Annotated in this window: 53 protein-coding genes and 1 tRNA gene (1 of these 54 cut by a window edge); 24 read left to right on the forward strand and 30 right to left on the reverse strand. The window is 58.6% G+C overall.

Annotation, left to right across the window (positions count from 1 at the left end):
- The 5 genes from D4A39_RS09935 to fhuF all read left to right on the forward strand — a co-directional run.
- The coding region (locus D4A39_RS09935) for a condensation domain-containing protein (RefSeq protein WP_147393906.1) at positions 1-2,892 on the forward strand (2,892 nt) is incomplete at its 5' end.
- 128 nt (positions 2,893-3,020) lie between these two features.
- Positions 3,021-5,279 (forward strand): TonB-dependent siderophore receptor, encoded by a 2,259-nt coding sequence (locus D4A39_RS09940; RefSeq protein WP_119918035.1) that lies wholly within the window; start codon positions 3,021-3,023, stop codon positions 5,277-5,279.
- A complete protein-coding gene (locus D4A39_RS09945) occupies positions 5,233-6,255 on the forward strand; it encodes a GNAT family N-acetyltransferase (RefSeq protein WP_233552458.1) in 1,023 nt (340 codons plus the stop codon). The genes D4A39_RS09940 and D4A39_RS09945 overlap by 47 nt, the downstream gene beginning before the upstream one ends.
- A gap of 158 nt (positions 6,256-6,413) precedes the next feature.
- Positions 6,414-7,706: a lysine N(6)-hydroxylase/L-ornithine N(5)-oxygenase family protein gene (locus tag D4A39_RS09950; RefSeq protein WP_031225681.1), complete on the forward strand. Its 1,293-nt coding sequence runs from the start codon at positions 6,414-6,416 to the stop codon at positions 7,704-7,706.
- Entirely contained in the window at positions 7,706-8,428 is a 723-nt protein-coding gene (gene fhuF / locus D4A39_RS09955) for a siderophore-iron reductase FhuF (RefSeq protein ID WP_119918037.1), read from the forward strand. Before D4A39_RS09950 ends, fhuF begins: the two co-directional genes overlap by 1 nt.
- Before the next feature lie 134 nt (positions 8,429-8,562).
- On the opposite strand, the gene D4A39_RS09960 is transcribed toward fhuF, so the two are convergent.
- On the reverse strand, positions 8,563-9,255 hold the full coding sequence (locus D4A39_RS09960) for a 4'-phosphopantetheinyl transferase family protein (protein ID WP_022983682.1): 693 nt from the start codon (positions 9,253-9,255) through the stop codon (positions 8,563-8,565).
- 139 nt (positions 9,256-9,394) lie between these two features.
- On the opposite strand from D4A39_RS09960, the gene D4A39_RS09965 reads away from it, so the two are divergent.
- Entirely contained in the window at positions 9,395-10,312 is a 918-nt protein-coding gene (locus D4A39_RS09965) for a DUF808 domain-containing protein (RefSeq protein WP_022983681.1), read from the forward strand.
- A 306-nt stretch (positions 10,313-10,618) separates the two neighbouring features.
- Here D4A39_RS09965 and D4A39_RS09975 read toward each other — a convergent pair whose 3' ends face one another.
- Genes D4A39_RS09975 through D4A39_RS09990 form a run of 4 tightly spaced genes read right to left on the reverse strand, consistent with a single transcriptional unit; the run spans position 10,619 to position 13,957 of the window.
- Positions 10,619-12,085 (reverse strand): coniferyl aldehyde dehydrogenase, encoded by a 1,467-nt coding sequence (locus tag D4A39_RS09975; RefSeq protein WP_119918039.1) that lies wholly within the window; start codon positions 12,083-12,085, stop codon positions 10,619-10,621.
- 22 nt (positions 12,086-12,107) lie between these two features.
- Positions 12,108-13,094: an enoyl-CoA hydratase/isomerase family protein gene (locus D4A39_RS09980; protein WP_119918040.1), complete on the reverse strand. Its 987-nt coding sequence runs from the start codon at positions 13,092-13,094 to the stop codon at positions 12,108-12,110.
- A gap of 16 nt (positions 13,095-13,110) precedes the next feature.
- Positions 13,111-13,497, reverse strand: a complete 387-nt coding sequence (locus D4A39_RS09985; RefSeq protein WP_022984571.1) for a hypothetical protein — start codon at positions 13,495-13,497, stop codon at positions 13,111-13,113.
- 7 nt (positions 13,498-13,504) lie between these two features.
- Positions 13,505-13,957 (reverse strand): hypothetical protein, encoded by a 453-nt coding sequence (locus D4A39_RS09990; protein WP_119918041.1) that lies wholly within the window; start codon positions 13,955-13,957, stop codon positions 13,505-13,507.
- Positions 13,958-14,064: 107 nt separating this feature from the next.
- On the opposite strand from D4A39_RS09990, the gene D4A39_RS09995 reads away from it, so the two are divergent.
- Positions 14,065-15,075 carry an AraC family transcriptional regulator gene (locus D4A39_RS09995; RefSeq protein WP_158586928.1) on the forward strand — a complete coding sequence of 337 codons (1,011 nt, stop codon included), beginning with the start codon at positions 14,065-14,067 and terminating at the stop codon, positions 15,073-15,075.
- 249 nt (positions 15,076-15,324) lie between these two features.
- Here D4A39_RS09995 and D4A39_RS10000 read toward each other — a convergent pair whose 3' ends face one another.
- On the reverse strand, positions 15,325-15,507 hold the full coding sequence (locus D4A39_RS10000) for a hypothetical protein (protein WP_022984574.1): 183 nt from the start codon (positions 15,505-15,507) through the stop codon (positions 15,325-15,327).
- Positions 15,508-15,738: 231 nt separating this feature from the next.
- Positions 15,739-17,025, reverse strand: coding sequence for an oxygenase MpaB family protein (locus D4A39_RS10005; protein ID WP_233552459.1), 1,287 nt, complete (start codon positions 17,023-17,025; stop codon positions 15,739-15,741).
- Positions 17,026-17,108: 83 nt separating this feature from the next.
- On the opposite strand from D4A39_RS10005, the gene D4A39_RS10010 reads away from it, so the two are divergent.
- Positions 17,109-17,723: a TetR/AcrR family transcriptional regulator gene (locus D4A39_RS10010; protein WP_022984576.1), complete on the forward strand. Its 615-nt coding sequence runs from the start codon at positions 17,109-17,111 to the stop codon at positions 17,721-17,723.
- A gap of 94 nt (positions 17,724-17,817) precedes the next feature.
- Here D4A39_RS10010 and D4A39_RS10015 read toward each other — a convergent pair whose 3' ends face one another.
- Positions 17,818-18,495 (reverse strand): TetR/AcrR family transcriptional regulator, encoded by a 678-nt coding sequence (locus tag D4A39_RS10015; protein WP_022984577.1) that lies wholly within the window; start codon positions 18,493-18,495, stop codon positions 17,818-17,820.
- A 152-nt stretch (positions 18,496-18,647) separates the two neighbouring features.
- On the opposite strand from D4A39_RS10015, the gene D4A39_RS10020 reads away from it, so the two are divergent.
- Together D4A39_RS10020 and D4A39_RS10025 are read left to right on the forward strand one after the other, a co-directional pair.
- The gene (locus D4A39_RS10020; RefSeq protein WP_022984578.1) at positions 18,648-19,304 is read left to right on the forward strand and encodes a hypothetical protein; all 657 of its coding nucleotides are present in this window, start codon (positions 18,648-18,650) and stop codon (positions 19,302-19,304) included.
- Positions 19,305-19,307: 3 nt separating this feature from the next.
- Positions 19,308-20,126: an SDR family oxidoreductase gene (locus D4A39_RS10025; protein ID WP_022984579.1), complete on the forward strand. Its 819-nt coding sequence runs from the start codon at positions 19,308-19,310 to the stop codon at positions 20,124-20,126.
- 222 nt (positions 20,127-20,348) lie between these two features.
- On the opposite strand, the gene D4A39_RS10030 is transcribed toward D4A39_RS10025, so the two are convergent.
- The 5 genes from D4A39_RS10030 to rpsU all read right to left on the reverse strand — a co-directional run bounded on the left by D4A39_RS10030 (position 20,349) and on the right by rpsU (position 25,400).
- Positions 20,349-20,425: transfer RNA gene (locus tag D4A39_RS10030), tRNA-Ile, on the reverse strand.
- Between the two features lie 68 nt (positions 20,426-20,493).
- The gene (gene rpoD / locus D4A39_RS10035) at positions 20,494-22,389 is read right to left on the reverse strand and encodes an RNA polymerase sigma factor RpoD (protein WP_119918043.1); all 1,896 of its coding nucleotides are present in this window, start codon (positions 22,387-22,389) and stop codon (positions 20,494-20,496) included.
- Between the two features lie 297 nt (positions 22,390-22,686).
- On the reverse strand, positions 22,687-24,603 hold the full coding sequence (gene dnaG, locus D4A39_RS10040) for a DNA primase (protein ID WP_119918044.1): 1,917 nt from the start codon (positions 24,601-24,603) through the stop codon (positions 22,687-22,689).
- A 108-nt stretch (positions 24,604-24,711) separates the two neighbouring features.
- Complete coding sequence (locus D4A39_RS10045; RefSeq protein ID WP_119918045.1) at positions 24,712-25,161, reverse strand: GatB/YqeY domain-containing protein; 450 nt, start codon at positions 25,159-25,161, stop codon at positions 24,712-24,714.
- A 23-nt stretch (positions 25,162-25,184) separates the two neighbouring features.
- Positions 25,185-25,400 carry a 30S ribosomal protein S21 gene (rpsU, locus tag D4A39_RS10050; RefSeq protein WP_007148705.1) on the reverse strand — a complete coding sequence of 72 codons (216 nt, stop codon included), beginning with the start codon at positions 25,398-25,400 and terminating at the stop codon, positions 25,185-25,187.
- Positions 25,401-25,555: 155 nt separating this feature from the next.
- Between rpsU and tsaD the strand changes: the two genes are divergently transcribed.
- Complete coding sequence (gene tsaD, locus D4A39_RS10055) at positions 25,556-26,581, forward strand: tRNA (adenosine(37)-N6)-threonylcarbamoyltransferase complex transferase subunit TsaD (RefSeq protein WP_119918046.1); 1,026 nt, start codon at positions 25,556-25,558, stop codon at positions 26,579-26,581.
- Between the two features lie 58 nt (positions 26,582-26,639).
- On the opposite strand, the gene plsY is transcribed toward tsaD, so the two are convergent.
- A complete protein-coding gene (gene plsY, locus D4A39_RS10060; RefSeq protein ID WP_233192138.1) occupies positions 26,640-27,230 on the reverse strand; it encodes a glycerol-3-phosphate 1-O-acyltransferase PlsY in 591 nt (196 codons plus the stop codon).
- Positions 27,231-27,404: 174 nt separating this feature from the next.
- Between plsY and folB the strand changes: the two genes are divergently transcribed.
- The gene (gene folB, locus D4A39_RS10065; protein WP_022984586.1) at positions 27,405-27,767 is read left to right on the forward strand and encodes a dihydroneopterin aldolase; all 363 of its coding nucleotides are present in this window, start codon (positions 27,405-27,407) and stop codon (positions 27,765-27,767) included.
- Positions 27,724-28,266 carry a 2-amino-4-hydroxy-6-hydroxymethyldihydropteridine diphosphokinase gene (gene folK, locus D4A39_RS10070; protein WP_233552460.1) on the forward strand — a complete coding sequence of 181 codons (543 nt, stop codon included), beginning with the start codon at positions 27,724-27,726 and terminating at the stop codon, positions 28,264-28,266. Before folB ends, folK begins: the two co-directional genes overlap by 44 nt.
- A 251-nt stretch (positions 28,267-28,517) precedes the next feature.
- On the opposite strand, the gene D4A39_RS10075 is transcribed toward folK, so the two are convergent.
- The 4 genes from D4A39_RS10075 to D4A39_RS10090 all read right to left on the reverse strand — a co-directional run bounded on the left by D4A39_RS10075 (position 28,518) and on the right by D4A39_RS10090 (position 31,897).
- Complete coding sequence (locus D4A39_RS10075; RefSeq protein WP_102791373.1) at positions 28,518-29,447, reverse strand: DUF4124 domain-containing protein; 930 nt, start codon at positions 29,445-29,447, stop codon at positions 28,518-28,520.
- The gene (locus D4A39_RS10080) at positions 29,438-29,875 is read right to left on the reverse strand and encodes a DUF4124 domain-containing protein (RefSeq protein WP_233552461.1); all 438 of its coding nucleotides are present in this window, start codon (positions 29,873-29,875) and stop codon (positions 29,438-29,440) included. Before D4A39_RS10080 ends, D4A39_RS10075 begins: the two co-directional genes overlap by 10 nt.
- A 70-nt stretch (positions 29,876-29,945) precedes the next feature.
- Positions 29,946-30,683: a pteridine reductase gene (locus D4A39_RS10085; RefSeq protein ID WP_199175813.1), complete on the reverse strand. Its 738-nt coding sequence runs from the start codon at positions 30,681-30,683 to the stop codon at positions 29,946-29,948.
- Positions 30,662-31,897, reverse strand: coding sequence for a multifunctional CCA addition/repair protein (locus D4A39_RS10090; RefSeq protein WP_119918048.1), 1,236 nt, complete (start codon positions 31,895-31,897; stop codon positions 30,662-30,664). The genes D4A39_RS10085 and D4A39_RS10090 overlap by 22 nt, the downstream gene beginning before the upstream one ends.
- Positions 31,898-32,211: 314 nt before the next feature.
- On the opposite strand from D4A39_RS10090, the gene D4A39_RS10095 reads away from it, so the two are divergent.
- Positions 32,212-33,138 carry a DMT family transporter gene (locus tag D4A39_RS10095; RefSeq protein ID WP_119918049.1) on the forward strand — a complete coding sequence of 309 codons (927 nt, stop codon included), beginning with the start codon at positions 32,212-32,214 and terminating at the stop codon, positions 33,136-33,138.
- Positions 33,139-33,171: 33 nt separating this feature from the next.
- Here D4A39_RS10095 and D4A39_RS10100 read toward each other — a convergent pair whose 3' ends face one another.
- From D4A39_RS10100 to D4A39_RS10140, 9 genes are all read right to left on the reverse strand, one after another.
- Complete coding sequence (locus D4A39_RS10100; protein ID WP_102791376.1) at positions 33,172-34,689, reverse strand: SpoVR family protein; 1,518 nt, start codon at positions 34,687-34,689, stop codon at positions 33,172-33,174.
- A complete protein-coding gene (locus D4A39_RS10105; protein ID WP_022984595.1) occupies positions 34,686-35,969 on the reverse strand; it encodes a YeaH/YhbH family protein in 1,284 nt (427 codons plus the stop codon). Before D4A39_RS10105 ends, D4A39_RS10100 begins: the two co-directional genes overlap by 4 nt.
- Positions 35,970-36,067: 98 nt before the next feature.
- The gene (locus D4A39_RS10110; protein WP_119918050.1) at positions 36,068-37,990 is read right to left on the reverse strand and encodes a PrkA family serine protein kinase; all 1,923 of its coding nucleotides are present in this window, start codon (positions 37,988-37,990) and stop codon (positions 36,068-36,070) included.
- Between the two features lie 275 nt (positions 37,991-38,265).
- Entirely contained in the window at positions 38,266-39,072 is an 807-nt protein-coding gene (locus tag D4A39_RS10115; RefSeq protein WP_119918051.1) for a symmetrical bis(5'-nucleosyl)-tetraphosphatase, read from the reverse strand.
- A 54-nt stretch (positions 39,073-39,126) separates the two neighbouring features.
- Positions 39,127-39,528 (reverse strand): Co2+/Mg2+ efflux facilitator ApaG/CorD, encoded by a 402-nt coding sequence (gene apaG, locus D4A39_RS10120; protein ID WP_022984598.1) that lies wholly within the window; start codon positions 39,526-39,528, stop codon positions 39,127-39,129.
- A 43-nt stretch (positions 39,529-39,571) separates the two neighbouring features.
- Entirely contained in the window at positions 39,572-40,357 is a 786-nt protein-coding gene (gene rsmA, locus D4A39_RS10125; RefSeq protein WP_022984599.1) for a 16S rRNA (adenine(1518)-N(6)/adenine(1519)-N(6))-dimethyltransferase RsmA, read from the reverse strand.
- 1 nt (position 40,358) lies between these two features.
- Positions 40,359-41,387 (reverse strand): 4-hydroxythreonine-4-phosphate dehydrogenase PdxA, encoded by a 1,029-nt coding sequence (pdxA, locus tag D4A39_RS10130; protein WP_233552462.1) that lies wholly within the window; start codon positions 41,385-41,387, stop codon positions 40,359-40,361.
- On the reverse strand, positions 41,384-42,709 hold the full coding sequence (locus D4A39_RS10135; protein ID WP_022984601.1) for a peptidylprolyl isomerase: 1,326 nt from the start codon (positions 42,707-42,709) through the stop codon (positions 41,384-41,386). Before D4A39_RS10135 ends, pdxA begins: the two co-directional genes overlap by 4 nt.
- Positions 42,702-44,981, reverse strand: coding sequence for an LPS-assembly protein LptD (locus D4A39_RS10140; protein WP_022984602.1), 2,280 nt, complete (start codon positions 44,979-44,981; stop codon positions 42,702-42,704). Before D4A39_RS10140 ends, D4A39_RS10135 begins: the two co-directional genes overlap by 8 nt.
- An 88-nt stretch (positions 44,982-45,069) precedes the next feature.
- Between D4A39_RS10140 and D4A39_RS10145 the strand changes: the two genes are divergently transcribed.
- The 7 genes from D4A39_RS10145 to D4A39_RS10175 all read left to right on the forward strand — a co-directional run bounded on the left by D4A39_RS10145 (position 45,070) and on the right by D4A39_RS10175 (position 49,237).
- Positions 45,070-46,074 (forward strand): aminoglycoside phosphotransferase family protein, encoded by a 1,005-nt coding sequence (locus D4A39_RS10145; RefSeq protein ID WP_119918052.1) that lies wholly within the window; start codon positions 45,070-45,072, stop codon positions 46,072-46,074.
- Positions 46,071-46,736: an N-acetylmuramate alpha-1-phosphate uridylyltransferase MurU gene (gene murU, locus D4A39_RS10150; protein ID WP_022984604.1), complete on the forward strand. Its 666-nt coding sequence runs from the start codon at positions 46,071-46,073 to the stop codon at positions 46,734-46,736. The genes D4A39_RS10145 and murU overlap by 4 nt, the downstream gene beginning before the upstream one ends.
- A 70-nt stretch (positions 46,737-46,806) precedes the next feature.
- Positions 46,807-47,481, forward strand: a complete 675-nt coding sequence (gene rpe, locus D4A39_RS10155) for a ribulose-phosphate 3-epimerase (RefSeq protein ID WP_022984605.1) — start codon at positions 46,807-46,809, stop codon at positions 47,479-47,481.
- A gap of 115 nt (positions 47,482-47,596) precedes the next feature.
- Positions 47,597-48,115, forward strand: a complete 519-nt coding sequence (locus D4A39_RS10160) for an NlpC/P60 family protein (protein ID WP_022984606.1) — start codon at positions 47,597-47,599, stop codon at positions 48,113-48,115.
- Positions 48,116-48,256: 141 nt separating this feature from the next.
- Positions 48,257-48,511 carry a type II toxin-antitoxin system RelE/ParE family toxin gene (locus D4A39_RS10165; RefSeq protein ID WP_233552478.1) on the forward strand — a complete coding sequence of 85 codons (255 nt, stop codon included), beginning with the start codon at positions 48,257-48,259 and terminating at the stop codon, positions 48,509-48,511.
- Positions 48,512-48,541: 30 nt separating this feature from the next.
- Positions 48,542-48,859, forward strand: a complete 318-nt coding sequence (locus D4A39_RS10170; protein WP_119918053.1) for a HigA family addiction module antitoxin — start codon at positions 48,542-48,544, stop codon at positions 48,857-48,859.
- A 138-nt stretch (positions 48,860-48,997) separates the two neighbouring features.
- Positions 48,998-49,237, forward strand: coding sequence for a hypothetical protein (locus D4A39_RS10175; protein WP_147393907.1), 240 nt, complete (start codon positions 48,998-49,000; stop codon positions 49,235-49,237).
- 104 nt (positions 49,238-49,341) lie between these two features.
- Here D4A39_RS10175 and D4A39_RS10180 read toward each other — a convergent pair whose 3' ends face one another.
- Both D4A39_RS10180 and D4A39_RS10185 read right to left on the reverse strand, forming a co-directional pair.
- Positions 49,342-49,968: an HD domain-containing protein gene (locus tag D4A39_RS10180; protein WP_199699452.1), complete on the reverse strand. Its 627-nt coding sequence runs from the start codon at positions 49,966-49,968 to the stop codon at positions 49,342-49,344.
- 335 nt (positions 49,969-50,303) lie between these two features.
- A complete protein-coding gene (locus D4A39_RS10185; protein ID WP_022984611.1) occupies positions 50,304-50,765 on the reverse strand; it encodes a winged helix-turn-helix transcriptional regulator in 462 nt (153 codons plus the stop codon).
- 143 nt (positions 50,766-50,908) lie between these two features.
- On the opposite strand from D4A39_RS10185, the gene D4A39_RS10190 reads away from it, so the two are divergent.
- Complete coding sequence (locus tag D4A39_RS10190) at positions 50,909-52,018, forward strand: NADH:flavin oxidoreductase (protein WP_119918055.1); 1,110 nt, start codon at positions 50,909-50,911, stop codon at positions 52,016-52,018.
- Between the two features lie 337 nt (positions 52,019-52,355).
- Here D4A39_RS10190 and D4A39_RS10195 read toward each other — a convergent pair whose 3' ends face one another.
- Entirely contained in the window at positions 52,356-53,663 is a 1,308-nt protein-coding gene (locus D4A39_RS10195; protein ID WP_022984613.1) for an MFS transporter, read from the reverse strand.
- Positions 53,664-53,815: 152 nt separating this feature from the next.
- Between D4A39_RS10195 and cyoA the strand changes: the two genes are divergently transcribed.
- Both cyoA and cyoB read left to right on the forward strand, forming a co-directional pair.
- Positions 53,816-54,829, forward strand: coding sequence for a ubiquinol oxidase subunit II (gene cyoA, locus D4A39_RS10200; protein ID WP_035481882.1), 1,014 nt, complete (start codon positions 53,816-53,818; stop codon positions 54,827-54,829).
- A 38-nt stretch (positions 54,830-54,867) separates the two neighbouring features.
- Positions 54,868-56,566 carry the 5' portion of a cytochrome o ubiquinol oxidase subunit I gene (cyoB, locus tag D4A39_RS10205; protein WP_022984615.1) on the forward strand. Its footprint extends 302 nt past the window's final position, so 1,699 of the gene's 2,001 nt are visible here — the first part of the coding sequence; it begins with the start codon at positions 54,868-54,870; its stop codon lies off the right edge, out of view.

Below are 56,566 nucleotides of genomic sequence, written 5' to 3' on the forward strand. Positions count from 1 at the left end.
GCAGCGGGTGAGCGGATGTACCGCACTGGCGATCTGGTGAAATTCCGCGACGACGGCGTCATGGAATATCTGGGTCGGGTGGATCAGCAGGTCAAAATCCGTGGCTTCCGCATTGAGCTCGGTGAAATCGAAAGTCGCCTGCTGGCTTTTGACTCGATCCGCGACGCCGCCGTGGTCGCACAACCTTCCCCCACCGGTGACCGGTTGGTGGGCTACATCGTGCCACGTCACACCGTAGGAGCGGCGCTTGAGCCGCGAACCCTGTTGGAAAGCCTGTCCCAAGCCCTGCCGGACTATATGGTGCCCAGCCAGTTGATCACACTGGAGCACCTGCCGCTGACTCCTGCAGGCAAGGTGGACCGCAAGGCGCTACCGGCTCCGCAATGGCAAACCGCCAGTGCCGGCGATGCACCGCAAACCGATAACGAAAACATTCTGGCGACTATATGGCAGGCCTTGATGGGGCTGTCGTTCGTCAGCCGTGACGACCACTTCTTTGCCCTTGGCGGGGATTCCATTCTGGCCTTGCAGGTGGTCAGCCGGGCACGCCAGCAAGGGTTGGCGCTGACGCCCAAAGAGGTGTTTGAGCAGCCGTTGCTCAAGGACCTGGCCCGGGTTGCGCTCAGTGCCCAGGCGCTGGCGATTTCCCAACAGCCGTTGACCGGCGAGGTGCCGCTGCTGCCGATCCAGCAGCATTTCTTTTCGCTCAACCCGCCCAGCCCCCATCACTGGAATCAGCACCTGTGGCTGGCGTTGGCGCAACCCATGTCGCAGCACGCCCTGGCCGAAACGTTGTCGGCATTGTGCCGTCAGCATGATGCGCTGCGCATGCGTTACCGTTGCCGCGATGGTGTCTGGTCGCAACATTGCCTCTCGCCAGAAGCGGTGAGTGACGATGTGTTGTGGTGGCGCGAGGCAGCAGATGAGGACGCCGTGGCCGCACTGTGCCAGCAAGCCCAGGAAAGTCTGGATATCGAACATGGCCCCTTGCTGCGTGCGCTTTATGTGACAACCCCCCAGCAGCAAGACCGGCTTTTGCTGGTGATTCATCACCTGGCCGTGGACGGTGTGTCCTGGCGAGTCCTGTTGGAAGACCTGCTGGCGGCGTACTCGCAGGCGCAGGGTGATCAAGACGGAGGTCAAGGGATTGTCTTGCCGCAACGCACACATACCGTGTCGGACTGGCATCAGGCCCTGCAGCAATGGCTGCAGGAAAATGGCACCCAGCGTTTGCCGTTCTGGCAGCAACAGCGGCCAGAGCCGGGCCATGCACCGCTGCCGGTGTATGGGGAAAAACGCAGCGTTGCAGTATCACTGGATGAATCGGCGACCCGTCGTTTGCTTCAGGAGGCGCCGACCAAGTTGGGGGCGTCTGTGCCGGCATTGCTGCTGACGGCGCTGGTCAGAACGCTCCAGGCTGATGATCAGAAAGGCGATCAGGAAGGCGACCAGAAAGAGCATCAAGCTGCCGCGCTTGCGACTCGAGCTCCGCAGGTTGCGAGCAATCTTGTTATCAATCTGGAAGGCCACGGTCGCGAAACCCGGCTTGCCCCCGGGCTGGATCTCAGCCGTACCCTGGGCTGGTTTACCAGCCTGTTCCCGGTGTCGTTGCCGTGGGCGGCGGATCTCCGCCAGAACCTGTTTGCGGTTACCGAACAACTCAGAGGCACCGAAGCGGATGCTGGCGTCGGTTATGGCGCCCTGCGGTTTATGGCCGATAGCCCGCTCAACGACAGTGCCGATGCGCCGTTGACGTTCAACTATCTGGGCCAGTATCACGATGATGCGTTGATTCAGGGTTTCACACCGCTCAAAGGTGGCGGTAATGCCCAGGCCGATGACAACCCCATGGCGGCGCCGCTGGCCATTAATGGCCAGGTAATGGCTGGGCAGCTGGAGCTGGTGTGGGAATTTGCCAGCAGCCGTTATGACGCTGGCACCATTCAGCATTGGTGCGGCCGCTATCGCCAGGAACTGTTGGCACTGCTGGCGCTGGCCGATGCGCCACGGGATAGCCAGGCCGACCCGGCACTGGTGACGGCGCTGAATTCTTCACAGAATTGGTCGCAGGACTCTTCACAGAACTCTTTACAGAACACGGCCACAGACATACCGGTGTTGTGGTGTCCGCACCCGGTGACCGGCCGGGTCACCGGCTATCAGACTATTGCGGCAGCCCTGGAAGGGCAGTGGCAGGTGCGCGGCATACAGTCGCGCAGTTTTCTTGAGGAAGGCTGGTTTGACCCGTCGCTGGAAGAAATGGCAGAGCGCTATTACCGCACCCTGAAGCAATCGCAACCACGCGGGCCTTACTACCTGCTGGGCTGGTCGCTGGGCGGCGCCCTGACCATGGAGCTGGCCAGCCGACTGGAACGTGATGGCGAGACCGTGGCATTTGTAGGGCTGCTGGATAGCTATGTTCCTGGCACCGAAGTGGCGGAAGATCAGTGGTCGTCACCGCAGGCGCAGGCAACTCTGCGAGAGCATCTGGGTTTGCTGTTGCCGGGGGTAAGTGCTGCGGCATTGGATGAGTGCATTGTCCTGTTGCGAAATCACCAGCCCCCTCAGTGGCCGCAACAATTTTCAACATGGCTATCGCAGCAACCCGTGGATGCCATGGTGGCAGACAGTGCGCGCCAACTTTTGCATTCATGGGCTGTGGAGCAACACCTGCGTGATCTCTGTTGGGGTTATCAATTGCCCAGCCTTAAAACGCCCTGCCATGCCTGGTGGGCCGCACAGCCACCAGGCAGGGCCGAGATGCTGAAAAATGGCATCGAGCAACGCGTGATGTTGGCACAAAGCGAGGTCTTGATGACCGATCATGTTGGCATTGTGCGTGAACCGGAAATGGTTCGGTGGTTCGAGGAACGTTTGTCGAGTGTGAACTGATACAAATTGACAGGAAAACCCGGCAGGAATTGCACCGGGGAGACTGGTTGTAAGGAATGTAATCTGTATAATCGCGCATGCGAATCATTCCTATTAATGTGTTTGTTACGATCGTCAGGAGAAAAACGATGGGGAATCGGACAGGGAGCAGACTGGCTCAGGGGATTGGGGTCTGTCGTCATCCGTTGGCATTGGCTATTGCGGCTGCATTGGCAGCTTCACCGGTCTGGGCGGAAGAGGCCACCAACGAAGAACAGTTGGAAACCATTGAAGTCAACGCTGAGCAGTCTGAGGACGTGTATGGTCGTGATGACTTTGGTTATGTCGGTCAGCGCAGCCGGACGGGTACCAAGACAGATAGCCCTGTAAGCGAGACTCCACGCTCCGTTTCTATCGTAACTCGCGAGCAGATGAATGACAGGGCAGCCGTCAGCATCAGCGATGCCTTGCGCTATACGCCCGGTATTCAGGCCGGTTTTTACGGCGAAGATAACAAGCAAGACTGGTTTATTGTCCGGGGTTTCAAACAGGCGAACAAAGGCCTGTATCGAGATGGAACCCGAACCTATTCAGAAGGGTTTTACAGCTGGCAGATCGACCCCTTCCAACTGGAGCGGGTTGAAATTCTTCGCGGTCCGGCATCCGTCCTTTATGGGCAGACTCCTCCGGGCGGGGTGATCAACGTGATCAGCAAACGTCCTCAGGATTATAGCTTTGGCTCTGTTGAAGTTGAGTACGGAAGCTGGGATCGAAAGCAGGTGTCGGCTGATCTCGGTGGTATTGTTGGCGATGGTCATGCCTTCAGGCTATTGGCGTTAGGCAGGCAGAGCGGCACGCAAGTGGACGATGTCGAGCAGGATCGCGTTCTTTTCGCGCCTTCGCTGAAGTTGAACGTAGGGGACAACACTGAACTGACATTGTTGGCCAGTTATCAGGAAGATAATTCCGATCCCTACCTGCAGTTCCATTTGGCGGAAGGCACTCTGAATCCCAGCACTACCGGAAATGGATACATTGGTGACGATGTTGCCATTGGCAACCCGGATTATGAGCGCTTTGACAGAACGCAATACACTCTTGGCTACGAACTGAATCACGATTTTAATGACGGGGCGTCGTTTCAGCAGAACGTGCGTTATGGCCGTATTGATATCGATCTGCGTCAAATGTATGCGCTGGCATATTCCGATGATTTTGGTATGCCCTCGAATCGAACGGAGGTCGTACGCTATATCTCTACAGAAGATGGGCATGCAGATAGCCTGAATGCCGACAACCGCTTTATCTTCAAATGGGATCTGAACGGCATGGAGCATACCTTGCTGGCAGGTATCGATTATCAAATGTTGAAGATAGACGGGAAGGACTATGCGGCTGATCCGATTGTAGGGGAAGAATTGTTTCCGGGTATTTATGCCCCTAATACATTGAACGTCTATAACCCTGAATACGCCAATGCAAGCGATATCGTTCTGCTGGATGGAACTCTGCAGCCACTATCGGAAAGTGATCTTCAGCGCCGTACTACGGACAGCTATCAGCTGGGCTTCTATCTGCAGGATCAGGTAAAAATTCAGGACCACTTGGTTTTGATGCTAGGAACCCGCCACGACAAGGTTGATACCAAATTCGAAAACAAGGCGACTGGGGCTAAGCAAGATGTAGATGGTGATGAGTGGACTGCCAATGCCGGGCTGGCATGGATCTTCGATAATGGCGTTACTGCCTATACCAACTACTCCCAATTCTTCCAGCCCATTATTCAGCTGGATGCCAATAACGAGCCCGCCAAGCCGGAACGTGGTGATCAAGTCGAAGTTGGTTTGAAGGTGCAGCCTGAAGGGTTTGACGGTTACTTTAATGCCGCGGCGTTCAAAATTACCCAGGAAAACCTGACCTCTGGCACTGCAGGAACAGCATCGTTTCAGCAAATCGGTGAAGTCGAAAGTGAAGGGGTAGAGTTTGAGGCAGTGGCGAATGTGACTCCGAGTCTCAGCTTCGTTGCCAATATGACCTTCCTGGACCCCGAAATCACCGAAGATGCTCGCGGAGAGACCGTTATTGGTAACCAGCCAAATCAGGTGTCAAAACGCTTGGGTTCAATCTGGGGCAAATACAGCTTCATCGGTGGAGTTATGAACGGTCTTTCCATTGGTTCAGGTGTCCGCTATGTGGGCTCAACCTATGGTAATGATCTTGAGCAGCACAGTTTCAAGGTGCCGTCATACACAATCTGGGATGCCACGGTCAGCTACCAGTGGGATAACTTCAAATTCCAGGTTGCCGCCAAAAACCTGGAAGACAAGGAGTATGTTTCTACTTGTAACTATTGGTGTTGGTATGGCGATCGTCGCAACGTCATTGGCAGTATCTCTTATGCCTGGTAATGCCCGCCACACCGCCATGCTGCTGCCCACCGGGCAGCAGCTGGATGTGTTCGATCAGGAATTGGCACCGCAGTGGCGGTGTCAGAGCAATGATCAGGATCTGTTGACCGTGGAGCTGGACGATACGACAACACGCGTTCTGCAATCCACGGACGACCCGGCACAACTGTGCCGGGCCGCCTGGGCATTTTTTGTCTCGCGGCCCACGGTGACGGCGCTGGAATTTTCTGGCGATGGTCATCCCGGTTTCATGGTGCAGCGCGACAATGATTCTGCTGTGCTGGAGCGAGACATGCTCTGGCAGTTGACCGGCGACTGGCTGCCCAAGGCAGCGGCGTTTCCGTACCCGGTCAGCATGGTGATGGACGACAGTGGTCGCCGTCACCCCCGTCGCCCGGCCAAGCCGAGTGGCGAAGTGTACCGCCGTTTCGATACCGGTATTCAAGCGTGGGTGTCACTGCGAGTGCTGGATATTGAAGAAGACCTGGAGCGCTTCATGCGCTGGCAGAACAGCCAGCGGGTCGCAGCTTTCTGGGAACAGAGCGGCACACTGGAAGCGCATCGCGCCTACCTGGAAAGCCAGGCAAGGGATCCGCGCGTGCTCAACCTGATTGGCTGTATTGATGATGATCCCTTCGCCTACTTTGAAGCGTACTGGGCGAAAGAGGACCGTATTGCGCCGTACTACGACGCACAGGATTTTGACCGCGGCATCCATATGCTGGTGGGCGAAGAGCACCACCGTGGGCCGCACAAGGTAAAGGCGTGGCTCAATGCCCTTTGCCATTATCTGTTTCTCGATGATTGTCGCACCACGCGGATCGTGTCCGAGCCGCGTGCGGACAACGACAGGATGATTCAACACCTTCAAGCCAGGCGTTTTGCCAAGCCAAAGGAGTTTGATTTTCCGCACAAGCGCGCAGCCCTGATGGTGCTGCAACGTGATGCGTTTTTTGAGCGTTGCGAGCTGAGCTGAAAATCACGGTTCGGTAGGGACTCTTATACCGGACTGCCATGGCGCGCTGCCCACCACTACCCGGCAGCAAGTGGCTGACCTGTCCGCAGGGTGCGGACGGTCGGTGTATGGATAACCCGGAGACCGGGATGGGTCTCCGCCACATTGAGGACACCCCCATGAACGTTCATTCCCAGGAATATGATGTCGTCGGCATTGGCTTTGGCCCTGCAAATCTGGCTATTGCCATTGCACTGGAAGAACAGTCGGACCTGAAAGGGCTGCGTTATTGTTTCCTCGAAAAACAACCGCGTTTTGAATGGCACGGCGGGATGCTGCTGGATGGCACCCGGATGCAGGTCTCTTTTCTGAAAGATCTGGCGACCCTGCGCAACCCGGCCAGCCGTTTCACCTTCGTGAATTACCTGCACGACAACCACCGTCTGGATTCCTTTATCAACATGGGTACCTTTTTCCCGACCCGTGTGGAATACAACGACTATATGCGTTGGTCGGCGGAGCAGTTCAGCGAGCGAGTGCAATACGGTGAGGAAGTGATTGCCATCGAACCAGTGGAGCAGGGTGGCGAAGTGGAGTGGGTGCGTATTCGCTCCCGCAACGCCGACGGTTCAGAGAAAGAAATTTTTACCCGTAATCTGGTCATCGGGATTGGGGGATACCCGAATGTGCCCGCCGTGTTTGCCGGCAAGATGGGCGACAACATGGTGCATTCCTCCCGCTATAAACATGAATACGAGCGTTTCGGTCGCCATGAAACGCCGCGTATTGCGGTTATCGGTGCCGGGCAGAGTGCCGCAGAAATCTATCTGGATCTGATGAACCAGTATCCGGATGGAAAGATGGACATGATCACCCGCAGCCGTGCGCTCCACCCGGCGGATGACAGCGCTTTTGTGAACGAGATCTTTGATCCCGCCTTCACCGACACCATCTATGCGCGCCCGGAAGAAGAGCGTCGTGATTTTCTGAAAAAGTTCAGCCAGACCAACTATGCGGTGGTGGATCTTGCGGAAATCGAACAGATCTATGAGCGCCTGTACCTGCAAAAAGTCACCGGCAAGGTACAGCACCGGTTCCTGTCCAACCGCGACATTGTCGGTGTGCAGAATGACGGCACCCGGGTATTGCTGACCCTGCGCGACAAAGACACCGGTCTGGAACAGACCGAAGTCTACGACGGGGTGGTGCTGGCCACCGGCTACAACCGTAATGGCCATGAACAGTTGCTGGCGCCCATGGCCGACTGGATGTCGGAGCAAGGGGTGGAGCGTTGCTATCGTCTGCCCATGGCGAAAGGCTGCCGCGCCAATATCTTCCTGCAAGGGTGCTGCGAGGAAACTCACGGCCTGAGCGATACCTTGCTGTCAGTACTGGCAGTGCGTTCCCAGGAAGTGGTGGATGCCCTGATTCAGCGTCACAGTCGCCCGCTGGCGGCGGCCTGCGCCAGCTGATGATCCCGGCACTGGCCCCCCTGTTCCAGGGGGGCTTTGCTCACTACGGTGAACGGCTGCGGCTGGCGCAACCGGATGACCCTGCCCTGCCATTGACGGCACTGCTGGACCCGGCGGTGCTGGACGTCCAGTTACAGGCGTTTCGCAGTAACTTCGCCCAGGAAGATCCCCGCGCGGTGCTGTCGATCTGGAGCAAGTACTACTTTCTGTATTTGGTGCCGCCGGTATTGGCCGCCAATCTGATTCTGCAACGCGACCTGCCGTTGGATCCCCATGCCATGCGCGTGGAGATGGATCCGACCGGATTGCCAGCGGTATTCGTCTTCGCCGATGAGGGCGGCCCGCTAGCGCCGCCTTTGCACGGCCTGGACCGCTTCGCGTCCCTGCTACAGGACAACCTGGCCTTCATGATCGATGGCTGGCAACAGCGATATGATTTGTCGGGAAAAGTGCTGTGGAGCAATGCCTCGCGCTACCTTCGCTGGTTCGTACAGGAACTGTCACGCTTTGGATTACCGGAACCGATGTGGGCGCCGGGCAAGAGTCTGCTGGAGGCGAAAGCCTATGCCGATGGCACCCGCAATCCGCTTTACCAGGCCTATGTGGAGCGGTTTCGGCGCGACGATGGTGAGCCGCTGTCGGTTCGAAAGCTCTGCTGCATACGTTATCTGTTGCCCGACACCGAGTTGTGTGAAGACTGCCCTCGGCTCTGTCACAGCTGAGCCGCGATGGCCTTGCCCGTCGCTTTAATCGCGGTGGAACCACCGCTCCCACAGAGTGTGATGGCCTGCAGGAGACTCGCCCCTGTGGGAGCTTGCCTGCAAGCGATGCTGCACCGGGTTATATCGGAATGCGCTTATCGGGGAAGGGCAATCCAGCTCAGCACCCCATGTTGACGTTCGCGCCAGCGGAACGGAATTTCCGTGCCTTTTGGCCAGTCTGCATTGAGCGTGCGCAATAGCGTCAACCGGTCTGGCTTGCGTCGTTCCGCATCGTGGAAGTAAAAGCGTTTCCCGGTCAGGGGGTACAGGGCCTTGAACAGACTTTCCTTGGCGGAAAAAATCAGCGTTAGCCGGTTTGCCCGCTGTAGCGGCGTCATACGGTTCAGTTGCTGGCGCTCGTAGTCGGTGAACAACTCTTTTTCCAGTCGGGCTGCCCGTTCCGGGACGACCCACTGTTCGGTATCGAGCCCCACGGTAAGCCAGCGTTCTGCATCTGCCACCAGCACCTCGGCGATGCCATGACTATGGGTGATGCTGCCGATCCTGCCCTTGGGCCAGCGGGGCGAGCGGTCTTCATTGACGCCGGGGATTCCGGTGGCGCCCAGGCCCTGTAACCCCTCGCGGGCGCACCATCGCCCGGCTAGATACTCGGCCTTGCGCTTGGCGACAGCGGTTCGCAGGGTCACCGGTAACGGAATGCCTGCCAACAGGAAGCTGTCATCAAGCAAACGCTCAGGCTGATAGCGGCAACTGACGCGAAGCAGTCCGTTTGCCAGTTCTTCCTGGTGAGGTTGGCTTAGGCAGGCGGGGCGTTGAGGGTTCGTCATGACGACACGTTTCCTTGCATGAAGGGCGACTATAACAAAGCCGCGCCTGTGCGTCCGTTAACGCCAAAGGGTACACTTGCCGGCGCAGATATTCTGTTACCTTTTGCCCTGCCGCACGCCAGACCCAGAGGAGAACACCATGGCCGGAACCAGCCTGCTGGCACTGATCGATGATATTGCAACGCTGCTGGATGACGTCTCTGTCATGACCAAGGTGGCAGCCAAGAAAACCGCTGGTGTGCTGGGGGATGATCTTGCCTTGAACGCCGAGCAGGTGTCCGGGGTAAAAGCCGACCGGGAGCTGCCGGTGGTGTGGGCCGTGTTCAAGGGCTCGGCGTTGAACAAGCTGATCCTGGTGCCGGCGGCGTTGCTGATCAGTGCCTTTATTCCCTGGTTGATCACGCCGCTGTTGATGCTGGGCGGCGCGTTTTTGTGTTACGAGGGTTGTGAAAAACTGGCCCACAAGTTTTTCCATGGCAACGATGAGGGCGAACACGCCGAAAAACTGAAGGCGGTGGCCGATGCGTCGGTGGATCTGGTGGCCTTCGAGAAGAACAAGATCAAGGGGGCTATCCGCACCGATTTTATTCTCTCGGCAGAAATCATCGTGATTTCACTGGGGGCGGTCCAGTCTGCCACCTTTGGTGTTCAGGTCGCCGCGATTTGTACCATCGCGGTGCTGATGACCATCGGCGTCTATGGTTTGGTCGCGGGCATTGTGAAGCTGGATGATGCCGGCCTCTATCTTGCCAAAACGGACCCCCAGGCATCCGCGGCGAATGCGCGCATCGCACTGGGTAAAGGCATTCTGGCCCTGGCGCCCTGGCTGATGAAAACCCTGTCGGTGGTGGGCACCCTGGCCATGTTCCTGGTGGGTGGCGGTATTCTGGTTCACGGTATTCCCGGTTCCCATGACTGGCTGCATCACCTTCAGGAAATGGCTGGCGCCGTGGCCTTTGCGGTGCCGTTGCTGGTGAATCTGGTGGGCGGTGTGATTGCCGGGGCGATGGTGTTGGCTGTTGTGACTGCCATCGGTCGGTTACGCGGGGCGCGATAGGCCCCGCGTATCACGACTTAAGGAGCCTCTGAATAACTCCTTGCGTACTCAGTGTGGCCTGGAGCGTGCAGCTGTTGTGTCTTGTCTCGATGGTCAGGGTGGCTCCCTTTCCGAGAGGCAAGGCGTAGCAGATGGGCGCTCCAGGCCGCGCCCTTCGGGTCTTCCAGGCTGGCCCGCACTCGTTGTTGCGCTTTTTCTATGGATGGACATACACCTTCAAAAGCGCGCCCCTCTTTACCTTTTGGCCCATAGAAGGGGCGAACCAGCCTGAAAGACTGAGCATGCAAGGAGTTATTCAGAGGCTCCTTAAGGTTTGATGCGGCGAAAGCGCAGGGCCTGGAGCGACATCATCAGTTTGAACAGGGTGTTGCCCCAGGGCGGAGCGACCATGGCTGCCAGGTTGATGCGGCCCTTTCGCACCACGCCCTTGGTCTTGGAAAAGGTGAGGAAGCCTTCCTTGCCGTGATAATGCCCCATACCCGAGTCACCAATCCCCCCAAAGGGAATGTCGTCTGCGGTGACATGGCTGAGGGTGTCGTTGATGCAAACGCCCCCGGAGTGGGTGGTTTGCAGAATCTGGTTGCCCCGCTGCTTGTCCCAGTCAAAGTAATACAGTGCCAGAGGCCGTGGCCGTGCGCGCACTTCATGCAAGGCGGCGTCTAAATCACGGTAACCCACCACCGGCAGAATCGGTCCGAAAATTTCCTCCTGTAGCACCTTCATGTCGGTCGTGGCATTCAGCACCAGGGTCAGCGGCATTTTTCGCGTGCCACTCATATCCTCCCCCGAGGGGTTGATGGGAATGAGGGTCGCTCCCTTGGTGCGGGCATCCTCCAGATAACTTTCCAGCCGCTGCTTTTGTCGTTCCGAGATGATGGCCGTGTAGTCCGGATTGTCGACCAGCGTCGGGTAGGCTTGTTCGACGGCGCCGGTAAAGGTACGGACAAACTCGCTGACTTTATCCTCATGACAGAACACATAGTCCGGTGATACACAAATTTGCCCGGCGTTCATGCTCTTGCCGAAAGCCAGTCGGCGGGCGGCTTCGTCAACCGGAAAGTCCGGGTGGATGATGGCCGGGGATTTTCCTCCCAGTTCCAATGTCACGGGCGTCAGGTTGTCTGCTGCAGCGCGCATGACGTGTCTTCCCACCTGAGTGGAGCCGGTGAAAACCAGATGATCAAAGGGCAACCTGGTAAATGCCGTGGCGATATCCACATCGCCACCCACCATGCACACCTCATCCGCGTCGAAGTTTTCGGCGAGAATCGCTTGCAGCAGCTGCCCTGTTGCGGGGGCGAACTCTGAGGACTTGAGCATCACCCGGTTGCCTGCCGCCAGTGCGCCAATCAGCGGTGACAGGGCAAGGAAGATGGGGAAATTCCAGGGTACCACGATGCCGACCACGCCCAGCGGCTGAACATGGACCTCTACCTTTGCCGGCATCACGGTGAGCGGGGCGTGGCGGCGTTGTGGCTTCATTAGCCGTTTGAGTCGCTTGCGGTAGTAAGCGATGCCTTCCAGTAACGGCAGGATTTCCGCCAGTTCCGTTTCGGCTGTGGAGCGGCCGCTGAAATCCTGGCTGACGGCACTGGACAGAGCCTCACGATGTTCCAGCAAGGCATTATGTAACCGATTCAGGTTCTGGATCCGCTTCTCGCGTGTGGGGGCGGGGGAATCCATAAAGGCCTGTTTTTGTCGGGCAAGAAGGAGCGGTAATTCGCTGGCATTGGTGCTCGCGCTGGCCAGTGTGTCAAGGCAGGAAGCGGTCATGGTGTGACTCCTGTGTGCAATATCAGCGGGCTGGTCCGGCCGCGTCGTTCAAATTCAGTGTCGATTGGTGTTCCAGGTACTGTGCTGAGGTTTTCCCTTCAGCCAGCTGTTGCTGTTGCTGCGTATAACAGGCCAGAGATTGCGGCGTGCAGGCGGCATCCATAAAACGTGGCTCACTGCGGGCCAGTGAAAGCGCCAGCGACGAGGATTCACTGTCGCGCAGGCAGGCTTTGATGGCCGACAGCGTCGTTGGGCTTTTTTGCACCAGTTGTTGCGCCAGCTGGTGAGCGGTTTGCTCAAGGGCGTCAGGGTCGGTGGCCCGGTATACCAGACCTGCCTGACAGGCCTGGTCTGCATCCAGCCGCATTCCGAGCAAACATAATTCTGCCGCCTTGGCGCTACCTGTGAGTTTGACCAGGTGGTGAATGCCGCCAGAGCCCGGGATCAGCCCGACCAGGGTTTCGATCTGCCCTAACCGGTAACGTCCTCTGGCCATCAACCGGAAATCGCAGGCCAGTGCCAGCTCCATGCCATAGCCTTGGGCATCTCCGTGGATGGCCGCAATGACCGGCAGGGGATAATGACGCAGGGTGCGGATCAGACGGTTGGCACGGGCATAGAGCAAGGCGCCTTCGACGGGGGTGCCACGCATCCAGCGATCAATGCGTCCTTCATGGGGGCGCTGGCGATCCCGGCGTATCCACTGTCGTGCCAAGGCCATGGTGGTGCGAATAGCCAGTGGAAAGGCTCCCCGCAGCCAGGGCTTCAGGGCCAGTGTCGGGGCGGAAACGCGATGAATCTCGGCCAGTGAATAGTGAGTAATAAAGGTGCCGGGATGCTCCCCGGTAAGGATGACAGCGCGTACCCCGGGCTGACGTTGTAGTGAACGCAGGGTGTCGTACAGCGCGTTCACCACGGGCGCGGTCATGTAGCCGCCGTCATCAAGGCAGAGCCTGATGGTGGCAACCTGCTCATGGAAGTGCAGTGATATGTGCGGCGAGGCATTCATGGCGATCGCTCCCTTATCAGCCCTGGCTGCGGGCCAGCCAGCTGTCCTCTTCGCCAGGTTCGGGAAGGATTTCCCCGCCTTCCATGGCCCAGCTGGCAGGGAAGCCCACCAGGGTGGCTTCTACCTTGTCCAAAACTATTCCGGCACTCACTGCGACGCCTTCGCGAATCTTCTGACGAAGGGTTTCGGTGAGTTCGGCGTTTCGGTTGCCGCCGCTGCGGACATTACAAATGACATTCAGGTCATGCCCTCCCTTGAGCGGATGGCCGTGCATGAAGATCACGTTGACAAATTCCGGTGGAGCGCCTGTCAGGCCGCAATGGATGTCGGCAATGGCGTCCGCGGTGCGGCGGCGCGCGTCATAGCTGAGGGGCTGGCGGCTGGCGATGTTATAGACCGGCATGGGGACCTCACAGATTCGGGTTAACAATGATGGGGATGCGCTTGAATCGAGCGTGAATCACTGTACGGATGACCTTTGCTACAAAGGCAATCCGTCCGCGCAGGGAAAGCCGTTTCTGGGTGCCCTGAAAGACGTCGGCAAACAGGTCTTCTTCGACCAGGGCCAGCATCAGCTCGTCCGGGTGTTGACCACTGATTTTGAGCCAGTCTTTCTCGATGGCTTTCAGTACTGCGATGCGCTGGGTCTGGGGAAAGCCGGGTGGGCATTCCATGGTCACCAGTGAAGAGCGCGAATCCTGGTAATTGGTAAAGGCCTGACCGGCGGGAATCCGGTTCCAGATCAGTAACAGGCGTTCGCGGCTGACATGGTGGCGGTAATGGTTGCGGATGATCTTTTCCAGCAGCGCCACCTGGGTGTCGCTGAACTGGTTTTCCTGTATCAGGATGAGCGTCTTGCGCATGGGGTGTCCTCCAGATGAACCCTTAATTTAGGGGATCACGGAGGGGCTGTTGATGTGAGTGCAGGCCAGTTATTGATATTTATGGCCAAATGGTCATAAATGGCCGGATGGATACACTGGCCACTACCCGCTCCATTTCCAGCATTGATCTCATGGTCCGCCTGGGCCGTGAGAAAGGTCTCTCTGTGGCGCAATGCCTGCAAGGCACCGGTATCTCTGCCCATCAGTTGGAGGACCCGGAGTGCCGGGTGACCGGGGCTCAGGAACTGCAGGTGATCGACAACCTGGTGACGTTATTACCGGAAGCGTCGGGGCTGGGGATCGAGGCAGGGACGCGTTATCAGCTCACCACTTTCGGGATTTGGGCCTTTGCGATTATCAGCAGCCCGACCGTTCGAGCGGCGATCGAGGTCGGGCTGCGTTTCACCCAGCTGTCGTTTGTGCTGGTGCGGTTCGCGTTTCGTGAAACGCCCGGTCGGGCAGAAATTCTCATGGATGTCTCACACATTCCTCCCCGGCTGCGTCAGTTCGTGCTGGAGCGCCACCTGGTGATTTTTCTGCTTCTCAGCCGGGAAATGATGGGCGACGAATTGATGGCACCAAAAGAGATTCACCTCACCCTGGATCACCTGCCATTCAAGGTGATGCCGGCGGCACTGACAAACTGTCGATTGGTATTGGGCAGCGAGGATAATCGCATTGTGCTGGACCCGAGCCAGCTGTCCCGTGCCATTCCCAAGGCCAACCCCGCCACGGCAGAGTTCTGTGTTCGTCAGTGTGAGGCCTTGCTGGACCGACAGCGGCGTCAGACCGGGTTTCCCAGTGAAGTGCGCAGCATGCTGATTGGGCGAGTCGCGGACATGCCCTCGTTAAACGAGGCAGCATCCCTTTTCGGCATGAGCCCGCGTACCTTTCGCCGGCGCCTGGAAGAACAAGGCAGTGGTTACCGGGCGTTAATGGAAGAGATTCGTGAAGGGGTAGCCATTGAGTTGCTGGAGACGGCGGGGCTGAGTGTGGAGTCGGTGGCAGAACGACTGGGCTATGCAGAAACCGCCAGCTTTATTCATGCCTTTACCCGCTGGACGGGTATGTCGCCGGGCAAGTTTCGCCGGCGCTAGGGAGCCTCTGAATAACTCCTTGCGTACTCAGCGTGGCCTGGAGGGTGCAGCTGTTGTGTCTTTTCTCGATGGTCAGGGTGGCTCCCTTTCCGAGAGGCAAGACGCAGCAGATGGGCGCTCCAGGCCGCGCCCTCCGGGTCTTCCAGGCTGGCTCGCACTCGTTGTTGCACTTTCTCGACAGGCAACCAGCATGCCATCAAAAGTGCGCCTAGATTGCGAGCCAGCCTGAAAGACTGAGCATGCAAGGAGTTATTCAGAGGCTCCCTCGTCCTCCGGTAACACGCCAAGCGAGCGGGCCAGTTGTACGGCCTGCACTTTCTTCCCTTTCTTCAGTGCGTCTTCAATGGAATTGGCGGCGTCCTGTTTGCCCTCCCTGCGCAGATTCGCAAGCAGATCTTGCCAAGCTGGGGCGAGGGTTTTTCTTGCGTCCATGGTGAGCGTGTTTCCGCTTGTGGTGTATTGTTTTATTTACGCCGCAGTGACGTGCCGACCGGAACAAAATGCCTGGGAGAAGGCACCAGGGCACATCGTGATCAAAGGTTAAACTCTCCCTGATGCCTTTGCACCCTGATTCCCGGTGTCGATATCTGCTCTGCCTGTCAATGCGTGCGGCCTCAACGTAAGCGGTAGCATGGTTACCGTGCGGGATGAATCGAGCACGAATTATCCGATGTGTGCGGGATGGTTTTTATCCGGCTGGATAATGCCGTGTTCGCGTTCGCCGAAGACCGCCTTCATGCGATAGATCTGCTGCTCCCGGCCATTCTTCTCCAGCGTGCGTTTGTCTGCCCGGCTTGCCCGTTGATACACGCCGCGGGCAATCCGTAGCGGTGTGGTCATGGCCGGATACCAGGGCAACACCCATGCGGGCAGGCCCAATGCGCTCATCTGTTCGCGGGACAGGAACAGACGTGTCAGGCTCAGGTGCGAGTGGTATTCGTATTTCAGGTACAGCTTGTGTAAGCGCGGGAATGTATTTTTCCAGGGGTAGATGCGGTCAAAGGGTTCTTTGGACAACGCCTCGCCCAGTTCCTTGCTGGTCCAGTCGGGGCGGGACTGGGTGGCCTGGGTGTGACGCAGCAGGCGGAAGCCTTCCATCTCGGAATCCACCAGCCACTTTTCTTCCACACCCATCAGCCAGCCGGCGTATTTCCACAGGTGCATCACGGCACGGGACTCGTGTGGCGTGATGATGACACCACCCAGCCGCACGCCGAGTAGCAGCACGGAACCGAACGCCAGATAGGTGGCAACCATGTCAGTCTGGTTGGCCGGGATGCCCCACTCATTGTTGTCCCATTCCTTTCGGGTTTGCAGATGGCGGCGCACCATGGAATGCACCCAGCGCACATGCAGGGTATTGATAAAGCCTTCGCCGAAGCGTTCCATGCCGCCATGTTCGGTGCAGTCCATCCACCACTTGAGGGTTTCACCGGTACGCTGGGACGCCCCCTTGTTGAGTGCACCGGTAGCCACCAGGGCATGATTGAAACCGCTGAGCAGGTAGCCCACCATCAGCGCCTGGTCGCGCATGATGTAGAGACCAAACTCGCCCAGACTCTGCACGACGCCAACACCTTCTTCCAGTAACTCGCGGTCCAGCCAGTCAGGATCGCGGTCCACCAGAGCAAAGAAATCCTTGAGGGGCTGTGGGGCATTGTCCACGGCGTCGATGCCTTCCTTGACGGCCTTGTCATACATGCCGCGGCGCTCGCGGGCATTGCCTTCCATGATCCAGTCCAGCAGGGTATCCATGGGCTCGTCGCCTTGCCACAGGGCATCCACCAGCTGGTCGTAACGTTCCCGGGTGGGCGCCAGTTGTTTGCCAAACACCATCTTCTGCAAGCGTGGCAGTTTCTGGGTGATCTCAAAGGGGCGCACCCGGGTTGGTGCAGGTCTGGCGCCGGTGTGGTTGTTGGATGTGTTCATCACGGTTGGGGCCTTGGCCATGCAGGAAGTCCTCGCCTGAATTTCGGTATGGGAGTAAGCTAATTCAAGCAATTACTTGAATTCAACTTGCGTTTGAGGATGGCATGCGCCGACAGCCGAAACAGCGCCGTTCCCGGGAGATGGTGGACCGTATTCTCGAGGCGGCGGCTGCCACCCTGGTAGAGCGGGGCCTGGAATACACCACCACCAATCACATCGCCGATCAGGCGGGGGTCAACATTGCCTCGCTGTACCACTACTTCACCAACAAGGAAGAGATCGTTGCAGCGGTTCTGGAGTGGCAGGCGCGTAAACTGATGGAAGGATTCACCCGGCAGCAAGTCGAGCTGGATCTGGCGCGGTTGCCGTTACCGGTGCTGGTGCAGACGGCGTTGATGTTCACCCTGCAGACCCTGCGCGCCGATCCGGTGGTACGGGAACTGGCCAAGCACTGGAACCAGTTGTCCCCCCAGTACGCCATGTCTCTGCTGGAGCAGCAGTTGCTGGACATCGCCATGACCTGGTTCCGGGCCAATTATCGCGACTACCCGTTGGAGGATCTCCACGTGCGGCTGTTCGTGCTGATCAATTCGTCCATGGCCACGCTGGCGCGCTACCTGGCCACACCGCCGTCCATGGTGATGGTCAAGGATGCCCAGATCGTGGCGGTGATGACGGACATGATTGTGAAGACGCTAACGCCAGAGGGGGAGGGCTGAGGCAGGTGTGGCGAGAATGGTCGGAAGTCAGAAGTCACTGGTCGGACGTCAGACCAGTCCAGCCCCGCCCCTGCTCCCCAACGCAGAAACGCCCTCATCCCTTACCACCCTGCGATCTTTCATCCAGTCGTCGCTGAGTCAGATTGATGGCGCTATCGCCCACGGCGACCCAGAAATGCGCCACGTCTTCCACCAGTTCATCCAGCGACACCTCAAGGTTTCCGTCCAGCCAGCTCACCACGATCTCGATGGTGCCGCCGATCAGCATGGCGGAACCCACCTTGGCAATAACGTGGGGCTCGTCGGCCTGGTGATACTCGATACTGAAGGCCGACAAGGTCTGCGCCAGTGTCTTGATGACGTCCTGCCGGTGCTTCAACGCACCGGGATTATCGTTGGCCAGACTGAACAGAATGCGTGCCCGCCGAGGATCGTCCACGAGCCATCCGATACTGGCGCGTAACGCCTGGGTGGCCAGTGGCAATGTCTCCTTGCCTTCCTGCAAACCTGAAAACACCGCGCTCTGCCCCACCTGAACCAGCTGGCCGGTCAGGTCGTTGATCAAGGCCGCGGCGAGCGCATCGAGATCCTTGAAGCTCTCGTAGAAATAGCGCTTGTTCAGGCCCGCATCCTGGCAGAGCTGGTGGATGGACAGCCCCTTCCAGCCGCTCTCCGAGGCTTTTACGAAGGCGGTATCCAGCAGGGTCTGACGGCGATTCTGAACTCGGGTGGCGGCGGATTCGCCAAGAAAAGGGCGTTTGGGATGTGACATGGGGGTGGCCTGGCTCCGATGTGCTCATCTTATAAAGCGAACGTCTGGCCCTCAAGGCGGTGTTGACTCGCTGAAGCGCCTGAATCTAATATTGGTACAGGTCTGTACCAAAAAAAATTTTGCGCAACATCGTCATCGTGATGGAGAAAAGTATGAGCGTGGCAGTCACAACCCGGGCATCGAAAGTGCCGATATCGGATCAGGCATATGTGGACAGCCTGAGGAAGATGCATGTAACACAACCGTCCAAGGCAAAGGCGCTGGCCTGGGAACTGTTTCAGGAATTGCAGAAACCGGCCCAGCAATACCGTCTGGCCGGCGTGTTTGCAGAAGGCTCGGCGCCGGAGTCTCCGGACGGGGATTGTGAAGGAATCAACATGAACCTGTACGGCAACCCGGTGCTCAGAGGGCTGGATTATTTGATTCGACTCGGCCGGATGCTGGGCGGTATGGGTTGGGCGGGAAAAACCTTCAATACCGACGGCACGGGTTATAACCGCCTAACGGGCAGCACAAAAATAGCCGCCATGGCGGTGATGCCGCACTACAAGTTGCGCAAGATCAATGGTGAACTTATCGGGTTCGATTTTTACCACTGCATTGATAATTCTCCTGTGGCGCCCAACATTCCGGTGCGATCTCTCAACTACGCATCGCCCGAGCACAACAACCCGCTGATCCTGCCCAAAACCCGTGATGAAATCGTCGAGATTGTTCCGGATGTGTTTTTGGGGCGCGTGCTGATCCGCGATGACTTTGGCTGGAATCTGTCCGGCTACTTTGGTCTGCGCTACCCCGTGGGAGGTTGAGTCATGGCGATTAAACTGGACGGTGCGGTGGTGTGTGTCACCGGTGCGGCGCGGGGGATCGGCAAAGCAACGGCCAGCGCACTCGCCAAGCGTGGCGCCCGGGTGGTGCTGGGCGACATTGATGAGGTGGAAGTAAAAAAAGCGGCCAAGGCGATCGGTGGCGGTGCGCTTGGGGTAAAACTGGATGTGGCAGACCCCGCGTCTTTTTCCACCTTTCTGGCTGCGGCGAAAGACTTGGGGCCCATTGCCTTATTGGTGAATAACGCCGGCATCCAACGCACAGGACGCTTTATTGATCAGACCCTGGAGAGCCAGCACAGGGAAATCGCCATCAATCTGGGTGGCGTGATTAACGGCATGCGGCTGGTGCTGCCGGACATGCTGGCGTCGGATTACGGTCACATCGTCAATGTGGCGTCCATGTCTGCCAAAATGACGCTGCCAGGTGTGGCGGTCTACACCGCCAGCAAGTTTGGTGTGGCCAGCCTGTCCCGCTCTGTCCGTACCGAGATTGCGGATTCCCATGTCAGCATCACAACGGTGATGCCTTCGGCGGTACAGACGGAATTAACGGCAGGGTTGAATATTCGCGGTGTGCCCGCGGCCAAACCTGAGGCGGTGGCGGAAGAAATTGTGGCCTCTTGCGCCCATGGGAAATCGGAAATTACCGTGCCCCGCTGGTTGTCTCCGGTCTCTGCCATCGAAGAAGTGTTGCCAGAAAGCGTTGGTCGTTTTTTCAAAAAACTGGCCGGCGCGCAGAACCGCTTGCTCCATGATTCTGCTGCCTCCCGCGCGTATCAGGATCGGGTTTCGAAGAATTGATCCATTAGTGAAAAGGGCCGGGTAGTGCCACTGCTGTCCCACAGTGTCATGAAAGTCATGGGGAAGCGGAGGCGCTTTCTCTTGTGGGAGCTTGCTTGCAAGCGATGGAGACGGCGCGGAGGCCGAGGTTTATTCGCGTGCAAGCACGCTCCCACAGCCAGGCCTTGATGTTTTGGCGTCTCGCGTGCCGCATGTGATGCTATACACGTGAGGGAAAGAAATTGGTGGGCCCACCAGGACTTGAACCTGGGACCAATCGATTATGAGTCGACTGCTCTAACCAACTGAGCTATAGGCCCGGAGAAAACAGAGGGGCAATAAAATGCCGGCCGCCGATTATTCGGGGGCCGGCATTTTTTTGCAAGGCTTACAGGTCGCCGTCCAGGAAGCTGCGCAGGTGTTCGCTGCGGCTCGGGTGGCGAAGCTTGCGCAGGGCCTTGGCTTCGATCTGACGGATACGCTCACGGGTCACGTCGAACTGCTTGCCCACTTCCTCAAGGGTGTGGTCGGTGTTCATGTCGATACCGAAGCGCATGCGCAGGACCTTGGCTTCACGGGCGGTGAGGTTGGCCAGCACTTCGCGGGTGGCTTCTTCCAGGCCCAGCGAAGTGGCGGAGTCCACCGGGGATTCCATGTTGCCGTCTTCGATAAAGTCGCCGAGGCTGGAATCTTCATCGTCACCGATGGGGGTTTCCATGGAGATCGGCTCTTTGGCGATCTTCAGTACCTTGCGGACTTTGTCTTCCGGCATTTCCAGGCGCACGCCCAGTTCTTCCGGGGTCGGCTCGCGGCCCATTTCCTGCAGCATCTGACGCTGTACCCGGTTGATCTTGTTGATGGTCTCGATCATGTGTACCGGAATACGGATGGTGCGCGCCTGATCCGCGATGGAGCGGGTGATAGCCTGACGGATCCACCAGGTGGCGTAGGTAGAGAACTTGTAGCCACGACGGTATTCGAACTTGTCCACCGCTTTCATCAGGCCGATGTTGCCTTCCTGAATCAGGTCGAGGAACTGCAGGCCGCGGTTGGTGTATTTCTTGGCGATGGAAATTACCAGACGCAGGTTGGCTTCCACCATTTCTTTCTTGGCGCGGCGGGCTTTCGCTTCACCAATGGAGATGCGACGGTTGATTTCCTTGATGTCGCCAACCGGCAGACCGATCACTTCTTCAATGGTGATGATCTTGCGCTGGGCACGCTGAATGTCTTCTTTGACGACGCTCAGCTTGTCGGCAATGGCTTTGCCTTTTTTGGTCTTGAGCTGGGTGTCTACCCAGCCCATGTCGGTTTCATTGCCCGGGAACTGCTTGATGAAATCCTTGCGATCCATGCCGCCGCGGCGGATGGCGCTGCTCATGATCTGACGCTCGAACTTGCGCACCAGATCCAGGTTGTTGCGTGCACCGACCAGCATTTCGTCATAGATGCGTGGCACCAGCTTGAACAGGGTGAAGTGTTCAGCCAGGGCTTCGAGAGCCTTGGCGGAGCTGGCGTGGTCGCGGCCGTTGCGCTTCAGGGAACGCTCGGCTTTTTCGTGCAGCTTTTTCAGCAGCTCGAAACGCTCGGCAGCCAGTACCGGATCGAGGCCGCCTTCATCTTCATCGGAATCATCGTCGTCGTTGCTGTCGTTGTCGTCAGCATCGTCGTCTTCTTCTTCCTTGTTCTTTTCCTGTTCCTTCTTGGCTTTTTCCGCGAAGGTAGGTTCCTTGTTGGCGTTGGTGGCAGCTGCCCCATCGTCATTGGGATCCAGGTAACCGGCAATGATGTCGGTCAGCTTGCGTTCTTCGTTTTCCACGCGGGCGTATTCGTCGATCAGCATGTCGACGGCACCGGGCCAGAAGGCCAGGGCGTGCATTACTTCGCGGGTGCCTTCTTCGATGCGCTTGGCGATTTCAATTTCGCCTTCGCGGGTCAGCAGCTCCACGGTGCCCATTTCACGCATGTACATGCGCACCGGGTCGGTGGTGCGGCCGGGTTCGCTTTCTACGGAAGCGAGTACCGCGGCAGCTTCTTCAGCGGCAACCTCATCGGTGCTGTCGGCACTTTCATCGATCATCAACTGGTCGGCGTCGGAGGCCTTTTCGACCACGGTGATGCCCATGTCGTTGATCATCTGAATGATGTCTTCCACCTGGTCGGTGTCGGTAATGGACTCCGGCAGATGGTCATTCACTTCGGCGTAGGTCAGGTAACCCTGTTCCTTGCCGAGGGCAATCAACTGCTTCAGCTGGGATTGCTGCTGCTGCTTCTGACTTGTCATGCAATTAAGCCCGTCTCGTCGTGCTGAATGGCCCGCCGCTCCCTGCGGGGTGCCTCCAGCGTGATGGTGGCGTGGGAAAACGGCGTATTATACCGGGAGATGGGGGTTACGGCCAGTAATTGCAAGGGCTGGAGACAGTGAACCGTTAACAGTGAATAGTTAACAGTTGATTGAAAATCAAAGGCTTGTACTGCGGGAGGGGGCTCCGCGGTGCCGGGGAGAGGTTGGAAGGCGGTGATCCTGAGGGCCGGCCATGCTCCTTTCCTCCAAATTTGTGATTCACCCTTTTCAGGGCCGCTAGTGGAAGGGCTTGCGGGCGTGCTGGCGGGCTTCGGCCAGGGCTTTGTGCAGTTCCTGCCAGTGTGAGGCGTCGGGGATGCCGGCTTGTTCGACCTCTGCCAGCGCCGCTTCGAGTCGGGCCACTTCCAGCTGAGAGAGGGCGTCCTGCCACAATCGGGTCGCCATGGCTTCTTCCATGGGCGGTTTGAGGCTGGCCTTGAGCAACCTTGCCATGGTTTCGCCCTGTTCCAGGGCCATGAGTGCGCCCAGCAAGGCCGCAGGGCGATGGTTCTGGCGGCACAGACCCGCGACCTGGATCAGCAAATCAATGTGCGGGATGGGGAGTTGCTCAACCCCGTCGGGCAGCGGCTGTGCTTCGATGAGTTGCGGGTAGTCCAGCAGTACCAGCACCAGGCGTTCCACCATGGTCAGCGGTCCCTTGCGGCGGCTGCTGGTGTGACGAGGTGAGTGCCCCAGATCCTCCATGGGAGGCAGGTCATCTGCAGGGTAGAACGCGTCTTGCTCTGGTGGCGGAATGGCATCGCCCCACTCGGCGGGAGGGGGTTCCTCGCCCCAGCTCTGCTGGGTGGCTTGCGGGCGTGGCGTGGGGGCTGCCGGGGTCGGTTCCGGCTTGGCCGGTTTGAGCTGACTGAGCGATTCCTTGTCCAGCCGGGTGAGGCGGGCCAGTTCTTCTGTCAGCAGGGCGCGATAAACCGGGCCGGCCGGCTTGTCGAGATAGGGCAGGGCGAGCCGCGCCAGTCGTGCCCGGCCATCCACGGTATTCAGGTCCAGCCCTTCGGAGAGGTGGCGGAACAGGTAGGTGGACAGGGTATCGGCCTGGTCGGTGAGTGCGCGCAAGGCTTCGGGGCCCTGGGCTCTGACCAGGGTGTCAGGATCTTCGCCGTCGGGAAGGAACAGGAAGCGGACCTGCTTGCCGTCGTCCAGGGCCGGGAGCAAGGATTCCAGCGCCCGCCAGGCGGCGCGTACCCCGGCCTTGTCGCCGTCGAAGCAGAGGATGACCTCGTTGACCTGTCGGAACAGTTTGCGGGCATGATCTTCGGTGGTGGCGGTGCCCAGGGTGGCTACCACATTGGGCACGCCGTGCTGGGTCAGGGCGATCACATCCATGTAGCCTTCCACCACATAGAGGCGATCGCTGCGGTCGCGGCTCTGGCGCCATTCCCACAGGCCGTAAAGCTCCTGGCCCTTGTGAAAGACCGGGGTTTCCGGGCTATTCAAATATTTGGGTTTGCCGTCGCCCAGCACCCGGCCACCGAAGCCGATGGTGCGGCCACGGCTGTCACGGATAGGGAAGATGATGCGGTCGCGAAATTTGTCGTACACCCGGCCGGTGTCTTCACGGCGAACCAGTAGTCCGGCGGTCAGGGCCTGCTCCAGTGCGGACTCGGTGAGCGACAGGCCATTGATCAGGTTGTCGTAACCGGGCGGGGCGAAGCCTATCGCGAATTTCTTAGCGATCTCGCCACTCAGGCCACGATTTTTCAGATAGCTGACGGCCTTTTGCTTTTCCGGGGCCTGGCGAAGCTGCTGGCTGTAAAAACGCTCGGCGCGGCTCAGCAGGTCGTAAAGGGACTGCAGGCGGTCCTTGCGTTGTTTGTCTGCTGCGGTTTCCGGCCGGCTTTCCGGCACTTCCATGCCCGCCCGGCTGGCCAGCTGCTTGACGGCCTCCGGGAAGTTCATGTGCTCGTATTCCATCAGAAAGCCCACCGCATTGCCGGACGCTCCGCAGCCAAAACAGTAGTAGAACTGTTTGTCCGGGGCGACGGTGAACGAGGGGGTTTTTTCCTGATGGAACGGGCAGCAGGCGCTGTAATTGCGTCCGGTTTTTTTCAATGGCACACGGGCATCGATCAGTTCTACCAGATCGGTGCGAGCCAACAGGTCCTGAATGAAATTATCCGGTATTCGCGCCATGGGAATGATTTTGCCAGAAGGGCGGTTATCTAAACAGAAACAGGCGCGGAAAGGCAGTGAATAGTTAACAGCGAAACCGGGAAAAACAGGATGTCGGGTGTTGGCGGCTTAGCTGTTCAGCTTGGCGCGGACTTTGCCGCTGGCGGCGCCCATGTCGGCACGGCCTTGCAGTTGCGGCTTGAGAATGCCCATGACCTTGCCCATGTCCTGCATGCCGGCGGCACCGGTGCTGGCAATGGTTTCATCGATCAGGGTTTCGATTTCCGCATCGGTCAGCGGTTCGGGGAGGAATTCCTGGAGCACGGCGATTTCCGCTTCTTCCACTTCGGCCAGGTCGGCGCGATCGGCTTCACGGTATTGGGTCGCAGAGTCCTTGCGCTGTTTGATCAGCTTGTCGAGCAGGGCCAGTACACGCTCGTCATCGGGTTCGATGCGTTCGTCTACTTCAATCTGCTTGATCGCTGCCAGCGCCATACGAAAAACGCCAAGACGTGCCTTGTCTTTGGCACGCATGGCGTCTTTCATGGCTGCAGTGAGCTGCTCCTTGAGCGCACTCATCAGACGTCTCTACTCAGCGGTGCTTAGTAAAGGCGCTTGCGTGCGAGCTGCTCACGCTGCAGTTTTTTCAGGTGACGCTTGACGGCTGCGGCACGCTTACGCTTACGCTCTTGAGTGGGCTTCTCGTACTGCTCGCGACGACGCACTTCAGACAGGATGCCCGCTTTTTCACAGCCACGCTTGAAACGGCGCAGGGCCACGTCAAACGGTTCGCCTTCTTTCACCTTCACCTGAGGCATGAAGAATCACCTTCCTAGAAATTAGAGTTTATGGATTTGCTGCGGGCTCAGGTGGTCCCATATGCAGCGAGGGCGCGATTTTACCTGAGTGGGCGGGAAATGCAAATCTGTTGTGGTGGCGCTATCATGGCGGCGGATTTCAACGGACAGGCATCATGCGCGTATTGGGTATCGAATCAAGCTGTGACGAGACCGGGGTGGCGGTTTACGACACCCGTGAGGGGTTGCTGGGCCAGGCGCTGTTCAGCCAGGTGGACATGCATGCGCGCTACGGCGGCGTGGTGCCCGAACTGGCCAGTCGTGACCACGTGCGGCGGGTGCTGCCGCTGGTCAAGCAGGTGCTGGCCGAGGCCGATACCTGTGCCGATCAGCTTGATGGCGTGGCCTATACCGCTGGCCCCGGCTTGGCCGGGGCGCTGTTGGTGGGCGCCGGTGTGGCCCGTTCCCTGGCGTTTGGCTGGGGGATTCCCGCGGTGGAAGTGCACCATATGGAAGGCCATCTCCTGGCGCCCCTGCTGGAAGCGCGGGCGCCACAGTTCCCGTTTGTCGCCTTGCTGGTCAGCGGTGGTCACACCCTGTTGCTGGATGCCAAAGGACTGGGCGATTACGCGATTCTTGGCGAATCGGTGGATGATGCTGCCGGGGAGGCATTCGACAAGGCGGCGAAAATGATGGGGCTGGGCTATCCCGGTGGGCCGCGCATTGCCGCGTTGGCGGAAAAGGGCACTCCGGGGCGCTTCCGTTTCCCTCGCCCGATGACCGATCGCCCGGGGCTGGACATGAGTTTCTCCGGGCTGAAGACCTTTACCCTTAATACCATTCACGACCTGGGCGGGAAGGATGCCCTGAGCGAGCAGGATCGTGCGGACGTTGCGCTGGCGTTTGAAGAGGCCTCTGTCGATACCCTGATCATCAAGTGCCGCCGGGCCATGGAGCAAACCGGCTACACCCAGTTGGTTATGGCGGGAGGTGTCAGTGCCAACCGTTCCCTGCGGGCAAAGCTGGGTGAGCAGATGAAAAAGCGGGGGGTAGAGCTGTTCTACCCGGCCCCGCAATACTGCACGGATAACGGCGCCATGATCGCCTTTGCCGGGGCGCTTCGATTGCAGGCAGGAGAGTCTGCGGAGCTTCCCATCAAGGTGCGCGCCCGGTGGCCGCTGACGGAGCTGGCGGCGCTCTGACCGACCACCCTTGGCCCTGCCGCCGGAGCGCCGCCAGCGACGCTCCTGCTATTGAGGGCTAATCCTTCTTCTTGAATCCCAACTCTTCCCCGCGCAGGATTTTTTCCAGGTTACTGCGGTGGCGAACGATCATCACAACGGACATCAGCAGAATCGGCCAGAACGCCGGGTATAGCCAGGCGAAGATGCAGGCAGGGGCGACCACGAAAGCGCTGAGAGAGGCGATGGAGGAAATCCGGTTCAGGGCGAACACAGCGAGCCAGGTGGCGCCGGCCACCAGACCGCTGGGCCAGTGCAGGGCAAACAGCAGGCCGAAGGCAGTGGCGACGCCCTTGCCGCCTTCAAAACGGAAGAAGATCGGGTAGAGATGGCCGATAAAGGCGCTGGTGCCGGCCAGTGCGGCGACCAGAGGACCAAGTTCCAGCCAGCGGGCGATCAGTACGGGAATGACCCCTTTGAATACATCGCCCAGCAGGGTCAGGGCCGCGGCCGGCTTGCCACCGATACGCAGCACATTGGTGGCGCCGGGGTTGTTGGAGCCCTCAGTCCGTGGGTCCGGATAGCCGAACAGGCGGCAGACCAGAATGGCGCTGGAAATGGAGCCCATCAGGTAGCCAGCCACACATAATGCCAGCAGCCAAAACCACACGTCCTGTAATGTCCCTGCTTCCACCGGCTATAATCTCCATTCGTATCGCGGCATGCGGCCATATTGTACACATGGCAACCCGGTCGCCTGCGTTGCAAGCGTAACATCTGATTACCAGCAATGGGATGATGCCAATTCGGACGTCATGCTGTTGTCAGCGCCGAGAGGGCGAGTATGGACATCGTTTATATCAATGATTTGAAAGTGGATACGGTTATCGGCATTTTCGATTGGGAGCGCCGCATCCGTCAGACAGTTAGCCTGGATCTGGAAATGGCAGCGGACATCCGCAAAGGTGCCGCCAGCGATCACATTGACGATGCCCTGGATTACAAGGCAATCGGCAAGCGGGTGATTGCCTTTATCGAGGGCAGTGAATTCCAGTTGGTGGAAACACTGGCGGAAAAGGTGGCGCAACTGGTGCTGAGTGAATTTCAGGTGCCTTGGCTGAAATTGCGGCTTAGCAAGCCCGGCGCTTTGCGGGGATCGCGGGATGTCGGTGTCATTATTGAGCGGGGTGAACGTCCCCATGGGTAATTCCGCTGACACCCGGGTGTACCTGAGCCTGGGGTCCAATATTGATCGTGAGCATCATATCCGCTCCGGTCTGGATACGCTGGAAGCCGCCTTTGGTGAGCTGACCATCAGCCCTGTCTATGAAAGTGAAGCGGTCGGGTTTGATGGTGATGCGTTCTACAACCTGGTGGTGGGAATGACCACGGCCTTGCCGGTGGGGGCGTTGGAAACGCGGTTGAAGGCTATCGAAAAGGACCATGGCCGGGTGCGCGGCGAGAAAAAATTTTCCAGCCGGACTCTGGACATCGATATCCTCACTTACGGTGATGTGATCGGTTCGGTAGATGGCGTACAGCTGCCCCGCGATGAAATTCTCAAGCATGCCTTCGTATTGAAGCCGTTGGTCGATCTGGTGCCTGACGGACGGCACCCGGAAACCGGGCAGGCCTACCGGGATATTCTTGAGGGGAGCCACTTTGCTGCTCAGAAGCTGTGGGTGGTGCCATTCGAGCGATATTAGCTACGGGCTACGCTCGATTGGATAGAAAAATCCAGCCAGTTCCCGGGTTTTCAGAAAAACGGAAAAGCCTTCAGCCTCGCCAAGCTTGGCGATCTCAGATCGAGTACGGGCCATGCCTGGATGGCGAACCGAACCCATGCGAGGTATAGGCTCCAGGGCCTATACAGGAAGCGGCTTGCATGGCACCTGGCAGAATCCGCGGCCTCTGCAACCCCAGCCTGAATATCAGACCTGATAGATGCCGCGTTCGATCAAAATACCTCGGGTTTCATGCCTTGCTGGGCCCAACGATAAAAATCATATTCCAGTCGTGACAAGCCCCCGGGATACAGGTGGGCAATACGCTGCAGGTCGGGGCGCTGATCACTCTTCTCCAGATCCTGAAGCAGGCGCCGCAGGGTGCTGCGGCCTACCGGTTTCGACATCAGGAAAGCGGTGGTTCCCCACGCGACAGTGTAGGGAATGGCATTGAGCTGGTGAGCTAGACGTCGCCATTGCTGGTCATCCATGGACAGATACTGGCGCATGGTGATCAGGTTGCCGTCGTCCAGCCATTGTCGAATCCGTGCCTGGGCAGAGGGCAGGGCGGTGACGACGGCTTGCCCGTTGTCTTGCACTTTCAGCATCTGAAAATACTGTGCCAGACCTTCATGCATCCACACCGGGGATGCCGGAGACAATTGATACAGCAGCACGTGGCTGGATTCATGGAGGATGGTCTGGGCAACCTTGTCGTCATCGGCATCCCAGCGCCACACCGCAACTTCATTGGTGCGGGGCAGAAAGACGCCAGCATAGTGCGGGTTACTCTGGCCGATGCGAGCCTCCATCCATTTCCGGAAGTCTGCCTGCGCAGTGAATAAATACAGGTTTACCTCGGCAGTCCCGTTCAGATCCAGACCGAAGTCTTGACGGTAGCGTTGATAAATCGTCTCAATGGCACGCAAAGTCTGGTCGTGAAGGCCCTCCGGGAGGGTGAAATCCTGGTGGTGAACGTGAATTTGCAGTGGTGTCCTGGCGCGGGTGACGCGCGGGGTGATCACGTCGACCGGTTGTTGCTCGGGTGGCCTGTCTCCGAAGTGAAGTTTCCCGTCTGCGTCGCGCCACTGATAAATTTCTGCCTGTGCGGGCAGGATCGGCAATAACGATGCCAGAGCGAGCAGGACCGGTATTATCCGCAATGTTCTTTAATCCACTTTTTCGTGTTGTCGATGTCTTCGCTGACTTCCTGTGCCGATGCGCTTCTTTCCGTGCCGTCATCATTTACATATACAAAGCGGCTATTCAAACGTTTGAGGCGATCATTGGCTTCCTTGCACGCTCCCGCCATGGCTGCCCGCTCCTTGTCTTCCGCTTCCTTTTCGGCGTTGCGTTCGGTTTGTTCTACGTCGCGAAGGCGAAGGGTGCGTTGATGAATTTCATTAACGCTGTCGCCCTGGCCCAGTAGCGCAGGAGGAGTAATCTGAACCTCTTCATGATTTTCTCCGGCCTGCGGAGCCCGGTCGCCAAACTGCCAGTTGCCATTCTCGTCTTTCCAGCGGTAAATCTCTGCACTGACCATCGGTGGCCAAAGCAGTACGATTCCCATTAGCAGGATAATTCGTGTCATGGTTGCCCCAATAAAATAAAACGTTTTTATGGCCTTGAAGTACGCAATGCGCTATCTGCAGGCGCTTTTGTTATCCACCCTGGAATGCCAGTGATCGCCCGCCGTCCACGGCCAGGATTTGGCCAGTGACAAACCCGGCATCACGGGCAAGCCATGCCACGGCGCCTGCGATATCAGCCGGTTCTCCGCAGCGTTTAAGGGCGGTAGAGGCGGTGATCGCCTCTTGATTCATTTGTCCGGCTTCCGGCCACAGAATCGGACCCGGTGACACCCCGTTAACCCGAATATCCGGGCCCAGTTCTCTTGCCAGAGAGCGAGTCATCATTGCCAGTCCCGCCTTGGCCATGCAATACAGGGTATGCTTTTCGAGCGGTTTTTCTGCATACACGTCGACAATATTAATGATGGCACCCCGGTGTTTACGCAGTGAGGGCGACAAGGCCTGGCACAGCAAGTAGGGGGCACGCAGGTTGCTGTGCATCAACGCATCCCAGTCTGCATCGGTGGCCTCCTCAAGGGGGGTGGGATAAAAGCTGGAGGCATTGTTGACCAGCAAGTTCACTTGCCCAAACGCAGCCAGGGCATCACCACCTAACCGACGAACCTCGTCAGGTTTATCCAGGTCCGCCTGCAGAACTCGGGCGCTGTCAGGGCGAATACTATTAAGCTGGTTGGCCAGCGTGTTGGCCTGGGTATCACTGTTACGGTAATGAATGATCACCCGCATTCCTTGCTGGTGAAGGGTTCGGGTGATTTCAGCGCCGATACGTCGTGCGCTGCCGGTAATCAGGGCGACGGGGTCCATGATTGCTTGTACTCCATGATGGCGTGGATGCGCGCCTGGGTGATGGCCTCCCCCAGGGCCGGGCCTTGCAGTCCCTGCTGGCGCAGTGAGTCAATGTGGATATCGCGGGCGGCGTTTGCTGCGCCACGCAGATAATCCGCTTGGGGGTAATCTCTGTCTTCAAACCCCGTTCGGCCCCGGGCGTCTGCCTCACAAGCCCGCAGAAAGTCGTCCAGCCGTTCTGGACGTCGCAAGACATCCAGTGCCTTGAACAGTTTCCATACGGTGGTGGGTTTAAGTTCCAGTGCCCGGTGACAATGGGTGTGGAACTCCGCCACCAGCGCGGCCAATTGAGCGGTTTCCCGCGGCACTTTCAAGCGCTTGGAGACCTTGTTACTCAACCGGGCACTGCGAATTTCATGGGCAATGTGCCGTGGCCATTCTTCCTCGGGGGTTTTCCCCTTGCCGAGATCATGACACAGCAGTGCGTAGCGGGCGTGAAGGCTGAGCCCCAGCCGGGCGCCCTGTTGAAGGCACAAATACTGGTGTACCAGTGTGTCGATTTCAGGATGGTGTTGTTCCGGTTGCGGTACGCCATCCAGTGCTGCCAGTTCCGGGAACAGTACGGCAAGCGCGCCGCAGGCATGGAGTACCTGAAAGAACACCTGCGGATCGCGTTCCATCAGCGCGCGGCTGGTTTCTTTCCAGACCCGTTCTGCCACCAGATAATCCAGCTCGCCGGAGGCGACCAGCTGTTTCATCAGCGTCAGGGTGTCCTCCGCCACACGGAAACCCAGCCAGTGGTAACGTGCAGCAAAGCGGGCCACGCGCAGTACCCGTAACGGGTCTTCTGCGAAGGCCGGGGAGACATGGCGCAGCAGGCGGGCTTTCAGGTCTGCCTTGCCATTGAACGGGTCGATGACCTCACCTCCCGAGGCGCGTGCCATGGCATTGATGGTGAGATCCCGTCGTACCAGATCCTCTTCCAGGGTTACATCGCTGGCGGCATAAAAGGTAAAGCCGCCATAGCCATGGCCGGACTTCCGCTCGGTGCGGGCGAGGGCGTATTCCTCTTTGGTTTTCGGATGCAGAAAGACAGGGAAATCCTGACCCACGGGCTGATAGCCCTGTGCCTGCATCTCGTCGGGGGTAGCGCCGACCACCACCCAGTCCTTTTCGGTGACGGGCAGGCCGAGCAATTGATCCCGGACCGCACCGCCAACCAGATACATTTTCATCTTGTGCGCCTTTGCATTCTTGAGCAGAATGTTCGCATGCTTTCTATCGTACTGAAACTCAACATGCTGGTCGTCGACCGCTGTGCACGCAAATGGCGTGCGCAGGGACGGCGGCTGTCTGACTGATTCGTTTCAGTTCTTCAAGAAGGCCGCAGCGTCCCCGACCTGCGGCCTTCTTTCGTTTTGGGGGTTTGCAGGTCGGTTTTAGTCGCGGGTAACGAGTTTCGAGTTGCGAAAACCTTTAAACCCTCGAGGTTTCAGATTTTCGTCACTCGCTCCTCGAAACTCGCGTCTCTCAAACCCAGGAGAACGAAATGCCAACCCTGGCAGCGTATTTGATCGTGGTAGCGGTGTGGGCAACCACGCCGCTGGGGATTAAATGGAGTGGTGACGCCATGGCGCCACTGGCGGCGGCCGGTGTGCGTATGGGGATTGCTGCGCTGCTGGGGCTGGTGTGGTTGTGGTGGAAGCGTCAGCCGTTGCCTCTGACTCCCCGTGCCAGGGCAAGCTATCTCGCTGCGTTACCGGGAATCTTCGGGGCCATGGGTTGCAGTTATATGGGGGCAACCTATCTGCCCTCGGGGCTGGTCTCGGTGATCTTTGGTCTGGCGCCGTTGTTGTCAGGGCTGATGATGCAGTGCCTGCCGGGCAGCGTGCGGTTGAATGCCTGGCACTGGGGGGGCTGCGTGCTCGGGCTGCTGGGGTTGATGCTGGTGTTTGATGAAAGCCTGGCACAGCTGTTGGCAGGGGGAGACATGGGAGACCGCGGCATTGGGCTGTTGTGGATGCTGACGGCGGTGACCCTGTTTGCCGGTAGCGGTATCGCCGTGCAGCGGGTTGGGGCCGGACTGCAGCCGATGCAGCAAACGGTGGGCGGGTTACTGATATCGTTGCCATGCTATGCCCTTGCCATGGCGGTTACCGGTCAGGCGCCCGTGTGGAGTGGGGATGTCCGCGGACTCTCTGCCATTCTTTACCTTGCAGTGTTTGGCTCATTGCTGGGTTTTTACTGCTACTTCCAGATCCTGTCGCGGCTACCGGCGGCGACGGTGGCGTTGGTGACCCTGATTACCCCGGTGTTGGCGCTGTTGCTGGGCAACCTGTTCAACGGTGAAAGTCTGGGCGTGATGGTGCTGGCGGGCGCGCTGCTGATTGTGCTGGCTCTGTCGCTGTTTCTGCTGGGCGACCACAAGGTTCGTCGGGCAGTGAAACGCCTTGAAGCCAGCAGAGTGGCGGCATAGCAGTGGCGGGGCCCCTGGTTGGGGGCCTCCGCCTCACATCACGGTAATGGGTTCGGTGACGGGGGGCATGGAGTAGCTTTCCGTCACGGTGCCGTTTTCCACACTTTCCAGGTGCACATCGAATTTCCACAGGCGATGCAGGTGGCGTAACACTTCCGTGGCGCTGTGTTCATCCAGGGGGCGGCCATCACTGCGCTGATGACGAAGGGTCAGGGCCCGGTCACCATGAAGGTTGGCGCTGACAATCTGGATGTTGGGTTCCTGAATGCTCAGATTGTATTGCTCTGCCAGTGCATCGCGGACTTTCTTGTAGCCGGTTTCGTTATGAATGGCAGAAACTTCCACGTAGTCATTGCGATCATCGTCCATGATCTGGAAGAACTTGAAGTGGCGAATCAGGCGCGGTGACAGGAACTGCTGGATAAAGCTTTCATCCTTGAAGCTTTCCATGGCGAATTTGACGGTTTGAAGCCAGTCGCTGCCGGCCATCTCCGGGAACCATTCCCGATCCTCATCGTCCGGATTTTCGCAGATGCGGCGAATATCCTGGAACATGTTGAAGCCCAACGCATAAGGGTTCATGCCGCTGTAAAAGGGGGCAGAGAAAGGCGGCTGGTAGACCACCTGGCTATGGTTCTGGAGGAATTCCAGCATGAAGCCGTCGGTCACCTTACCCGCGTCGTACAGGTCATTGAGGAGCGTGTAGTGCCACAGGCAGGCCCAGCCCTCGTTCATTACCTTGGTCTGACGTTGCGGGTAAAAGTACTGCGCCATCTTGCGCACAATACGAATGATTTCTCTTTGCCAGGGTTGTAGAAGCGGGGCGTTCTTTTCCAGAAAATAAAGCAGGTTTTCCTGGGGCTCAGCCGGGAACCGGGTCGCGGCTTCACGGGTGCGGGCTGCCGGTTGCAGCTGGGGGAAGGTGCGCCACAGTTCTGATACCTGTTTTTGCAGAATATCCTCACGCTCGCGCTGGCGCTTGCGTTCTTCAACGGCGGAAATCGGCGAGGGACGCTTGTAGCGGTCGACGCCATAGTTCATCAGGGCATGGCAGGAGTCGAGGGTTTCTTCCACCGCAGTGACCCCGTGACGTTGCTCGCAATCGGCGATGTAGTTACGCGCGAACACCAGGTAGTCGATGATGGATGACGCATCCGTCCAGGTTTTGAACAGATAGTTGCCCTTGAAGAACGAATTGTGTCCGTAGCAGGCGTGGGCAATGACCAGAGCCTGCATGGTGATACTGTTTTCTTCCATCAGGTAGGCGATACAGGGATCGGAATTGATGACGATCTCGTATGCCAGGCCCATCTGACCGCGACGATAGCGGCCCTCGACTTCAACGAACTGTTTCCCGAAAGACCAGTGGTTGTAGCCGACCGGCATGCCCACTGATGAGTAGGCATCCATCATTTGTTCAGAAGAAATGACTTCGATCTGATTCGGGTAGGTATCCAGCCCGTACTTGTTGTGGGCAATGTCGGCGATGGCTTTGTCGTAGTCTGCCAGCAGTTCGAAATTCCAGTCAGACCCTTCAGACAGATACGTCATGCTTCTTCCATCCTTTTCTTGAAGAGTTGCCGAAACACCGGGTAAATCTCACCGGGCTCATCTATCTGTGCGATGGAAAAGGCGCCGGGATGTCGAGCCATAATGGTTTCGTAATGATCCCATAGCGCCTGATGGGCCCGCGGCATGACTTCCACATAGGAGAAATACTGCATTTTGGGGAGCAGTTCTTCTTCAATCATTTTGGCGCAGGCGGGAGAGTCGTCATTCCAGTTGTCACCGTCGGAGGCCTGGGCGGCATAGATGTTCCACTGATCGACCGGGTAGCGCTCGTTGATGATGTCCCGCGTCAGTTTCAGGGCGCTGGAGACGATGGTGCCGCCGGTTTCCCGGGAATAGAAAAACTCCTCTTCGGTAACTTCCTTGGCACTGGTGTGATGGCGGATGAACACCACCTCGATCTGGTCGTAGTTGCGTTCGAGAAACAGGTACAACAGCAGGAAGAAACGCTTGGCCAGGTCCTTCATGTCCTGATTCATGGAGCCGGAGACATCCATGATGCAGAACATCACCGCACGGCTGACCGGTACCGGCTCCTTGATATGGTGGTTGAAACGCAGGTCGACGGTGTCCAGGTAGGGGATGCGTTCCACGCGTCGCTCCAGCCGGGCAATCAGCTCGTCCAGTTCCTGAAGTCGTGCCTGGCGCTGCGGAGACTGATCCTGCTGTAGCAGTGTTTCGCGCTCTTCCTTCATGTCACGGATGCGGCGTCGAGTGGCGGCGGTCAATGCCCGGCGGCGCATGGAGGCCTGGCGCATGGACCGGACGATGTTGATCTTGGCGGGCATGCCCTGGCTGACAATGCCGCCGTGGCGGGTCTTGAAGACCTGGGCGCCTTCAAGGTGGCGTTTCACCAGGTTGGGCAGTTCCAGATCTTCAAACAGGAAATTGAGAAATTCCTGCTTGTCGATTTCAAAGGCAAATTCATCCTGACCTTCACCCTGATCACTGGCGTCACCTTCACCGCTTCCCTGGCCGCCTCCGCCTTCCGGGCGTTTGAAGCGATCGCCCTGATTGAACTCCTTGTTGCCCGGGTGAACGATGCTGCGCTGTCCGCCGGGGCCATGGTGAAAGATGGGCTCCGAGAGGTCCTTTTGCGGAATGCTGATGCGCTCACCTTGCTCCATGTCCTGAATGGAACGGCGGTTGACCGCATCGTTGACGGCCTCACGAATGTGCGAGCGATAGCGGCGCAAAAACCGTTGCCGGTTCACTGTACTTTTTCGCTTGTCATTGAGGCGGCGGTCAATGATGTAGCTCATTCGTTTCTCCCGACTTCGCCGACGGCGACGAAGGTGCCCCGCTTGAGGCGCACGTCGTCGCCGTCGGTTCGCGCCTCAAGCGGCGCGCTGCAGCGGCGTTACTGCGCCTTTCTCACACGCAGATACCATTCGGATAGCAGGCGTACCTGCTTCTCGGTATAGCCGCGGGAGACCATTCGTTGCACAAAGTTGTTGTGCTTGCGCTGGTCGTCCTCACTGCCCTTGGCGTTGAATGAGATGACGGGCAACAGGTCTTCCGTGTTGGAGAACATCTTTTTCTCAATCACGTCTCTCAGTTTCTGGTAGCTCAACCAGCTTGGGTTCTTGCCGTGGTTGTTAGCGCGGGCTCGCAGTACAAAATTCACCACTTCGTTGCGGAAGTCCTTGGGGTTGGAAATGCCTGCGGGTTTTTCGATTTTTTCCAGGTCTTCGTTGAGCGCCTGACGATCGAAAATTTCGCCAGTATCCGGGTCACGGAATTCCTGATCCTGAATCCAGAAATCCGCATAGGTGACGTAACGGTCGAAGATGTTTTGCCCGTACTCGGAGTAAGACTCCAGGTAGGCGGTCTGAATTTCCTTGCCGATGAATTCCACATAGCGCGGCACCAGGTATTCCTTGATAAAGCGCCGATACTGCTCGGATTGTTCCTGAGGGTATTGCTCCTGTTCGATGCGTTGCTCCAGTACATGGATCAGATGTACCGGGTTGGCCGCCACCTCGGCGTGATCGTAGTTGAACACCTTGGAAAGAATCTTGAAGGCAAAGCGGGTGGAAAGTCCGTTCATGCCCTCGTCTACGCCGGCCATGTCGCGATATTCCTGCATGGATTTGGCATGCGGGTCCACATCTTTCAGGTTCTCGCCGTCGTACACCCGCATCTTCGAATAGATACTGGAATTTTCCGGTTCTTTCAGGCGGGTGAGGATGGAGAACTGCGCCAGCATGTGCAGGGTGTCAGGGGCGCACTGGGCATCGCGCAGGCTGGAGTTTCTCAGCAGCTTGTCGTAGATCTGCACTTCTTCGGTGACGCGCAGGCAGTAGGGCACCTTGACGATATAGACGCGATCGATGAAAGCTTCATTGTTCTTGTTGTTACGGAAGGTGTGCCATTCCGCCTCGTTGGAGTGCGCAAGAACAATGCCGTCATAGGGGATGGCGCCGAGGTGCTCGGTACCATTGTAGTTGCCTTCCTGGGTGGCAGTGAGCAAGGGGTGCAATACCTTGATTGGCGCCTTGAACATTTCCACAAATTCCAGGATGCCCTGGTTGGCCCGGCACAGGCCACCGGAGTAGGCATAGGCATCCGGGTCGTCCTGAGCGAAGTCTTCCAGTTTGCGGATGTCCACTTTGCCGACCAGTGCCGAGATGTCCTGGTTGTTCTCATCGCCGGGTTCGGTCTTGGCTACGGCCACCTGATCCAGAATGGAGGGGTAGCGTTTTACTACCCGAAACTGGCTGAGGTCGCCGCCAAATTCATTCAGGCGTTTTACTGCCCAGGGTGACATGATGGTGCGAATGTAACGGCGCGGGATGCCGTATTCTTCTTCCAGAATCGGCCCGTCCTCTTCCGGGTCGAACAGCGACAGGGGGGAATCGTTTACCGGCGACCCCTTGATGGCGTAGAAGGGCACGCGCTGCATCAATGCCTTGAGCTTTTCGGCCAGTGAAGACTTGCCCCCGCCGACCGGGCCGAGCAGGTAAAGAATCTGTTTCTTCTCTTCCAGCCCCTGGGCGGCGTGGCGGAAATAGCTGACGATGTTTTCAATGACTTCTTCGAGGCCGTAGAACTCATCGAAGGCGGGGTAGCGGCGGATCACCTTGTTGGAAAAGATGCGTGACAGTCGGGGGTCCTGGGAGGTATCGACCATTTCCGGTTCGCCAATGGCCATCAGCATACGCTCCGGGGCGGTGGCGTAGGCGCTGGGGTCGCGTTTGCACAGGTCCAGGTACTCCTCCAGCGACATTTCTTCTTGCTGGGTCGCTTCGAAACGGTCCTGGTAGTGGCGGATAATGCTCATGCCGGCTTCCTCCTGCGGAACCTAAATTGTCACAACGAAACTACATTGAGGGTGATTCCTTGTTAGTGAAAATTACGTGTAAATAAATGGGAAAACGATGTCGCTGAGTATCGCTGCCAACGTCATCAGACAGCTTTAGGATGTAACCAAACCGCGCAGCAAGTCAAAGGGAAGCGAAAAGATTTTTGCCAAAAAAAGGATGAAGTGTAGGGATGTCGGGCTGGGCGTCACGTGGCCTGCAGGCTGCGCGGGTTTTTGAAAAGATTTTTTGAAAATCAGCAGTGGCACTGAATTCGTGTGAGATCGTCCAGCCGCAATGCCGTCAGGCTGCCGCCCCAGACACAGCCGGTATCCAGTGCGTCTACCTTGGCGACCCCGGTATGGCCCTCGAGGGCGGCCCAGTGGCCAAACAGCAGGCGGGTGCCGGTGGCTTTGCGCTGTGGGTGCAGGAACCAGGGTAAAAAGCCGCGGGGGGGAGCGTCCGCTTCGCCCTTGGTGGTCAGATCCAGTTCTCCGGCGGTGTTCACGAAACGCATTCGGGTGAAGTGGTTGGTGATCACCCGCCAGCGGTCGGGGCCGGCAAGGCTGTCGTCCCAGCCTGCGGGCTGGTTTCCGTACATATGGGCGAAGAACTCGCCGCAGCGATCGTCTTTCAGTACCGCCTCCACTTCTGCGGCGCGGCTGCGGGCTTCAGCCAGGGTCCACAGCGGTGGAATGCCGGCATGGGTGAGGGTGGCGTTGTGCTCGGCGAGATCGATCAGCAGCGGGTGCTGTTGCAGCCAGCCCAGTAATTCGACGCGATCCGGGGCATTGAGGATCTCTGCAAGGGTGTCCTTGCGCTTGCTCTCGGTTGCGCCGTGGGCTACCGCCAGCAGATGCAGGTCGTGGTTGCCCAGCACGCTGTGCACATTGTCACGCAGCTGATATACCCGCCGCAGGGTGCCTAGCGAATCCGGGCCGCGGTTGATCAGATCCCCGGCCAGAAACAGCCGGTCACGATCCGGGTTGAAAGCGATTTTTTTCAGAAGACAATCAAAGGCTTCCAAACACCCCTGCAGATCCCCAATAGCGTAATCGCTCACCCGACCTCCCCGACTGCAGGCCTGTTGCGTGTTGCGTGTTGCGTGCTGGCGTTATCAATGAAGTGCATGCGGTACAGCAAGGGTGAAGGCCGGAATGTCTGCATCAAAATGAATGCCATCTTCGCCAATCATCTGGTAACTGCCACGCATACTGCCGACTTCGGTTTCCAGTACTGCGCCGCTGGTGTAGCGGAAGCTCTGCCCGGGTGCCAAGTGCGGTTGTTCGCCGATCACGCCTTCGCCGTGGACTTCCTGAACACGCTCTTCCCCATCGGTAATCACCCAATGACGGGTCAGCAGTCGGGCACTGACGGTGCCTTCATTGAGGATGGTGATGTGGTAGGCAAACACCCAGCGCTGGCTGGCCGCGTCGCTCTGGTCGGCAAGGTATTCGGTTTCCACGGTAACCCTGATCTGGTGGCGTGGGTCACTGGGGGGCCGGTGGCTGGCGGTCATGGGTGCTCTGTCTCCCGATGCTGGCGGTGATGGTGCGAAGAAATCAGCTCTGTGGCGGGCTGAGATTGGCCAGTGCCACATAGTCGGCCACGGACAGTTGATCCGGGCGCAGGCCAGCATCAATGCCTGCGGCCTCGAACTGCTCCAGGCTAACCAGGGATTTTAAACTATTGCGGATCGCCTTGCGTCGTTGTGTGAAGGCCTGAGCCACCAGGCGGCGCAAATGGTCTTCATCGTCGGCAGGGTGCGGCAGTGTCGGGTAGGGCAGCAGCCGTACCACGGCGGAATCCACCTTGGGGGGTGGGCTGAAGGCGCCCGGTGGGACAAAGAACAGGTAATCGGCCTGGCAGTAGTACTGCACCATGATCGACAGGCGCCCCCAGTCCCGGGTGCCCGGGCTGGCTGTGAGCCGGTCCACCACCTCCTTCTGCAGCATGAAGGTCATGTCGCTGATGGCATCGGACTGGCTGAGCAGGTGGAAGATCAAGGGGGTGGAGATGTTGTAGGGCAGATTGCCCACGACTCGCAGGGGCTTGTCCGCCGGCTTGAGGGTACGGAAATCGAACTTCAGGGCATCGCTCTCATGAATGCTCAGGCGGTCAGGGGTGTTTTCCTGGCGCAGCAGAGTAATCAGGTCGCGGTCCAGTTCCACCACGTGCAGGTGTGGCAAATCTTCCAGCAAGGGGTAAGTGAGGGCGCCACGCCCGGGGCCGATCTCCACCACGGTATCGTCCTGCTTCAGGTCCAGGGTGCGGACCATGCGGTCGACCAGATTGCGGTCGTGCAGGAAGTGCTGGCCGAAACGCTTGCGGGTGCGGTGTTCTGTCATGTCATGGGTCCTGTGGGGTCGCCAGATTCAGCGCCAGGCGGGTAGCAGCGACCAGGCTGCCAACCTTGGCCTGGCCGGTACCTGCCAGCTCGAAGGCGGTGCCGTGGTCCACGGAGGTGCGGATAAACGGCAGCCCCAGGGTGATGTTGATAGCTTCGCCAAAACCGGCGTACTTGAGTACGGGCAGGCCCTGATCATGGTACATGGCGAGTACGGCATCGTGCTGGTTCAGCAATGCAGGCTGAAAGGCGGTATCAGCGGGCACCGGGCCAGTGAGGGTAAAGCCCTGCTGGCGCAAGTGCTCAAGTGTAGGGATGATCACGTCCAGTTCTTCGCGCCCCAGATGGCCGCCTTCCCCGGCATGGGGGTTGAGGCCCAGCACCAGAATGCGTGGCTGCGCAATGCGGTACTTGTTGACCAGATCATCGCGCAAAATGGTGAGAGTGCGGGTCAGGCTATCGGGGGTGATAGCGGCGGGGACTTCACTGAGCGGAAGATGGGTGCTGGCCAGCGCCACACGCAGGTCGCGGGCTGTCAGCATCATCACCACCCTGTCTACGGCGGCTTGCGCAGCCAGAAACTCGGTATGCCCGGTAAAGGCAGGGTCGGCACCCTCGCAGATCACGTTCTTGGCGACCGGAGCTGTCACCATGGCCGAAAAGGTGCCGTCCAGGCAGCCACGGGCGGCGCGGGTGAGCATATCCAGGGTGCCCTGGCCGGTGGCCGGGTTGGGTTGGCCTGCGGTCACCGGGGCGCCGGCGGGAGTGTGCCACACGCAGACAAAATCCGGGGTCAGCGGGTCACGAATGGCGGGGTCGCCGGGCTGCCAGTCACCCAGGGAGGGTGTCTTGCCAAGCAGGGCGGCCCGTTGGCTCAATACGGCTTTGTCACCAATCAGCACCAAGGGCTGCTCTGGAAACAGAGCGGGCAAGGCCAGAGCCAGATCCGGACCGATACCGGCCGGGTCGCCGCAGGTAATGGCAATGGGACGTTCTGGTGTCAGACGTCCGGCGTCCGACGGCTGGCTCACAGGCGAATATCCACGTAGGACTCGCCGCGTTTTTCCTGAATCCAGGTTTCCAGTTCTTCTTCGAAACGGCGCTTCTGAAGCGCCTGGGTTGCCTGCATACGGCGGAATTCGTCGCTCATGTCCGTATCGCGAATGTCGTCGACGCGCAGGAAATGCCAGCCGTACTGGGTCTCAAAAACGGGCGACAGCTCACCCGTCGGGGTATTGAGCATCATGTCTTCGAATTCCGGCACCATTTCACCCCTGTTGACCCAACCCAGTTCGCCGCCATTACGGGCGCTGCCCGGGTCATCAGAATGCTCGGCTGCCACCGGGGCAAATTCACTTTGCCCGCTGGCGATCTGGTCGTGCAGGCGCTGGGCTTGCGCGTGGGCCTGTTCACTGTTGGTCAGGGCGTCGGTCTTGATCAGTACATGGCGCACCTGATACTGGGTCACTACCTTCTCGGCGCCGCCACGGCGGTCGATCATCTTGAGAATGTGAAAGCCGGCGCCAGAGCGAATGGGAGCTGAAATCTCGCCCTTTTGCAGTGAAAGGGCGGCTTCGGAGAACAGGCTTGGCCACTGGGCCGCCGGTCGCCAGCCCAGATCACCGCCTTCCAGGGCCTTGGGGCCATCTGAGACGGATACCGCCACTTGCTGGAAATCTTCACCGCCGGCAAGGCGATTCTCAACGTCCTGGGCCTTGGACTGGGCAGCCTGGACGTCTTCCGGCGATGCGCCACCGGGTACGCGAATCAGGATATGGCCGAGGCGAAAATCTTCCTCGAACATCTGCTTACCCATCTCGGAGCCCAGAAAACGGTCCACTTCACGGTCTGTGATGCGGATACGGGAGGCGACACTGCGTTGCTGCAGGCGGGAGATGATCATGTCTTCGCGGATCTGCTCGCGGAACTGGTTCCAGTCGTAACCGTCTTCACGCATGGCGGCGGCGAAGTCTTCCAGGGTCATACCGTTCTGGCGAGCGATGCCCGACATGGCCTGGTTGAGGCTGGCATCGTCCACCTTGATGCCTGCGCGCTCTGCCAGTTGAAGTTGCACCCGCTCGGTGATCATGCGGTCCAGCACCTGTTCGCGCATGATGGCGGGAGGGGGCAGTTGCTGGCCCTTGTCCTGGAACTGCAGGGCGATCACGTTGATGCGCTCATCCAGTTCGCTGGCCATGATGGCGCCATCATTCACGACAGCCACAATGCGATCCAGCATCTGAACTTTAGCCTGGCCCAGTACCGGAAGGGACAAGGCCATGGCCAGCATCAACCAGCGCAGGGCGCTGGTGGGGTGAATGCTGCGTGCAGCGTGCAGCGTCTGGTTATTCATACTCTCTCCTGTATCCCGGAATACTGCGTTCCAGCAAGGAATCCACCTGGCCACCAAAGCCGCCCAGGCCGATCATCTGAATCTGGAACCAGACGGTGCTGTCGGCTTCCAGATCGCCGTCGCCATCGTCATCAGTGAGCTCACGCTGACTGAGCAAGCGCAGTTTCCAGCAGCAATTACGATATTCTGCCCCGGCCATGGTCTCCAGGGTGCGTTCATTGTCCAGGTCGTACATCCAGCGTCCGACAATGCGCCAATGGCGATGTACGGGCAGGATGGCACTTATTTCCGATTGCTGGATATCGTCGGCGGGGCGGTCGTGGAAGCCCATGTTGAAAATACGCCGTTCGCGGTCGTTGTAACCGATCTGGAAGTTGGAGCGTTCCCGCTCATTAGCCTCCAGATCCCATTGTGCCTCAGTGTAGAGGTACCAATCGTTGGCAAAGTTCCACCGCAGGTCACCGACCAGAGGGGTCTGGTCGTCGGTGGGGTCTTCCAGGGAATCCTCGGTGAAGACCTTGCGATCATCGAAGTAGAACCCCTGGGCGGCCCGCAGACGCAGTTGTTCCCTGCCGCTGGCATCGTGGAGGAAACGACTGGTCAGGCCCACGGCCAGCTTTTCTTCATCGCCGATGCGGTCGTAGCCGATAAAGCGATTTTCCCGGAACAGGGAATTGTAGGAAAAGGTCACTTCACGGGTGTCGAAGTTGGGCAGGCTGTCCTGTTCTTCGAAGGCGACCTTGTTGACGAACAGGCGAGGTTCCAGGGTTTGTGTGAAGGCGCTGCCGAACCAGTTGGTCGGACGTTCGAACACCAGCCCGGAGTCCAGGCTGGCACCCCAGGTGGTCATGTCCGGGTTGTCTTCCTCGGTGGCATCCACGCTGTCGAGCTTGTACTGGGTGTGATACAGCCGCGCGCGGGGTTCGACGAACCACCAGCTGTCCTGCAGGCGCATGCTCAGGGCGGGAGCCACATGGCCACGCAGGCCAGAAGCTTTGCCGCTGTCGTCGGAGCTGCTGCGTTCGAAGGCGGTCATGTCCGATAGCCATAGCCCCTTTACCGGGCCCACCAGCGTCGGGTCGCCGGTGATTTGCAGCTGTGGCAAGCGGCGGTAGGGCAGGTCTTCATCGGCCAGCGTCGGGTCGATGGTTTGCCAGGACTGCATGCGCCCCAGTACCTGCCAGGTGCGACCGTAGTAGCGTGCTTCAGCCAGCCGCGGCAGGTGAGTCTGGGAGCTGATTTCGAGGCCGGTATCCAGATCCTTGAAGTAGAAGTCATCGGATACGTAGTTGAAATCGGTCTTCAGGTTCCAGCGCCCTACATTCCCCAGATGCGACCAGCGTGCCACCTGCCGGTTTTCATCATCGAACTTGCGGTCGTTGAAAAGAATGCCGTAGCTCACTTCCCCCTCACCGTAGGGGGTCAGGTAACGGAACTCCGTGTCCGCGCCACTGCCACGACCGTCGATATAACGCGGAGCAATAGTGGCGTCCATCTGAGGGTGAAGATTGATGTAGATCGGCTGCGAGATATCCAGTCCGTTGTCATCACCCAGTGCGATGGTGGGGAACAGCAGGCCGGTCTTGCGCCGGTCATCAATCGGGAAAGTGATCCAGGGTAGCCAGAATACCGGGGTGCTCTTTACTTTCAGTACGACGTCATTGGCTTCGCCCCAGCCCTTGTCCCGGTCAAGGAAAATGCGTTTGCCGTGCAGTGACCAACCATTGGAACCGGGTTGGCAGGTGGTATAGCTGCCGTTGGTAATGGTGGTGGTCGTGTCGGTCAGGAAGATGTAATCCGCACTGCCTCGGGAGGACAGGTCAAACAGGGAGTACCGCACCCCCTGCAGGCTGCCTTCCCGGCGGCTGGTTTGACCGCTCATGCTGTCGGCAATAAAGGTCGCTTTATTGCTTTCAAGGCGCAGGCCGCTCTCCAGTTCGTATTTACCGGTAGACTGATCCAGCTGGGCGACATCTGTGGTGATACGGCGGCCGGGCTGTTCAATCAGAACGTCGCCGTCCAGTGAGATCAGGCCGTCCTGGGTCAGGGTGGAATGGTCGGCGGTGACTACCGTGTCGCTCCCTTCCACCGGGATCCCCACGGCCGGGTTATAGTAGATGCCGCCGCACCAGTCAGGGATCACGCGCTGCTGCACCGCAGGGAACGTGGCCATTTGTTCGCGGTCCACCCAGTTAAGGTCGTTATCCGCGTTGCTGGCCCCGGCGATGAATAGCAGGGCGGGTATCAGAATTCGTTGTGTGGGCAGTGGCATCGGCTGCTCAGAACAGGTAAAAAGGCCGTTTTGCACAGACGCGGCTGTGCGTCTGTAAAAGCGGCAGTGTAATGGAACAAGGAAGGCAATGCAGCCTGATAAAAGTAAATCTGACGTAACCCCTGACCCGCGCAAGGCGGATCTGGACCAGTGGGTAAGCGCTTACCTTGGTGCGCAGGTGGTGGGCGAGACCGCCTCTGCCGATGCCAGTTTTCGCCGCTATTTCCGTTATCAGCACGATGGCCGAAGCCTGGTGGCCATGGATGCGCCGCCCAGTCACGAGGACTGTCGGCCCTTTATTGATGTGGCCGGGCGGCTGGACGCCGCCGGGGTGCATGTGCCGAAAATCGTCCATCAGGATCTGGCCCAGGGCTTTTTGCTGCTCACCGACATGGGCACCGAGACCTGGCTACATGCCCTCAACGAGGCCAATGCGGACCGCTGGTACAGCGCGGCCATCGATACCCTGATTACTCAACAGCAATATGCCGACGTGGCCGGGCTGCCGGTCTACGACGAGGCCCTGTTGCAGCGCGAGCTTGAGCTGTTCCCCCAGTGGTATCTGTTCCGCCACCGCGAGATGGTGGTCACCGGCGAGCTGCGTCAACGGCTGGACCGGGTATTTGACCGGCTCATCGATTCCGCCCTGGCTCAGCCCCGGGTGTTTGTGCACCGCGACTACATGCCCCGTAACCTGATGGTCTCCGAGCCCAATCCGGGTGTGATCGATTTCCAGGATGCTGTGGCCGGGCCGATTACCTACGACGTGATCAGCCTGTTCAAGGATGCTTTCCTGAGCTGGCCAGAAGCGCGGGTGTTGAACTGGCTGCGCGAGTATTTCGACAAGGCCACGGCGGCTGGCCTGCCGGTGCCGAAGGATTTTGACACTTTCCTGCGCGATTGCGATTTGATGGGCGCCCAGCGCCATATCAAGGTGATCGGCATCTTCGCGCGGATCTGTCACCGTGACGGCAAGCCCAAATATCTGGGCGATGTGCCGCGCTTCTTTGCCTATCTGCGCACGGTCATCGCCCGTCGCCCGGAATTGGCCGACCTGCAGTGGGTGCTGGACCAGCTTGAGGACAACCCGTGAAGGCCATGATACTGGCAGCGGGCTATGGCAAGCGCATGCGCCCACTCACCGATCACACCCCCAAGCCTTTGCTTCAGGCGGGGGGCAAGGCCCTGATCGAATACCACATCGAGGCCCTGCGGGATGCCGGCTTCGCGTCGCTGGTGATCAACAGTGGCTGGCTGGGCGACACCCTGGCCGAGGCGCTGGGGGACGGTAGCCGCTATGGCATTCCCATCGTCTGGTCTCACGAAGGCACCCCGCTGGAAACCGCCGGAGGCATCAAGCGTGCCTTGCCGCTGCTGGGCGACGCCCCGTTTGCCCTGATCAATGGCGATATCTGGACCGATTACGACGTGTCCCGGTTGCTCATCGAGTGCGATGATCCTGTGCATCTGGTGCTGGTGGACAACCCCCCGCACCACCCGCAAGGGGATTTTCATCTGACAGACACCGCCCGGTTGCGCGATAATACCGACCCGAGACTGACCTATGCCGGGATCGGCCGGTTTGACCCGGCCCTGTTCGCAGCGCTGCCGGAGGGCGAAGCCAAACTGGCCCCCGTGCTACGTCAGGCCATGGCCCGTGACGCGGCCAGCGGCGAGCATCATCGCGGCCAATGGTGGGACATCGGCACCCCGGAACGTCTCGACGAACTGGATCGATTGCTGACCCAACGCTGAGAACAACGTGTGTGGAACCACCACTCCCACAGTGACGGTACTGCGCCAACTGCACTATTGAGGATTTATCATGCCCAAGCAGGATTACCTGATTGCCCCCTCCATTCTGGCTGCCAACTTCGCTCGCCTGGGCGAAGAATGCGATAACGTACTGGCCGCCGGGGCAGACGTGATCCACTTCGACGTGATGGACAACCACTACGTGCCCAACCTCACCATTGGCCCCATGGTGTGCAAGGCCCTGCGCGATCATGGCATTACCGCCCCCATCGACGTGCACCTGATGGTCAGCCCGGTGGATGACCTGATCGGCATGTTCGCCGAAGCCGGCGCCAGCTACATCACCTTCCACCCGGAAGCCAGTCAGCACGTGGACCGCTCCCTGCAGCTGATCAAGAGCCACGGCTGCAAAGCCGGTCTGGTACTCAACCCGGCCACCCGTCCGGACTGCCTGGAATACGTGATGGACAAGCTGGACATGATCCTGCTGATGAGCGTCAACCCCGGCTTCGGCGGCCAGAAATTCATCCCCAACACCCTGGATAAAGTCCGCAAGGTGCGCGAACTCATTGATGCCAGCGGCCATGACATTCGCCTGGAAGTGGACGGCGGCGTCTCCGAAAAGAACATCCGCGAAGTGGCCGCCGCCGGCGCCGACACCTTCGTGGCCGGCTCCGCCATCTTTGGCAAAGACGACTACGCCACCGTCATCCAGCAAATGCGAGAAGAGCTCGCCCAGGCCTAACAACAAAGCCCTGTCGGAGCGCCGCATGAGGCGCTCCTGCCTCAATGGTTAGTCTCTTGGAACCTTCCTGCTCTTTGGCTGCCTCACCCCCTAAGTCAGCCATCGCTTTCGCGCCATGCACCGCCATTTCAGTTTCTCCTTTTCGTTTCCCGCCGTCCTGCTGTTCGCCAGCCTGGCGTCCTGTTCCCTTGTCCCTCCGGAACGCCAAGCCCCGCCCCCTGAGATCGTTGATGCCCCACAGGATCTCCCGTCCCGGCAGACCCTCATCCTCGATAGCCTGCTCGCCCAAAAAGAAGACTGGCAAGGCGTTCCTTACCGCTACGGTGGCCTTAGCTCCAAAGGCGTGGACTGCTCCGGCTTCGTCTACCTCACCTTCCTCTCGCAACTGAACATGAAAGTCCCTCGCACCACCTCGGCACTCATGGAGGAAGGCGAACCTGTCGCCCGCAACGAACTGGAAATCGGCGACCTGGTGTTTTTCCGCACCGGCCCGGGCAACCGCCATGTGGGTATCTATATGGGGGGGGATGAATTTATGCATGCCTCGGTAAGCAACGGCGTGATGCAGTCCTCGCTGAAAAACCCGTATTGGCGCGAGCGCTATTGGATGGCGAGACGGTTGGTGGAGCGGTAGCCCGCGCTCCGGTTTTCTTACGCTGGCAGTGTGTTTTGTAGAGGATGGCTTACATAAACAGGTAAGGGGTTGAGCTAAGGTTATCTCCCGAATTGGGGATTAGACTAAAGTTCACCGATGGGCACAGGTACCGCGCTCATGATGTCGTGTCGGGTGCTGGAGGGTTACTTCTTTAATGGCGGAGCTTGTCCGGCGCCCAAGAGTATCGAGGGGGCGCTCAAACGCAGACTTGAAATCCTTCATATCGCCAACGGCGAGCAGGATTCAAGGGTGCCTCCAGGAAACAGATCTGAGCACCTGAATGGAAAGTTGAAGCATTGGTGCTCGATTCGGGTCAACAAGCAATACCGCTTGGTGTTCACGTGGGATAAGGGTAAAGCGTTCGATGTATCTTGATCCCCATCAGTACAGGTGAAAGGTGACATCATGGTTGAAGCATTGAGGCTGCCAGCGCATCAGCACACCAGCGTGGGAGCCGTGCTCAAGGAAGAATTCCTTGAGCCCCTGAAGATTACTCAGGGGGAGCTGGCCAAGGCGATGGGCGTTAGTCGCAAGACTGTCAATGAGCTGTGCGGAAACCACCGCGGCGTCACGGCGGAAACCGCGTTTCTGTTGGCCAAGGTACTGGGCACAACCCCGGAGTTCTGGCTCAATCTTCAATACATGAATGACATGTGGTTGGCCATGCACAAGGAGTCCCTGGCCAAGAAGGTGGCTGCGGCCAAGTCGTTGGTTGCAGCTTGATTGGTGGCTGATCTTTCATCCAGCTGCAACATGAAAGACCTGACCTCTGTGTTCGAAGGATAGGTTCCGTTTTAGAGTTAACGCTTTATGCATCAGCTAGTGTTGTATTTTCTGGGTATCGTTTTCGCTTGGGGTCTTATGGAACTGCTGCTAAGACGTGGTTTCATGAAATCAACGAATGCGGCCTTGATGCTGTCTTTGTCGGCCATGATGGGTATTGTCCGTATTGTGGATTGGGAGATGAATTCTCCTGTCGTCAATGCAAGAACGGGCAAGCAGATCACCGCTGAAGACTTTTTTTTCATTAATGGGGGGGTGGTTTTATTTTGCTTTATTGCTTCGGTATTGCTTGAGATCAGGAAAAGGTCAAACTCATAGGTGCGGGTTGGGGAGAAAGTCTTGCATCGTGTGTGGAAATGGAAAATCAACACGGGATGCCGGTTTTCTGAAATCGCGCCGTAAGCGTGTATTCAGGGACAGCGTTAGCGCCGCAGCTTCACAAGCGTACGGCTGAGGTTGTTTCTTGCCGGCAACTCCAGTTTCTCCCTCAGCGCCAGGGTGTGATAAATCACCTGCGAATCCAGAAAACCCTGCAACACCGCACGACGCCCTTCCCCAAACGCCTCCTCCGACACAAAGGCATACTCTTGCCGAATCCAGACTTCATAGCAGTCATACAGTTCTGCATCCGAGCCCAGAATACCTAGATCAATATCTTGCAGTAGCGCCATGTCCATATCGGTGGGTGGGTGCGGGTGAATGGTAGCGAGGATGAGGGTGTGGACGCGATTTTTCTGATCCTTTGTGAGGGTGCTGCTCGCGAAATGCTCAGCGAACCAGTCGGCGCTGCGGGCTTCGTTGTCGCTGGCGCGGGGATCGTAGACTACGTCGTGAGCCCAGAGGGCCAATTCCACGGTCAGCTGATCGTCGGCCAGGTGGCGGTAGTGGTCCAGCCACTTCAGGCAGGCGGCTACGTGATCCAGGGTGTGGTAGTGGCGATGGGGTTCGCTGTAGAGGGTGGCCAGTTGTTGCCAGGTGGCATCGGGTTCGGGCAGCAGTGGGGCGACAGTGGTGTGCCATCGTTGTTGCAGTGCGGATACGGTGGTCATCCAGTTTCTCAAATCGTCTGGCGAGGCGATCTACTGTATCAGGAGAGTGAGGTTGGCGGGTTATTTAGCCAGCCCAGATCGGTATCGCGCAGCACCCCTTAAGGGACAGGCACGGTTATCGCTGCGATGACGGGGCAGGTAGTCGTGGAGCATCCAGGTGAGTGCCACTATCACCTCACATTCGCCATGCAAGCATGATTTATTCGCTTCGCTCACCCCTTCGGGGCCGCACTGCGTGCGTTACTCCGCTTCGCTCCGTTCCCACAAAAACCGTTAACTACTGTGTTCGGTGGTGATCGCGCCGCCAGCGACGCTCCTTCGGGGGCGTTGGGGAGTTAGCCCGCCTCCTCAAACGGCTTGCCGTTTTCATCCACAAACCGCACATCCCGCACCGTCAGCGGCTGCCCCTGCTGATTCTGGACGGTGACCGGGGCCAGTGGCTCGCCAGTCTGACGATCCACCAGCTTCATGCTGTCCTGTGCCCCATTCCAGCGTTCGCTCCACTGGCGCAAGGCGGTGACCACGGTGAACAGGTCACGGCCCTTGTCGGTGAGCCGGTATTCGTAGCGCTTGCCGTGTTCGCCCACATCCACGCGCACCATCACGCCGTTCTCGACCAGGCGGGAGAGGCGGTTGCAGAGGATGTTCTTGGCGATTCCCAGGCTGTTCTGGAAGTCCACATAGCGGCGGGTGCCCAGCATGGCCTGTTTCACGATCAGCAGGGACCACCAGTCGCCGACCTCGTTAAGAGCAGAGGCAACACAGCATCCCATTTCGTCAAAGCGTTTACGTGTCATGGCGCTAGTGTACGCCACAATGGTTGCAAAACGAAACCAAATAAGGTTTCATCGTGAAACCAAATTATATGGCCGGGCGCTTCCCGGCGAACAGAAGCGCTGATTCTGTTGATTTTTTGAAGACGAAATTCGGGAGAGTACCTATGAGCGGTTCACTGGATAGCCTGTTGCGTCCTTTTGAGCATAAATCACTGAAGCTGCGAAACCGGGTGGCCATGGCCCCGATGACCCGCACCTTTTCCCCGGGCTATGTGCCCAATGAGGAAGTGGTGGGTTACTACCGCCGCCGCGCCGAAGGTGAGGTGGGGTTGATCATTACCGAGGGTACCTTTGTGGGCCACAAGGCCGCCAATGGCTACGAGCGGGTGCCGGCGATTTATGGCGATGAGGCCATGGCGGGCTGGAAGAAGGTGGTGGATGCCGTGCATGAAGCCGGTGGCCAGATCATTCCGCAGCTGTGGCATGTGGGCGCGGTGCGCAAGGCCGGCATCGGCCCCGACAAGGAAGTGCCCGGTTATTCCCCGTCCGGGCTGTTCAAGCCAGGAAAGGAAAATGGTCATGCCATGACCAAGGAAGACATCCAGGACGTGATCCAAGCCTTTGCGGACTCCGCCAAGGCCGCCAAAGCCGTGGGGTTTGATGGCGTGGAGATTCACGGAGCCCACGGTTACCTGCTGGACCAGTTTTTCTGGGAAGGCACCAACCAGCGTGACGACGAGTACGGTGGCTCCATCGAGAACCGGGCGCGCATCGGCGTGGAGATCGTCAAGGCGGTCCGTGAAGCAGTTGGCGAGGATTTTGCCATCGTGCTGCGCTTCTCGCAGTGGAAACAGCAGGATTACGAGGCCAAGCTGGCCCAGACCCCGGAAGAGCTGGAACGCTTCCTGATGCCGTTCGTGGAGGCGGGCGTGGATATCTTCCATGCGTCGACCCGACGTTTCTGGCTGCCGGAGTTTGAGGGCTCTGATCTGAATCTGGCGGGCTGGACCAAGAACATTACCGGCAAGCCGGTGATTTCGGTTGGTAGCGTGGGCCTGGACGGCGACTTCCTCAACAGCCCGGAAGGCATGGGTGGCACCGCCAACCCGGCGGCGTTGGATGAGCTGACCCGACGCATGGACAACGACGAGTTTGACCTGATTGCGGTGGGCCGTGCCCTGCTGCAGGACCCCAACTGGCTAGTGAAGATGCGTGACGGCAAGGAAGACGAGATTGAGCCGTTTACCAAGAAAGCGTTGGGGAGTTTGAGCTGATAGCTATAAGCTTCAAGCTGCAAGCTACAGCGCAGGCTCGGGTCTGAAAGGAAGGAGGCCGCGTCCATAGGTTGGGTGCGGCCTTTTTCGTTGGTGTAGATGGTTATGTGGGAGCGGCGGTTCCACCGCGAAAAACGCCGGGCCACGGCTATCGTGGTCGAACGACCGCTCCCACAGTGCGGCTTTCCCGGGTTCGCGTGTTGCATGTTGCGTGTAGCCTGATGCGGTCGCGAAGCAACCCCAAATGAAGAGGCCGCGCCTGGAATCCGGGCGCGGCCTCTCTGGTTTCAGCTGAACGACGGCGTCAGTCCGCGTTTCAACTTTGAACTTTACACTTTCAGCTCTCTTCGCCCTGATCTTCCAGAGACTGGTTGATGGCCAGGGCCAGCAGGGTGCAGATGACGCCGGAGAGCAGGTACACGGTTACCGACAGCAGCCCGAATTTGGCGGACAGGCCCAGAGCCACCAGCGGAGCAAATGCCGCGCCGAACAGCCAGGCGAAATCAGAGGTCAGGGCGGCGCCGGTGTAGCGGAAGCGCGGAGCGAAGTTGGCAGTCACGGTGCCGGAGGCTTGTCCATAGGACACCCCGAGAAGGGCAAAGCCCAACAGAATAAACGTGTCCTGCATGGCGGGACTGCCGCCCATCAACAATGGGGTGAGCAGGCTGAAAATGCCGATCATGGCGGCCAGGGCCCCCACGGTGGTGCGTTTACCAATGCGGGCGGCGATCCAGCCGGAGCCAATGGTCGCCATGATTCCCACAAAACCTCCCAGAATTTGCACGGTCAGCACTTCTGCAGTGGTCTGGCTGCCCTGAAAGGCAATCCACGACAGCGGGAAGATAGTCACCACATGAAACAGCGCGTAGCTGGCGAGGGCGGCGAATGAGCCAATAAAGATGTTGTAGCCCTCTTTGCGCACCATCTCGGTGGTGCGGATCGGCTCCAGCTCACTTTCTTCCATGGCTTCAGTGTACTCCTCGCCCAGCACCAGACGCAGACGGGCAAACAGGGCCACCACGTTGATGGCAAAGGCCACGAAGAACGGATAGCGCCAGCCCCAGCCCAGAAAATCTGCGGCGCTCAGGCTGTTGTACAGGTACAGGAACAGGGCGCTGGCGATCACAAAACCGATAGGCGCGCCCAGTTGGCCGATCATGGCATACCAGCTACGACTTTCTTTGGGAGCATTCAGTGCCAGCAGAGAGGGGAGCCCATCCCAGGAGCCGCCAAACGCGATGCCCTGCATCACCCGAAACAGCGCGAGAAGGGCAATGGCGTAGCCGCCGAGCTTTTCGTAGCCGGGCAGGAACGCAATGCCGGCGGTGGCGGTGCCCAGCAGGAACAGAGCGGCGGTGAGCTTGATGCTTCGGCCCCACTGGCGCTGGATCCACATAAACAGCGCGGTGCCGAAGGGACGCGCCACAAACGCCAGGGCGAACAGCATGAAGGCGTAGAGCATGCCTTGCAGCTGACCGGTGAAGGGGAAAAAGAGCTGAGGGAAGATCAACACCGAGGCGATGCCGTACACGAAGAAGTCGAAGTACTCGGAGGTGCGGCCGATGACCACGCCCACAGCGATTTCGTTGGGAGCCACGGGGGCATGACTCTGGCCTTGAACAGGGGCCGGATAGGTATGGGACATGTTGTGCGCTCTTGCTCTACTGTTGTTATCGGTGCATTGATTTACGTCAATGCTCACCTAGGACTTTAAGCGCATGGGACAAAATGTCCAATACCCGCTTTGCAACCTGCTGGATAGAGTTCCCCCATCATAAACCAACCTGAAAAACGCCAATGCAATTAGTTAGATATTTGCGTGGAGCGTCGTTGACGTTGCTAGCGACCCTTCTGCTTTCCGGTTGTGACACCGTTGTGATGTCGCCTTCCGGTGATGTGGCCCTGCAACAGCGGGATCTGCTGGTCTGGGCCACCGTGTTGATGTTGCTGGTCATTGTGCCTGTGATCGTGCTGACCCTGTGGTTTGCCTGGCGCTACCGCGAGACCAATACCGAAGCGACCTACAAGCCGGAATGGACCCATTCCACGGTGCTGGAACTGGTGATCTGGTCTGTGCCGCTGATGATTATCATCGCGCTGGGGGCTATGACGTGGGTAAGTACCCACAAACTGGATCCCTACCGTCCGCTGGATCGCATTGATGCGCAGACCCCCGTGCCGGTGGGCCTGGAGCCACTCACCGTGGAAGTGGTGGCACTGGACTGGAAGTGGCTGTTTATCTACCCGGAGCAGGGTATCGCCACCGTCAATGAGCTGGCGGCGCCGGTGGATCACCCGATCCGCTTCAAGATCACTGCCTCCACCATGATGAATTCGTTCTTTATCCCGGCCATGGCTGGCCAGATCTATGCCATGGCGGGCATGGAGACCAAGCTCCATGGGGTGATTAACGAGCCGGGCGTCTACAAGGGCTTTTCCGCCAACTACAGCGGCGCCGGCTATTCCCAGATGAAGTTCGATTTCCACGGTCTCAGCGAGGCAGATTTTGATGCCTGGGTGGCCAAGGCCAAGGCCAGTGACAACGCGCTGGACCGGGAAACCTACCTGGAACTGGAAGCCCCGAGTATCGACGACCCGGTGACATTCTATGGCCAGGTGGACCCGACCCTGTATCACGCGATTTTCAACCGTTGCGTGGCACCGGGCCAGACCTGCATGGAAGACCTGATGTACCACAGTGGCATGGGCCAGCACGGCGGCCACCACGGTGAGGCAGACACCGGCCATGAGGGCCACGGGAAGCATGAAGGTCACGCTGGGCACGACCAGCATGGAGGCCATCATGACTAATACAGCATTCCTGATCGCTAACGCAGTAGGTGCCGCCCATGTTTGAGAACCTGGACCTGACCAAGCTGATCTTTGGTCGCCTTACCTGGGACGCGATTCCCTTTCATGATCCGATCATCCTCGGCACCTTCGCTGTGGTGGCGGTGGGCGGTATCGCGCTGCTTGCCGCGCTGACCCGCTACAAGCTGTGGGGCTACCTGTGGAACGAGTGGTTCACCACCATCGACCACAAGAAAATCGGCATCATGTACATCATTCTTGGCCTGGTGATGCTGCTGCGCGGCTTTGCCGATGCCATCATGATGCGTCTGCATCAGGCCATGGCCTTTGGGGATTCCACCGGCTACCTGCCGCCGCACCACTACGACCAGATCTTCACTGCCCACGGCGTGATCATGATCTTCTTCGTGGCCATGCCGCTGGTAACCGGGATCATGAACTACCTGATTCCGCTGCAAATTGGCACCCGCGATGTGGCCTTCCCGTTCCTGAACAACTTCAGCTTCTGGATGACCACCGGCGGTGCGGTACTGATGATGGTGTCGTTGTTCATTGGTGAATTCGCCAAGACCGGCTGGCTGGCCTACCCGCCATTATCGGGGATATTGCAGAGTCCCGGAGTCGGGGTGGATTACTACATCTGGGCGTTGCAGATCGCCGGGGTGGGTACGCTGCTGTCCGGGGTGAACCTGCTGGTGACCATCGTCAAGATGCGGGCGCCGGGCATGAGCCTGATGAAAATGCCGGTGTTCACCTGGACCTCCCTGTGCACCAACGTGCTGATCGTAGCCGCCTTCCCGGTGTTGACGGCGGTACTGGCCATGCTGTCCATGGACCGTTACCTGGATACTGCCTTCTTTACCAACGATCTGGGCGGCAACGCCATGATGTACGTGAACCTGATCTGGATCTGGGGGCACCCGGAGGTGTACATCCTGATCCTGCCGGTGTTCGGTATTTTCTCCGAGATCGTGGCCACCTACAGCCGCAAGCCGCTGTTCGGTTACACCTCCATGGTGTACGCCACCGTGGTGATCACCGTGCTGTCCTACCTGGTGTGGCTGCACCACTTCTTCACTATGGGCTCGGGGGCCAGCGTGAACTCGTTCTTCGGGATCACCACCATGATTATCTCGATCCCCACGGGCGCGAAGATCTTCAACTGGCTGTTCACCATGTTCCGTGGCCGCATCAAGTTCGATGTACCCATGCTGTGGACCGTGGGCTTCATGGTCACCTTTGTAATTGGGGGTATGACCGGGGTGTTGCTGGCGGTGCCGCCGGTGGACTTCGTGCTGCACAACAGCCTGTTCCTGATCGCGCACTTCCATAACGTGATCATCGGTGGCGTGCTGTTTGGTCTGTTCGCCGGTATTACCTACTGGTTCCCGAAGGCCACCGGTTACAAGCTGGACGAGTTCTGGGGCAAGATGTCCTTCTGGTTCTGGCTGATCGGTTTCTACTTCGCCTTCATGCCGTTGTACGTGCTTGGTCTGATGGGCGTGACCCGTCGTGTCAGCCACTTCGAGGACCAGTCTCTGCAGATCTGGTTCCAGATCGCTGCCCTGGGGGCGTTCCTGATCGCCATTGGTATTGCCGCCTTTATCATCCAGTTGGTGGTGAGCTTCCTGCGCCGCGAGAGCCTGCAGGATGAAACCGGTGATCCCTGGGATGGCCGTACGCTGGAGTGGTCTACCTCCTCGCCGCCGCCGCCGTACAACTTTGCGTTCACCCCGC

The sequence above is a fragment of the Alcanivorax profundi genome (assembly GCF_003597125.1).
In the GTDB taxonomy this organism is placed as follows: Bacteria; Pseudomonadota; Gammaproteobacteria; order Pseudomonadales; family Alcanivoracaceae; genus Alcanivorax; species Alcanivorax profundi.

Bases quoted from the DNA above. Each gene is read 5' to 3' on its own strand.
- D4A39_RS09985 (WP_022984571.1), bottom strand. From the start codon at position 13,497: ATGCCGGTCTATAACATCGCCAGCCGCCAGCCCCTCAGCTATGACGCG.
- D4A39_RS10110 (WP_119918050.1), bottom strand. From the start codon at position 37,990: ATGAGCATTATCCGCCACTACCAGGACCGTTTCGAAGCGACCCAGCAA.
- D4A39_RS09975 (WP_119918039.1), bottom strand. From the start codon at position 12,085: ATGACCGCTTCCTGCCTTGACACACTGGCCAGCGCGAGCACCAATGCC.
- D4A39_RS10045 (WP_119918045.1), bottom strand. From the start codon at position 25,161: ATGAGTGCGCTCAAGGAGCAGCTCACTGCAGCCATGAAAGACGCCATG.
- D4A39_RS09980 (WP_119918040.1), bottom strand. From the start codon at position 13,094: ATGAATGCCTCGCCGCACATATCACTGCACTTCCATGAGCAGGTTGCC.
- fhuF (WP_119918037.1), top strand. From the start codon at position 7,706: ATGATCCCGGCACTGGCCCCCCTGTTCCAGGGGGGCTTTGCTCACTAC.
- rpoD (WP_119918043.1), bottom strand. From the start codon at position 22,389: ATGACAAGTCAGAAGCAGCAGCAGCAATCCCAGCTGAAGCAGTTGATT.
- dnaG (WP_119918044.1), bottom strand. From the start codon at position 24,603: ATGGCGCGAATACCGGATAATTTCATTCAGGACCTGTTGGCTCGCACC.
- D4A39_RS10140 (WP_022984602.1), bottom strand. From the start codon at position 44,981: ATGCCACTGCCCACACAACGAATTCTGATACCCGCCCTGCTATTCATC.
- D4A39_RS10180 (WP_199699452.1), bottom strand. From the start codon at position 49,968: ATGACCACCGTATCCGCACTGCAACAACGATGGCACACCACTGTCGCC.
- D4A39_RS10185 (WP_022984611.1), bottom strand. From the start codon at position 50,765: ATGACACGTAAACGCTTTGACGAAATGGGATGCTGTGTTGCCTCTGCT.
- D4A39_RS10170 (WP_119918053.1), top strand. From the start codon at position 48,542: ATGGTTGAAGCATTGAGGCTGCCAGCGCATCAGCACACCAGCGTGGGA.
- D4A39_RS10100 (WP_102791376.1), bottom strand. From the start codon at position 34,689: ATGACGTATCTGTCTGAAGGGTCTGACTGGAATTTCGAACTGCTGGCA.
- D4A39_RS09990 (WP_119918041.1), bottom strand. From the start codon at position 13,957: ATGCGCAAGACGCTCATCCTGATACAGGAAAACCAGTTCAGCGACACC.
- D4A39_RS10000 (WP_022984574.1), bottom strand. From the start codon at position 15,507: ATGGACGCAAGAAAAACCCTCGCCCCAGCTTGGCAAGATCTGCTTGCG.
- D4A39_RS10175 (WP_147393907.1), top strand. From the start codon at position 48,998: ATGGAACTGCTGCTAAGACGTGGTTTCATGAAATCAACGAATGCGGCC.
- tsaD (WP_119918046.1), top strand. From the start codon at position 25,556: ATGCGCGTATTGGGTATCGAATCAAGCTGTGACGAGACCGGGGTGGCG.
- D4A39_RS10095 (WP_119918049.1), top strand. From the start codon at position 32,212: ATGCCAACCCTGGCAGCGTATTTGATCGTGGTAGCGGTGTGGGCAACC.
- rsmA (WP_022984599.1), bottom strand. From the start codon at position 40,357: ATGACAGAACACCGCACCCGCAAGCGTTTCGGCCAGCACTTCCTGCAC.
- D4A39_RS09950 (WP_031225681.1), top strand. From the start codon at position 6,414: ATGAACGTTCATTCCCAGGAATATGATGTCGTCGGCATTGGCTTTGGC.
- apaG (WP_022984598.1), bottom strand. From the start codon at position 39,528: ATGACCGCCAGCCACCGGCCCCCCAGTGACCCACGCCACCAGATCAGG.
- folB (WP_022984586.1), top strand. From the start codon at position 27,405: ATGGACATCGTTTATATCAATGATTTGAAAGTGGATACGGTTATCGGC.
- cyoA (WP_035481882.1), top strand. From the start codon at position 53,816: ATGCAATTAGTTAGATATTTGCGTGGAGCGTCGTTGACGTTGCTAGCG.
- D4A39_RS10090 (WP_119918048.1), bottom strand. From the start codon at position 31,897: ATGAAAATGTATCTGGTTGGCGGTGCGGTCCGGGATCAATTGCTCGGC.
- D4A39_RS10190 (WP_119918055.1), top strand. From the start codon at position 50,909: ATGAGCGGTTCACTGGATAGCCTGTTGCGTCCTTTTGAGCATAAATCA.
- rpe (WP_022984605.1), top strand. From the start codon at position 46,807: ATGCCCAAGCAGGATTACCTGATTGCCCCCTCCATTCTGGCTGCCAAC.
- D4A39_RS09965 (WP_022983681.1), top strand. From the start codon at position 9,395: ATGGCCGGAACCAGCCTGCTGGCACTGATCGATGATATTGCAACGCTG.
- folK (WP_233552460.1), top strand. From the start codon at position 27,724: ATGTCGGTGTCATTATTGAGCGGGGTGAACGTCCCCATGGGTAATTCC.
- D4A39_RS09995 (WP_158586928.1), top strand. From the start codon at position 14,065: ATGGATACACTGGCCACTACCCGCTCCATTTCCAGCATTGATCTCATG.
- D4A39_RS10165 (WP_233552478.1), top strand. From the start codon at position 48,257: ATGTCGTGTCGGGTGCTGGAGGGTTACTTCTTTAATGGCGGAGCTTGT.
- D4A39_RS09960 (WP_022983682.1), bottom strand. From the start codon at position 9,255: ATGACGAACCCTCAACGCCCCGCCTGCCTAAGCCAACCTCACCAGGAA.
- D4A39_RS10020 (WP_022984578.1), top strand. From the start codon at position 18,648: ATGAGCGTGGCAGTCACAACCCGGGCATCGAAAGTGCCGATATCGGAT.
- rpsU (WP_007148705.1), bottom strand. From the start codon at position 25,400: ATGCCTCAGGTGAAGGTGAAAGAAGGCGAACCGTTTGACGTGGCCCTG.
- D4A39_RS10105 (WP_022984595.1), bottom strand. From the start codon at position 35,969: ATGAGCTACATCATTGACCGCCGCCTCAATGACAAGCGAAAAAGTACA.
- D4A39_RS10025 (WP_022984579.1), top strand. From the start codon at position 19,308: ATGGCGATTAAACTGGACGGTGCGGTGGTGTGTGTCACCGGTGCGGCG.
- D4A39_RS10145 (WP_119918052.1), top strand. From the start codon at position 45,070: ATGCAGCCTGATAAAAGTAAATCTGACGTAACCCCTGACCCGCGCAAG.
- D4A39_RS10005 (WP_233552459.1), bottom strand. From the start codon at position 17,025: ATGGCCAAGGCCCCAACCGTGATGAACACATCCAACAACCACACCGGC.
- D4A39_RS10080 (WP_233552461.1), bottom strand. From the start codon at position 29,875: ATGACACGAATTATCCTGCTAATGGGAATCGTACTGCTTTGGCCACCG.
- D4A39_RS09940 (WP_119918035.1), top strand. From the start codon at position 3,021: ATGGGGAATCGGACAGGGAGCAGACTGGCTCAGGGGATTGGGGTCTGT.
- D4A39_RS10015 (WP_022984577.1), bottom strand. From the start codon at position 18,495: ATGTCACATCCCAAACGCCCTTTTCTTGGCGAATCCGCCGCCACCCGA.
- D4A39_RS10135 (WP_022984601.1), bottom strand. From the start codon at position 42,709: ATGAATAACCAGACGCTGCACGCTGCACGCAGCATTCACCCCACCAGC.
- D4A39_RS10010 (WP_022984576.1), top strand. From the start codon at position 17,109: ATGCGCCGACAGCCGAAACAGCGCCGTTCCCGGGAGATGGTGGACCGT.
- D4A39_RS10160 (WP_022984606.1), top strand. From the start codon at position 47,597: ATGCACCGCCATTTCAGTTTCTCCTTTTCGTTTCCCGCCGTCCTGCTG.
- D4A39_RS09945 (WP_233552458.1), top strand. From the start codon at position 5,233: ATGGCGATCGTCGCAACGTCATTGGCAGTATCTCTTATGCCTGGTAAT.
- D4A39_RS10195 (WP_022984613.1), bottom strand. From the start codon at position 53,663: ATGTCCCATACCTATCCGGCCCCTGTTCAAGGCCAGAGTCATGCCCCC.